This window comes from Myxococcus sp. CA023 (genome assembly GCF_010998615.1).
Classification (GTDB): Bacteria; Myxococcota; Myxococcia; order Myxococcales; family Myxococcaceae; genus Myxococcus.
Map to the genome: position 1 here is coordinate 1 of NZ_JAAEAH010000056.1, position 56,969 is coordinate 56,969.

The window sequence follows — 56,969 nt, forward strand, 5'->3', positions numbered from 1 at the left end:
AGCGCCGCTCCAAAGACGATGAGCAGCAACAGTTCGAGCGGGAAGACCACTTTGTGCGCGTGCCGCCTCGGGTCCTCCACCGCCGCAAAACGCGCAAAGAGCAGCAGGGACATCCCATCACTCGAGGTCGTCTCTTCCGTTCTGGTCATGGCAAGGGGGCAACCAATCCCACCTGCCACCTTATGCCCACCCTTGCTCCCGCCGTCCCTAACGATTCCGATCACCTATCGTGCGGGTGCCCTGAGGGGCAAAGGGTCCGCATCTTCGCCGTGTTACACGGCGGCACCCGCCCTGACGCCGACCCGGACGCAGACGACTACTACGCGGACACGGACGAGAAGCTGGCGCGCCTCGGGGGCGTCACGGCCGAGGACCGCATCGACGCGGCCCCCATTCGCCCGGACGGCACTACCTCCTTCGTGCATGTCGACCCGCGCGCCATCGATTTGGAGTGCTTCGCGAATCTTCGCAAATAGCGACTTGCATTGCACCTGAGACAGAGCACGTACGCACGCGCTCGCGAGCAGGCGCGCCAGAGAAAGCCATGACAGACACCCCCGAGGCGTATAGCGCCTCCGAAGAGCAGGCCATCTCCCCATCGCGCGATGCAGCGCTTGAGAGAATCGCCAACAGGCACATGGGTTTCGACACGCTGCGGACGCGCATCGGCCCCATCGACTTCCGCGAAGTCGCGGTGTGGGAAGTGAAGGATGCCCTCGAAGCGGCCTACCAAGCTGGGCTCGACGCAGCCGGCAGCACTCGCGTTGCCGCACCGAATCAGCTCAAGAGCCGTCGCAATCCCAGCGCACAATGACTTGCCATACGCGCGCAACAGAGCATGTATGCCTCATGCGCGCCACCCAAGGGCGCGCGGAAGGACGAAACAATGACACCCCGCAAGCCACGCACCGCCAGCTCCGCGAAGCCTGCCCGGGCACCCGAGGCAACCCTCGAACGCATAGCAAGCGAAGCACTCAACATTGAAACCTTGAAGACACGCAACAGCGACAGCCTCGACTTTCACGACGTGGCGGTGTGGCGCCTGAAGGAGGCTCTCGAAGCCGCCTATCAGGCCGGCCTGAGCGCCGCCAGCAACACCCGCAGCAAGTAGCGCCTCCTCTCACCAACCACGCCCCGCCCAGCGGGGCACCAGCGCATGAGGGCCTCCGGGCCACCCTTGCGAATGGCAGACGTGTACCCACGGCCCGGAAAGGAACACACCACCATGCCCCGCACCACCGCCTCGAAGACGAAGAAGCTGGAGTCCATGAACCTGACGGAGCTGCGTGCCCGCTACCGCGAAGTGGTGGGCGAGGAGACGCGCAGCCCCAACAAGAAGTACCTCATCCGCCGCATCGAGGAGTCCCTCGCCGCGAAGAAGCGGCGCAGCCCTTCCCGCCGGGCGACGGCCGCCGCCCCCAGCGCGCCTCCGGCGCCCGCCGCACCGGCCGCTGCCCCGGCCGCAGGCACGCAGCCTGCCCCTCGGCGCGGGCGCTTCGCTGGCATGTCGCTGGAGGAGATGAAGGCGAAGTACCGCGAAGTCGTGGGGCGCCCGACGGGTAGCAGCGACGTCTCCTACCTCAAGTGGAAGATTCGGGAGGCGGAGGCCGGCCGCGTGCCGGTGGGCCCGCGTCCCGAGCGCGAGCTGAAGGTGCGCGAGGACGGCAAGCGCGTCATCCCCCTCTCCTTCGACGACGAAGCCATCAAGGCCCTGGACAAGGCCTGGCGCGACGCGGGCCTGCCGAGCCGCACGCGCCTCGTCACACGCGCGCTGTACAACGAACTCACGGCCATGGGCGCTACCGAGGCCGCAGCGCACTTCGCTCCGAAGGCTGAGGAGTGAGGCCCGCCATGGCAACCAACCAGCACGCGACGGCCCTCATCCTTGCACAAGGCATCTGGGAGGTGCTCGACCGGTTGAAGATGACGGCGACACCGTGCATTCGCATCTGCAACGAGGAATGGCGTCCCGAGCAGGCCTGCCCCCCGGCGACGTCACAACGCGACGTTGACCGCGACACCCTCGCGCCCGGTCGCCCACTCGCGCAAGTACGTGTTGAGTTCCCCGAAGAACGATATCGACACCAGGTCCGACACCGCGAAGAGCTCCCGGAGCAGTGCGCCCACGTGGTTGTTATGTGTTTCGGCCGCGTCAGCGTCCACGTATTCTTCGATTATCGAATAGTGACCGGGCTTCTGCGTGGTGAACCACTGGTAGCGCAATGTTCCCGGCTCGGTCGCGGCGACGGAGGCCAATGCCCGCGCCGCTCGGAGGAACTCCGCCTCCCCGCCGGTCCGTGTCTTGAATTCACAAATCACCAGAAGGCTCATTCGACGCTCCTGCACAGGCTGCATTTCGAGGGCTGGCGTCCGTCATACCATCCGACAGGCTCGAAGTCGTCAACGAACGCATGCCGGTGGAGCCGCCCTTCCCGCAGCATCCTCTTGACGCACGCATGGCGCAGCGTCCTGATTCTGGCGCGGCGCGGGGCAGGTTCGGTCCTGCGCTGGCGTGCGGTGCGGGGACGACTCCCTGGAGGAGGGTGACGGATGCACGAGTACGATTTGATCGCGGACTGATATGCCTCCCACCGTACGGGCCAGATGGGCGTCCCGGAAGTGACGGCGCTCGCGGCCGCGCTTCCGGCCGGCGCCTGGGTGTTGGATGTCAGCTGCGGCACGGATCTGCCGCTGACGCGGATGCTGCTGGAGCACGGCTGCCACGTGCTGGGGGTGGATAGCTCCGCGAACTGCTCGCGCGATTTCAAGCGAACTTCCCCGATGTGCCGGTCCTCTGCGCGCCCATCCAGCCGTGTGAGCTTCAGGCGCGGCCGTTCGACTCGGCGATCGCATGGGGCGTCCTGTTCCACCTGCGCCACGAAGAGCAGGCGCAGGCGATCGCCAATATCGCGAGGGCCTTTGAGTCTCGGAAAGACCCGATACGGCACGCCTCAGCCGCAGGTGGACATCCGCCTACCGCGCGGATCCAGCCACCGGGAGACGAGCGCAATGCTCTACACCTTCGCCGCCAGCCTGGAGCTGAACACCCCACCCAACGAGCGGTGGCTCATTCGGACCGACTGCTGCGTGGAGCCGAACCACGGCCGCATCTTCCTGGACCTGGCCGAAGGGGACCATGCCGAGGCTATGCGCGGGATGATGCTCCTCAACGCCCTGCTGCTGGACTGAACGGCAGGGGCAGGGGAACCCGCGCCGCACCACCGCGCGGGCTCCTCTCCCAATCCCGTGACACTGAAACACCACACGAAACACGCCGCAACCCTCGGCGCCAACCACATCCAGTACAAAACACCAGACACGACTTGCTTCGCACCCCCACGCAGGGATGTATGCGTTTCGCGACGAACAACAAAGCGCCGCGCCAACCCCAAAGGAACGCACACCATGAAGACCACCCCCAAGCCCCCTCGCCTTGGCCAGACGACGGCAACCGCCCCCCAGAACGCCACGGTGACTCTGAGCCTCAGCAAGAACCGATACGGCACGCCTCAGCCGCAGGTGGACTTCTTCCTCCCGCGCGGCTCCAGCCACCGAGAGACGAGCGCGATGCTCTACACGTTCGCCGCCAGCCTGGAGCTGCGCACGCCTACCAGCGAGCGATGGATTGTGCAGACCGAGCGCCTCGAGGAGGCGAATCACGGCCGCGTCTACCTGGAGCTGGCCGAGGGGGACCATGCCGAAGCCATGCGGGGAATGGCGCTCCTCAACGCCGTGCTGCCGCGCTGAGCAGCAGAGGAAGGGGGAACCCGCGCCGCAGCACCGCGCGCCCGCCAGCAGCCCGGCGTCGGTGGACGGCTGCTCCGGCTGAACCAGCGGACGCGGAGGGGGACTCCGCGCCGACACATCCCGCCAATCCCCCGGCTTATCGCCAGGACAATCACACACACTGGAATTCCGCCTACCGCCCCGAGCCCAGAAACGCCGGGCTGCGCGCCACCCACAGAAGGCCGGCGTGAAACCCCGCGAATTCTCGCGACAACTCCAGACAGCCAAATCCACATTGCCAGTTGCCGAAGATGACTTGCTTCATTCGCACACCAGAGCGTGTATGCGTTTCGCGACGGGCGCCACAGCCCCGCGCGAACGCGACAGGCAAACTCCATGAAGACGCTCCGGTTTGGAATTGAAATTGAGACGGTTGGCGCCAGCCGCCAGAAGCTGGCCCATGCGATTCAGAGCACGGTGGGCGGGCACGTTTCTGGCGACTACCGGGGCTGGCAGGTGACGGACACCCAGGGCCGCGCCTGGAAGGTGGTGTCGGACGCCTCGCTGAGCGGGGGCGAGTACAGCGGTGAAATCGTCTCCCCCATCCTCACCTACCAGGACATGGACGCCTTACAGCAGGTGGTGCGCGCCGCGCGCGAGGCCGGCGCACGCGCCGACGCCTCCACTGGCATCCACATCCACGTCGACGGCAGCCGCTTCGACGCGAAGGGCGTCACCAACCTCGTCAAGATGGTGCACAAGCAGGAGCGCCTCCTGGAGACGGCCCTCGGGGTGAGCGCGGCGCGGCTGGCCCGGTACTGCCGGCCCATCGACGCGGCCTTCCTCCAGCGGCTGGAGGCACGGCGCCCGCGCACCCTCCAGGACGTGAATGAGGCTTGGTACGGGCGCCGCAACAGCATGCCCAACCGCTACGACTCCAGCCGCTACCACGGCCTCAACCTCAACAGCCTCTTCTTCCGGGGCACCATCGAATTCCGGTACTTCAACGGCACGGTGCACGCAGGCGAGGTGAAGGCCTACGTCCAGTTGGTGTTGGCCCTCGCCGCCCGGGCCCTGGCTTCGAAGGCCGCCTCCAGCAAGCGCCGCGGCTTCAACCCCGCCACCGCCAAGTACGACTTCCGGGTGTTCCTCCTTCACCTCGGCCTCATCGGCGAGGAATTCAAGACGGCCCGCCTCCACCTCCTCAAGCGCCTGGAGGGCAGCGCCGCCTGGAAGGGCCAGCGCCGCGACAGGCGCGGCCCGAGCGGGGAGGGCACGCCCGACAGCGAGGGCACGCAGGGCGGCGCTGGGGGCGCCCAGGGCAGCACGCACGAGGCCCTCGCCGCCTGAGGCGGCTTTCACGCCGGGGCCCTTGAGGGCCCTGGCCGCAATGACTACGGCGGGCCGCGCGCCCGCCCTCAACACGGAGAAACCCATGCTCTACTTCGCCTACGGCTCCAACCTCGACAGGGCCCAAATGCGCACGCGCTGCCCCAACGCCACCGTCGAAGCCCGCGCCACCCTTCCCGGCCACACCTTGGTGTTCGGCGGGTACAGCCGCCGCTGGGGCGGCGCCGTCGCCAGCCTCCAGCGCGTGCGCGGCGCCCACGTCGAGGGGCTGCTTTACCGCCTCACCCCGGGGGACTTGCGCGCCCTCGACGCCTTCGAGGGGCCCCCCTTCGCGTACCAGCGCGCCACGCGACTGGTGACGGACAGGGCTGGCCAGCGCCGTCGCGCACTGGTGTACCTCCAGCCCGAGGCACGCTTCGAATCCTGGCCACCCGCCACCCGTTACTTCCTCGTCCTCTGGCACGCCTACGGACGCCTGGGCTTCAACCGCGCCGCCCTCTCAGGCGCCCTGGGAGGTGTGGCATGAAGCGCGATTCAACCTCCGTCACGCGCGTCTTCGTCTACGGGACGCTGCTGTCCGGCGAGCCCAACCACCACCTCCTGCGCGGCGCACACCTCGTCGGCCCGGCGCGGACGCAGCCCCGCTTCACCCTCTACGACTACGGGCCCTTCCCCGCCCTCGCCTCCGGGGGCAAGCACACCGTCGAAGGGGAGGTGTACGAAGTCGACGCGCTCACGCTAGCGGCGCTCGACAGGCTCGAGGGCCACCCCCGCTTCTACCAACGCAGCCCCATTACCCTCGACGGGGGCGCGCGCGTCGAGGCATACCTGTTTCCCAAGGCGCGGCTGGCAGGCTGCCCCACCATCGAATCCGGTTGCTGGCGTCGACACATTCAAGAGAGGAAATCATGGTAATCGTCATGCGTGACGGGCGTGTCCTCCAGGGCACGGCCGTCCAAATCGTGAAGGGAATGCAGGACATCGCCTTCGGAGTGGAGCGCTTGTCCTTGGGTGAGTACATCGACTGGGTGGTAGGCAATGCCCAGCGTTTCGAGTCCGTCGCGCTGCGCGTCCAGGGCGAATCCGACGAGGAGAAGGCCGCGTCGCTCGTGGAGGAAATGCTGCGCGAGGGCCTGGCGACGAGGGGGTGACGGTGCCCTCCCCCAGCGCCCCACATGAGGACTTCGCGCGTGCGCTACTTCCCGTTCAGCCCCTGGCGAATCGCCTCGCGCAGGGCTTCCCGCAGCAGGTACACCTCCCCCAGCAGGCGAAGCACATCCTCAGCCGCGCGCTGCAGCGGCGTCCCCTGTTCCGCGGGGTCGTCGCTAAGCAACCGCAGGTAGTGCCCTTCGAGCCCGTTGAGTTCCTCGTCCGTCATGGGGCGTCTGCCTACCGAGGGACGTGACGCCGTGTCCAGTCGGGGCGTCCTCCACTGCGGGAAGAAGGCCCTCGTGGGCCCCGCGCGCCTCCACAAGCACCAAGGCCTCGCGCGCGCCCAGCGCCGTCAGCGCAGCCTCCTCCGCCCGTCGATACGCGTCCTTCGCTGCGGCCAACCGCGTCCGCGCCTTGAGACTTCCGTCCAAGCACGCATACGCCCGCTGCAACTCCACCTCTACCCGCCCCAGGCGCTCCGCGCGTGCCCGCCGCTTCTTCATGCTCATGGAGAGGGTGGAGAGCAGGTGGCATGCCGCACCTTCACGGACTCCTCTTCACTCGGGACGTGCTGAGCGCCGGCCCAGTGCCCACGTCCGTCGGCTTGCACTCTCCAGTCCGGGAAGGAAGACGCCAGCCACCGCCGCCCACGGGCTGGAGTCCCTGGCGACATTGGCCCATGAATTGAACTGCCCCGAAGGGCGATGCCACTGAAGGGCGTGGTTCCAATCAAGCCAAGTAGCTATCGAGTTCTGCCCACAGACTGACGGTGACTTGCCGTGCGGGGTTCGGCACTCGTTGCCCCGGCCGCGCACTCTTCCTCAGTGCTCGCCATTGCCACCGCATTTGAAGCAATGGCTTTCACGCACCAACCCTATGTGCGAAAGGAAGGAATTCCCTCCATGTCAGCCCTTGCGGCTATACTTCCTGGAATAGAGGGGGAAGCAGGGAACATGCTTTTGGTAGACGTGCTGGAGGAGTATCTCGACGAGGCCGAGTTCCGGTGGCAGCAGTGGGAGAGGGCCCTGGAGGCGCCGGACTTCACTCTCGGCGAGGTGGCAACGCTCGAGGAGAGACTGCTCGCGCACCTGGAGGGGCTGGAGGACGAGTCCGCACTCGACACCGTGCTGCGCCCGGCCTTCGACTCGGAGGAAGCGCTGCGCGTCTCGGCCGCAACCTACGCGCTGCTGGGGCTGGGCCAGGTGGACGAGGTGCTGGTACGGCTGCGAGGTGCGGAAGCGCCCACCCGTGCCGCCATTCTCCGGGCGTTGGAGGTGAGTGAAGCACCAGGGCTGGCCCCTCGCCTCCTCGAATTGCTGAAGTTGGAGGACACGGTACTTCAGGCGGGAGTGCTGGAGACGCTGGCCTTCCGCCAGGAAGCGCCCGTGGAGGTGCTGGCGCGCTTCTTCACCCATGACGAGCCGCGGGCGCGAGTCGCCGCCCTGCGCGGGGCGCCTTCGCTGCCGGAGGAGACGGTGCGCAGGCACTTGCCCGCGCTGCTCGATTCGGCCCACCCCGGCATTCGTGCGGCGGCCATGGAGACGGGCCTTGCCTCTGGAGTGCAGCTGGCCTGGGAAGCATGTCGTAAGGCAGTGCAGGCGCCCGGCACTCATACCCAGGAAGCCATGGTGTTGGTGGCACTGGGTGGTGACGAGACGGAAACCTCCCTCCTCGTGGACTTGCTGGAGTCCGCCGAGCTGCGTGCCCACACCCTCTGGGCCCTGGGCTTCAGCGGGCGGGTAGCGGCCATGGAGTCCTGCGTGAGGTACCTCGCGGTGCCCGAGGTGGCACGGCTGGCGGGAGAGGCCTTCTCGGCCATGACGGGCCTGCGCCTGGAGGGCGCCTTCGCCCTACCGCCAGGAGAGACGCCTGAAGGCGCGCCGGTACCGCCGGAAGAGCAGGAGAGCCTCGACGCCGACTTGACGCCCCGCCCAGAGGACGACCTGCCCTGGCCGCGGGTGGCGGCCGTGAAGGACTGGTGGACGCAAAACCAGGCGCGCTTCGCGAAGGGCACGCGCTACCTCCTGGGGCAGCCCTTCAGCGGCCAGGTGCTGGTGGAGGCGCTGGCGTCCAGCCCCATGCGACGCCGCCACGTCCTGGCGCGGGAGTTGGCGATTCGCACCGGCGGGCAGCACGTCATCCCCACCCGCGCCTTCACCTGGCGCCAACGCGAAGCCCTGGCCCAGGCCCGTGGCGCCTGCGCCCGACTGAAGAGCACGTCCCTGGCCTCCACCCTGCGGTGACGTCCCATGCCCGCCCTGGAGAACTTCACGCCCTTCGCGGCCACCGACTTCCTCTCGCTGACGAAGGAGGGCGAGGAGTGCCTCGTCCTCGTCGTCGCCGGCAGCTTCGTCCTCCCCCCGGCGGGGCGCGCCTCGGACGCGCCGCTGGCGGTATGCGAGGAGCAGCCGAAGCCCGTCACCACGGACACGTATTGGGGCGAGCCGGAGAAGTCGAGCCTGCGCTACGAGTCGCAGTCGGCCTATACGCGGCCCGGCACCGACGTGCTACTACACGGCCAGGCCTGGGCGCCGAGAGGCCGCAAGGTGACACGGACGCTGGTGGCGGTGCGAGTGGGCGCACTGGAGAAGCGGGCCACTGTCTTCGGCACTCGCGTGTGGTACCGCGGCCTCATGGGGCTGAGTGCCTCGGACGCCCTGCCCTTCGAGTCCCTGCCTCTGCGCTACGAGTACGCCTTCGGCGGCACCACGGCCTCGGGCCATGAGGCGCGCAACCCCGTGGGCCGGGGCTTCTACACCAGCGCGAAGGAGGCGCTGGAGAAGCCCCTCCCCTCCATTGAGGCGCCCGAGTCCCTCGTGCGCGGCTGGGCGGACAGGCCCCCTCCCTGCAGCTTCGGCCCGGTGGCAAGGCACTGGCAGCCGCGCCTGGGCTGGGCGGGGACGTACGACGCGACCTGGGTGGAGAAGCGCGCTCCCCTCTGGCCCCGGGACTTTGACGAGCGCTTCTTCCACGTCGCCCCTGACGGCCTGCGAGCTCCGACTCACCTGCAGGGCGGAGAGCCAGTGGTGCTGGAAGGTGTCTCTCCTGACGGGCCGCTCGCATTCCGCCTCCCCTCTCACCGACTCCTGGCCCGCTGCACCTTCGCGGGGCGGCGGGTGAAGCAGCGCATGGTGCTGGACACGGTGCTGCTGGAGCCGGACGAGGGCCGACTCGTCCTCACCTGGCGAGCGACGTTTCCGGCGCACCGGCAGTTCGCCACGCATGAGGTAAGCACCGTGCGGCTGCTGCTGCCCGGGGAGGACACGCCATGAGTGCAGTGCAGGTGGTGGGGCTGGGCCTGTGCACACCGGTGGGCACCTCGGCACACATGACGCTGGCCTCGCTGCGCGCGGGCCTCGTGCGCTTCGCGGAAACGGAGGTGCTGGACGCGGTGGCCGAGCCCGTCCGGGCCTCCCGGCTGAGTCTCCTGGACGCCTCCCTCTCCCGCACGGAGCGAATGGTGGCGCTGGCCCGGCAGGCACTCGCCGGCGTACGGCCGCTCATGGACGCACTCCCTCCGGGGCGGGTGCCGCTGTACCTCGGGCTACCCGAGGCGGGGCTGGGGCCCCAGGTGGAGCAGGAGGCGCTGGTGGCGGCGCTGCTGGCCCAGACTGACGGGCGCCTGGACGTCGTGCAGGTGCACGCGGCTGGGCGGGCCGCCTTCTTTGAGGCCCTGGCCTCGGCCCAAAAGGACTTGCACTCCGGACGCGCGGGGGCGCTGGCCCTGGTGGGCGCGGTGGACTCGCTGGCCGACAGCGCTTCCTTGGAGGCGCACGTGGGCGCGCGGCTGCACCTGGGGCGCCCGAATCCGGACGGGCGTATTCCAGGCGAGGCGGCGGGCTTCGTCGCCCTGGCGCGGCCGAGCGCCCTCAAGCCCCTGAAGCTGGAGTCCTCCGGCGTCCTGCTGGGCACGTCGCTCGCCGTGGAGCCGAGGCCCTTCGCGCAGAGCCGCCCCAGCCTGGCCGAGGGGCTGACGGAAGCCCTCCATGCCCTGACGCGGGACTCAGCAACGGGCGGGCGATGCGTGGACGCAGTCCTGGCCTGCCAACCCGGTGACTCATTCTGGGCCACCGAGTTCTCCCGCGCCTACCTGCGCAACGCCGCCCTCATGCCCGAGCCCCTGCGCGTCCTCGTCGCGGGGGAAGGACTGGGGGACGCGGGGGCCGGCGCGGGCCCCGTCATGCTGGGCGTGGCCCTGCACCGAGCGCGCTGGCGCCAGGCTGGCGCGCGCAGGACGCTCGTCTATGGCAGTTCCGACAGCGGACGCATCGGCGCCTGCGTCGTGGAGATGATTCGAAGTGCTAAGGAGAAGGCATGAGCAAAGTCTACGCCAACGGCCGCTCAATCATTCACAAGGGGAGCGGCAACACGCACACCTCGGCGGCCCCCGACGTCTGCAAGGTGCCGACACCGGGCGGGCCAGTGCCCACTCCCTTCGTCAACTCCGCCCAGGACTCTATGCTCACCAAGGGGAGCAAGAGCGTCACCATCAACGGCCACCCGGTGGCGCTGACGGACTCCGAGCTGAGCGTCAGCTCGGGCGACGAGCCGGGGACGGCGGGCGGCCTCATCTCCTCCAAATTCAAAGGGAAGCTGGCCTGGGGCAGCGGCAGCGTGGACGTGAAGTTCGAGGGCAAGGGCGTCGTGCGCTACCTCGACGTCACCCTCCACAACGGCAACTCCTTCAACACCGCGTTCATGTCGAATGGACGGGCGGGAACGGGCTTCGCCTATGGCGACGACTTCAAGGGCGCGTGCATCATCTGCCAAAAGGACCCGGACAGCCACGCGGTGATTGAGCGGCAAGAAACCGAGGAGGAGCAAAGCCTCGCCATTGCCAAGAAGATTCTCAAGGACCTCAAGGCACGCGAGGCCGAGTGGGCCACGGTCCATCAGGGAATCATTACAAAGGAAGCCCAACTCAAGCGCCTTCTCGAGGGCACGAATCCACCGCCAAAACAGGCGACCCTGGATGAGCGAAGGGCCGAAATTCAGAAACTCGAGGCGAAGCGCAAGGGACTTGAGGGCCATCGACGGGCGGACTCTACCGGATATATGTTTGGCGTCATGGTGTGCCGCGACGGCGAGAGGTTCGCCGCGGTGTCGGGTGGCGAGGTGCCTCCTGGCTTCATCGCCATCGCCGAGGCTCACGGATGCACCGTTATTGGCGAGGCCGCCACGCTGGAGGACTTCCTTGCCCTCAATCCAAGGTGTGCCGCGGGAGACACTGAGGCCATCAGAAAGCTCACCAAGCGGTGGGACGATACGGAGACGTCAGTCGCCGATAAAAAAGCAGGATACAACAACAAGCCTGGAACTTGCGCGGGCGCCAAACTCATCGGCAAGAGCGGCCACGTCGCGAATTCCATGACGGAGATGTTCTTCGCCTTTCCCAGCGCCAGGAAGCTGGCCTACCCAGTACTCTATCGCGGCCCCTCCGAATACTCTCCACCCAAGGTTAGAGCAGTGGGACCTGACGGCATGGGGGCGGGGGCATGGAAGCCTCCAAGTGTCGCGGCGGTCGTCGCTGCCCTCAATGAAGGTAGAAGTGTCGAGGCCGATGGGGAACGCGTTGATATGCGACGCAAGTCGGGTGAGACCGTGCTTTCCTGCCAGTCGTGTCAGGACACACTTTTCATGGCTCGGTGTGACATCGAGGTGCAGAAATGCGGATGACCTGGTCGAAGCTTCTTGAGGCCCCCCCGCCCTTGTCGATGCCGGGCTTGCTTGCGTTCATGGAGCGATGGAAGCCCGGTAGCACCCAGGGCTTCAAGCCGGCCACTGCCGACCAGATTGCCGTCCTGGCCAAGCCGCATGGAGGGCTCAATGCGCTGCCTCACGTGTATCGCGAGTTTCTGGAGACGATGGGCGCATCGACTGGCAGCCTGCGGTTGACGTTCGGCACAACCTCTATTTCGGCGCTGCTGGAGGACCGCGAGGACCTGCAACGGGAACGGCCGGATGCTCGCCGGTATCTCAGGTTCACCATTGGCGAGGAGGATGAGTTTAATACTACCGGGAGGCGCGACACGGACGATATCTTCGAACTCTTCCGTCCAACACCCGACGGACGGGACGCGGCAATCATCCGCATTCACGAAGAGGACCTGGTCCGTGGGAAGGGGGAGGTAGAGCGACCCTTCCCAACCTTCTCCGACTGGCTGCGAACAATCATTGTATCCAGAATCGTCTTTGATGCCGAACCGGAGAAGCAAACGGAGTACTACAGCCTTGGGCGGAAACCCGAGACTCCGGCCAGAACATACGACTTTCTCACGCGCCTGGGATTCTCGCTCACCGAACTCGGGGCCTCGTCAGAGGTGGTTCCTCTGGAGCACACAGAGTATGGCACGATTGCCCTTATCCGAGCACCTACAGCATCAATTCCGCGTACGGGACTGAGATTGCGTGCGCGTGACAAGGCACAGCAGCGGATTCTGGAGGAAGTCATCAGCGACCATGAGGAAGAGTTGAGCGGTGGTTGACGGGGCCACCGTCCACATGGCGTTCAAGACCTCCTCAACGCTGCATCGCGCGCAGAGGAAATGCTGCGCGCGAGCCTGATGGCGAATGGGAGCGAGGCTGGCATGGCCCGCTTGCCCTGTGCCTCGTGCATGCCCTTGAGGCAGCAAGACACTTCTCCTGCACGAGGGCAGCGCGGACCAGAAGGCGTGCTATCCTGCGGTGGCATCCTCGCTCTCTACATCAGCCACACAGTCTCTTGCTGCACTCGTCGCGACAGGCTGGAGTAGGCCCCTCCATGGACACCCGCAGCGAGATTGAGCGCTTCCTTCGCACCGGCGACTACGACGTCCACTGCAGGGCCTGGCCGGGCGACGTCCTCGAAAGGGAGAGGCGGGCGCGCGACGAACTCCGCCAGGCCCTCGTCACGGAAGTGCAGCGGCGCACCGCGGGCCTCGACGTGCCGGAGAAGCTCCAAGGCCTCGACGTCGTCGCCCTCACCCGCCGCAAGGTGGAGCCCATGGTGCGAGGCCTCTTCCCCCGCGAGGAGCAGGACGCCGTCCTCGCCGTCCTGGAACGCTCCGTCGTATTCGTCACTCCGGCCAACATCGTCCAAGTCCTGCTGAAGTCCTCCTGGCTGAATACCGCCTGGGACCTGGCCAACCTGTACCTCCTCGGCGTCGGCGCGGAGCTGCTGGGAGAGGACGCGCCCCGCATCCTTGGCCTCAGCGAGCACACCACATGCTACGTCTCCCTCTCGTACTTCGACGAGGAGTCCCCCTTCGCCGACTTCCTCGTCCATGAGGCGGCCCACGTCTTTCACAACTGCAAGCGCCGCACGGCGGGCCTGCCCGAGACACGCCGACGCGAGTGGCTCCTCGACATCGACTTCCGGAAACGCGAGACGTTCGCCTACGCCTGCGAGGCATATAGCCGCGTCCTTGAAGCCGGCGACAACCGCCAGGCGCGCATGGCGCTCGCCGAGGAGTACGCGGCCTGCGCGGCACCGTCCGACGAGCGCGTGTCGGTGAGCGAAGTCGTGGAACTCGTTCGTGAAGCCGCGGCAGCGAGGAATGGGTGGAAGCACATCCTCACGCGGTGTGCCCCTCAGACGCGGGCCGTCACACATGCCTCCGCAACAACGGTGGCAACAACAGCCCGGCGTCACGGACCATGAGGACTCGGGACGGGCGCCCTTTCCCGCGCGGTGGCGTCAGGGGCGTCCGTCCGGCTCGACGGGGGCCAGGCGCCCGTCCTCAGTGACGCGCACCACGTGGGCGGGTGCGAAGGTGCCAGCCCGGCCACACACGACTGCGTCGAGTCGCTGGTTCGTCGTCCCCACCACCAAGTCCCCCGCTTCATCCAGTGCGTATGCCATCGGTGCGCCAGGGAGAGTCACCCAAGGCGTGGCACGCCACCGCCCCTCGGACGCGTCGACACGCACCAGACTCCCCGCGCCGCCGAACATGTGCGCGAGGCCATCCACCACCACGAGGGTGCCGTGCATCCGCACGACAACCAGGGGGTTGGCCTGGGGCTCCTCCAGCACCGTCACTCGCCCCGCCTCATGCACTTCCAACGTGCCCCCAAACTCCCCGTCGTCCCACCCGACGAGACATGCCTCCCCCATGACTTCGAGGACGGAGGCGGAGTCCCGTCCAGGCACGGATGCACACGGACTTCCTCGTGGGGGCGCCTTCGGCTTGTCCCAGTGCAACTGGACAGAGGTGTGTCCCTCGTGCAGCGTCCATCCTCCGGCGCGTCTTGGACTGAGGTCGGCGCAATCGATGGACTCCGCGGGCTGCACCTCCTGTCCGGAGAGTCCCTCCAAGGCCAACCTCGCGTGGCTCCTCGCCACCGGAGAGGCGTGCGTCGTCACCACCCGCTGGAGCAGCGGCACCAACTCTTCCGCATAGGCATGGAAGGAGTAGCTGCCCAGCGCAGCAACCGCCGCGGCCTGGACTTCACTGTGCGGCGCGTACACCGCCTGGCGCAGCGCCTCGAGGGCGGCTGCGTCTCCCACGCGTCCAAGGGCCTCTGCGGCCCGCGCGCGCTCCCAGCCCTCCTTCCCCGTGGCCAGCAGCCGCAGCAACGGCTCCGTCGCCGCTGGCCGCGCCACGGCCCCCAGGGACGCAAGGCTCGCGAGGGCCCGGGCACGGCACTCGGGCACGGCGAGCTGATCAAGGACGCCCGGCACCGCAGCAGGACTCCCGAAGGCCACCAGCGCCTGCAGCGCCACGGGCGTGAGGCGCACGTCCGCCCGCTGTAGCGCCTGCAACGCCTCGGGCGCGGCCTTCGCCCCCAGGCGCACGTGGGCCGCCAGCACGGACGCCACGTAGGCCGCTCGCGGGGTGCATCCATCGAAAACCGCCTCGCAGCTTGGAGCAGGCGCCGAGGGGCAGGACATCCCTGGTGGGCGCCGGAGAGTGGGCTCCTCCAGCTCCCGCGCGAGGAGCGTCCGCAGGCGCGTAACGAACATCTCCGTGTACATGGAGGAGCGCCTGGCGAGGACGTGGCGCACGAGCACCAGCGCCTCTCAGCTCGACTCCGGATTCTCCAGCACCTCTACCAGCACCGGGGCCAATGTCGGGCCGAGGTGCTCCAGGGCCGACGTGGGCGACTCCAGGAGGTGGCGCACAATGGCTGGCCCTGCTCGCTCATCATCGAGTGAGGAGAGCGCGTGCAGGGCCAGCCCACCGGGCTCCCGCTCATACGCCTCGATGAGCGCAGGTACGGCGCCCATGGCCTTCCCGTCCATCTCGCCCAGCGCCTGTGCTGCACCGCCGCGCACGCGACGGTCCGAATGCCGAAGCAGCGAAATCAGCCGAGGGACGACTTCCTCCCCCGCGCGCCCCAGTTTCCAGGCTGCACACGCCTGCTCCGGCGGCAGCCACCTCTCCCCCATGTCGGGGCCGTGGACTTCCTGCAGCAGCGCAAGGCACGCGTCGGCCCCGTCGCAGCAACTCTCCCATGTCCTGGTGTCCTCCCGCTTCCACGGCCGGGAACACCCCAGGCACAGCGCCACTACCACGCACACGAGCCCGACCAACCGGCAGCGGTGCCCAGGCTTCACCTCTCCCTCCATGTCATCGCCTCTCAATCACTCCTCGCTGTGGAGGGCCTTCGAACCAATGCTTCAGCCACTTACGGGCCGCGCCGCGAATGAGCGCTCCGCTCCAGGGGCTTTCACGACGCGTGTGCCGGCCACCCAGTCGTGCAGGCATCGCCGCTCCTCGCCAACGATGAAGAGCGCATCCACGAGGCCGAACCAGACGCAGTAGCCGCAGAGCGCCATTGGGAGCGCGTTCCTCAGCAGGGCGATCCGCCACACCTCCGCTGGAAGTCCGTCTCCGCGGACGACGCGTATCCCCAGGAGCCGCTTGCCGAGGCTCGCCCCAGTGCCTCGAATCAGGTTCGCCTGCACGAGCAACACGAAGAGCGCCGGGATGTAAATCGCAGGAGCCTGCATCGCATCCTCGCCCGGTAGCGCCAGGCACCGGAGGACGCCCAGGAACAGGGAGGGCAGCAGGAGCGCGGCGCAGTCAACAAGGCATGCCGCGAGCCGAGCCCAGCACGTCGCCAGCTCTGGAGCCGCATGGAGGCACGGACGGCATAAGCCCGCTCCGGACGAGGCACAGAAGGCACAGGTGAAGGTGCCGCAGCGAGTACAAGCAATGGCGGCGGAGAAGCCTGGTTGCTCGGAGCATCGCGCTTCCGAAACTGACTCAATGGCCTCGCGGAAGTCGGACATGAAGGGCCGCAGCACAGCTACGGCCGCCCCGTGACGGCAAGCCTCTTCGGCGAAAAGCCCTCACTTCCACCAACAAACAGAACCCAATGGGTCTAGTAAACTAGACCCTGACGAAATCTTACCGTCTCTTCGTTCGTCGAGGAGCGGCACGTCGGTTACGCAGGTGCCAGCTCGGCAAGGAGGGCCGACAGCCTCATCAGGCTCATGGCCACGCCAGCTCGACATGGAGAAGCGGGTCCGCGGGCATCTCCACCTTCGAGGCACGGGCCGCACGGACGGCCTCGCCCACCACGCCGATGTCCGGGGCCGCGCGCGCCTGGCCGTCCAGCCAGTAGCGGCTCTCCGTCTCCGCGCGCAGGTGGCTCTGCACCCAGTCTGCGAGCATCGGCATCTGCTCCTCGACAATGGAGCGCGGCAGCTTCGCGCCGCGCGCCAGCACCTTGCTGGTGAAGCCGGACGACATGGTGCAGGAGGTGGCCGCGGAGGCTTGGGCGCGTCTGTCCTCGGGCGCGGGCACCAAGGGCCACGCCTCTACGACTGGGCGCGCATGCGTCTCAACCGTCACCTGGGCCTGTCACGGTGGCTACTGTTTCACAGAAGCCTCACGGACGGGAAAGTGGCCTTCTACGTAGCCCACGCCCGACGCAATGCCTCGCTGGAGTCGCTGGTGCGCGCGGCGGGCAGCAGGTGGGCGGTGGAAGAGGATTTCGAGTCCGCCAAGGGCGAAGTAGGCCTGGCGGACTATGAGGTGCGCACCTGGACGGCCTGGCACCGGCACATGACGCTGTGCCTGGTGGCTAACGTCTTCCTTGCCTCCGCACGAGTCATGGCCAACCTCCCACCCCAGGAGGGCATGCCCTCAAAAGCTCTCGGCCTGCCGCAGCGAAGAAACCCCATGCGCGCGTTTCTCGCCTGGCGCGGCCTTCACTGACTGCCGCCCTCGTTCGCTACTCCGTCCAGGAAGTGCGAAGGCTTCTGGTTGCGATTCTGCGGCATGCGGCGGCTCCGCTTGCTCATGCCCTGGCGTGGTGTCGCTGGCGACGCCACCACCAAGTCGTCGCCATGCAGTGCCACTACCGGGCCCGAGGAGCACGACTCAAACTGCATCTGCAGGACCAAACAGCCTACCCCCTCCTCGCCAGCCTGCTAAATGAGGGGCTGCCTCAGTCCGGAGCTCCACCGGTGCGACTATTTCGGCAAGTCGACTTCAACAGAATTCTTCGAAAGGATCAGATTGGACTTAAGCATTTCCAGTATGGTCGTCGGCGTTGTGAAATTATAGAACATTCTCGAAACCACGCCTGTGCCGACATTGCCCGCAGAGCCATCGAAAGCCAATGTCATTACATTTCCCTCCTTGTTCGACAGCAGATGCCCAACATAACCAGGATTGAGGTCAGTTCCATTTTTGGGATCCACCCAGCTAACTTTCATCTCATGAGTCTCTGCCAGAGCCGCAAAATGAGACAGAGAAAGACACATGAGTACGCGAATGTGCCCGCTGTATATGTCGTCGCAGTGGGGCGCGAGCGTCGGGAATAGATACATTGGGGTGGCCAACGGGACAAACAACGCAGACCGGAGATCCGAGACCGGGCCGTCCAACTCCACTTCTCTCAACCACAGATCAAATGCTCGCCCGTCGCGAAAAGGACCACGATAAACACCCAAATACAAGCATTTTTCAACAATCCCAATTGCCCAATTCGACGATCTGGACCGCTCAATCAAACAGGCCAATTGGCTTTCATAAAGACGCTCCTCCAGAACCTCCTCTGAAAGGCGAACTAAATCGCCACGAGCATCATGACCAGCGCCTGTCTTGATGAGTTCTTGTGTCCGATTCAGGCGTTCGGCCTGCTTGATGAGTCTCTTGAATTGCTCGAACTTTCTAGGTGACTCTTTCTTCTCAACTTCCGCAATGAAGTGTTCGCAATTCGTTCTTGCTGCAAACTGAGCTAGAGGCAGCAACTCTTCGTTTACCTTTCCTTCCTTAAGCTCAATCACATGCAGTGCGCGCTCATCTCCGTCTCGGGCAAGAATGTCTCCCAGGCGAACGAAAGACGTCAAATCGCTAATAAGAGCAAACCCCCGAGGATTGCCTACATTGAACCGATCAACGAATGAAATATAAGACTCGACATTTGAGTGAATTAGCGACGGGGACGAGTCATCCGTATTCAGGCGTCGCGCAAGCCATAGTTGATTTCCTATAAGTTGCCAAGCGATTGTGTCGGCCAACTTGCGTAGAATTGCCTCGGATTCTTCCAGGCGCTCAAGCGAGTGAATGATTTTCCTCTCGGCGGATCTGTTCTTTGATGATTTGTTTTTTTTGAGCGACGATCGATCCTTTTCGATTTCTATTAGTCCGGTTAGAATTTCTTTTTGACCCTTTGCGAACCCTTCGTGTACTGCCGGGATGAACTTTTCTTCGTATTCAGGGTCGAGAATGTCGCCTGGTCCAGTCAGATCTAAGCCGTACGTGTTTATATATATCTCGATTTGCTTTCGCTTCTCCTGAAATGTGGGATTATCGGAACTCCAGTCGGAACTCCAGTCGGTCAACATGTGTTTAAGCCCTCCTCCTGAGAGTGAATGCTAATGGGGCTGTAATCTATGTCAATTGGATTGTAATCGCCACCAAGGTGTCAGACGACTTGTAGGCGCGAGGTACCGGAGCGGATGCCCTGTGCCTACCCAATACTCGGCCGCTGCGTCATGGGTGCGTCAAGGCGTGTGAGCGAGGCGCGCGTGGGCGAGCTGCTTGTCGCTGACGGCCTGGAGGGGCGGCACCTCCAGCCCCGCCACTGTGAGGACCACGTACGGCAGGACGACGTGCACGCAGCCCGCCTCGAGCTGGTCCGCGAGTGCGTCAGCCGCATCACTCCGCTGGGCCGCGCGCGGCTCGAACAGAGGTGATGCCGAATCGCTCTTCCAGTGCCTGGAGCGAGGGCCCTGTCGTGCGCGACACCTGCTCATCCACCCCGAGGACGGTGGCGTGGAGGGCCCCCTCGGCGTCCGACACCTCGACGTAGGCATCCAAAGCACACCGGGCATTCGCGACGCTTCGCACGCGGTACAGCCCTGGCGCCGTCACCCGCACCGTGGCCGCGCCGCGGCCATGCCATAGGCATCGGCCGGGCACACCGTGCGCCCGCGCCCCCCACGACCTCACCCACCAGAACCATCTTCCGCGACGGCAAGGCCTTCCGCGCCATCGGATAAACGTCGTCGGAGACTAAACGCCCGATCATGAATCTCGCACGCGCTCAGGCGGCGCTCCGCAGATGGACCTTGCGGAGGATAGGACTGGCACGCCGCTGGGCGTTGCGAGCGTGCAGGTAGGCATGGACGCGCCGCATGCGCTTCTGGAGGGTGCGGCAGCGATGGTTGCGAGTGACATTGGCGTGGAGGTCCAGCCAGACGCGCTCAATGCGATTGGCGTCCGGGCAGTAAGGCGACAGGAAGTGGAGGACAAGCCGGCCGCCGAGTTGCTCGAGCGCCTTTCTCGTCTTCTGGCTGCTATGGATGGAGGCGTTGTCCAGGATGAGGTGGATTCGTGGGGCGCCAGGGTACTCACCGGCGATGCGCCAAAGCAGCTGGATGAAGAGTGAGCTGGCCTTCGACTTGCCTTCCACCCAGGTGAGGCGGCCCGTCTTCGAGTCCAGGGCGCCGGCCAGGTATCGCTTCTTGTTGTTGCCTGGCGTGAGCACCACCCGGCGCTGGCCGGGCAGGCACCAGTCGCGTCCCACTTTCGGATTGAGATGGATGTCCACCTCGTCCACATAGAGGACCGGCTCGTCGGACCGGGCACATGCTTCCAGGCACCGCAACTCGAAGAGACGCCGGCGCCGCTTCCAGCCCGGCCAAGGGCAGCCCACCACGGGTTTGGCCGCCTTCAGGCTCGCACCGAGGGTGGCAAGCGCACGGCCCATGGTGGCAACCGACACCCGCGCCAGGCCCCGGCGCTCCATCTCCAGCGCGAGCAACTCTCGTGTCCACGTCGGGCGGCACCAACCCACCTCTTCGGGAGTACCCGCCAGCACGCGCGAGAGAATGGCGAGGAAGCGCTCATCCACCTTCGCCTCGCCATTGGCCGCCCTGCGGTCCAACAGGGCTTTACGCCGTCCCGTCCGGTAGCGATTGACCGCAGAGACGACTGTGGAGGTGGCGCACGCCAGAGCACGTGCTACCTGCCTGCACGATTCGCCGCGCGACACTCCCACCACCGCCATGCACCGCCGCAGGGTGAGCGGGCAGCCGCTCCTTTCACCCCAACGGATGAGGGAGCGGCGCTGCAGTCGCGAAAGACGGGGACTACCTTTGTCCCTGGGCGGGGCCTTTCTGATTCCTGGTCTTCTGCGCACACAGAGCCGAACGGGATGTGCCCCTGCCTCTTCCTATCGCCCCGCGCGCCCGCCCGCTCACCAACCCCGATCGAGAATCACGAGCGGTGGTTTAGCGTAGCGCCTCAAGAGCGGCTGCGTGTTGGCGGTCGTGAGGAGACACAGCTCCCTGGTCATCGACTCGACCGGTTTTCCAAGCTTCCGGCCACCGCGTGCCCCGCCAAGTGAAGGGCAAGCTCACTCCGCCCAGTGCCCCACATTCTCGGGACCACTCAGCGACAGGGGGCCACCGGCCAGCATTCGGAAAGCACTGGCCTGAACTCAAGCCCCTCACTCAACCGTGGACAGATTCCTACTGTTTCGGCAGCCATCTACACCAACGGCTGGTGATGGTGCGGCGCCCAGTGCCGAGCCTACGCTGCGGCCATGAGGCCGTCGCGCCCCCTCGCCGAACCTCCCCTGCTGAGCACGAGATGAAGTGCATTGGATGAGCCCTCTCATGCGCCGCCTATCTTGACGCTCGCCAGCACCAGCGGCCCGTAAAGAGAGCGCCGACGGCGACAGGTCATCTAGTGAATCTCTTCGCTAGATCCTCAGGGCATTGGCATCGGTGTCAACTCATCACTCCCGATGGCAACCTCGAGAAAAGCGTCCTGTACACTTCAAAGCATCTACTTCCGTTTGAGCCCTCGGCGACTCGGCAGTACTTGAATACCACCAAGAAAGGAGAGAGCAAACTTGAGGCTTATTCCACTTCTGCTTATCTGCAGCTGTGCATCGACTGGAGGCGGCCCGCTGTCACAAGGGAGGATGTTCTCATCCGCCACCACAAGGGTCCAACGCTCCTCAGCACCAATAGGAGCAACTGCGGCATCAAACCTTGCAAGCGCGGCGACTGGCGTAGCACTCAAGCAAGCACTGCAGGGGCTTCTCGGAGACATACAAGCGCGCGCCCACATACTCGGCGACGAACTTACCACGCGACTCTCCAACGAAGTAAAGGTTGCAATATCTCAACTAGACAGCGTCCTAGGAACTCAAATCACAAAACCCCTCAATGAACTCAACTCCTCTGCGCGCACCGTGGCGGATCGAGCAACAGTCATCGCCACCCAAGCGCGCGGGGTGATTGACGCCGCAGTCAAGTGCGCAGGCAGCGATGCACACTTGATTATCCAAGGAGCAACTGCTTCGCTTGCCGCAACAGGTGGAGACATATCATTTTGGCGCGAAGACATGCCGTTTGTGGGGTTGTCTTATGCACTGGGGTATCAGTCGCGAATGGGCATGTATGTGGGTCGCGAACCCACGCCTTTTCGGATTGTCGGCGGATTCCCCGGACTCTCACCGCAACAATGCGGTATGCCCACGGTGGCATTGGGCAAGGCCGGCAACGAGGTGCCTGTGGTTTCAGCCGATCACCGTTCGATTGTTGTAGTTTATCCTTCCATTAGCGAGGCCGGAGTTTTTCCGGTTGTAATCAAGTACCGAAGTCAGTCTTGGCATGGATGTAGGTCAAAACCGATTGAGCTAAGGACGTTTCTCGTGGTCGCACCTGCTCCGGAGTTCAAAATCTCATATTCCGCACTAGCCAATTGCGGCACATACGAACGGCAAACGAAATCCATCAGCACATGGATTCCCAACGACAAATGCCAAGGAGACAAGCACGGAGATCTCGCGCTTTGCGCCGACCCTGGCTGGGAACTCGACTCAACAACGGTCAACTGGATTGGCTGCAATGGAGATCGAGACCACAGCCACTTTCGAGATAACAATTGCGGGCGTGCCAAATGGACGGTTCCTGAACAGGAAGGCTTTCTGTGCACAGGCAGCAACAAGTCTGGTGGTGCAGAACTATTTATCACCCAGCGACGACTGACAAAAACACCGGCAAAGCAACCAATCACTGGAACATCGTCGCGCCCAGCAACTTACAACACAAGCACCAGACTGGCGGTATTCGACCCATTAAAGACCCCCTCCTTAACCTCAGATCAGCCCCCTTGGGAGTGCGAGTGGACGGTCAGTGCGTCAGTAAGGCGTCCTGACGGCACAATTACCGACATTCCAGCAAGGACCGGGGTAGGCTCTCTGACTTCCGCATCGGCCGACGGGGTTTCGTATGACTGGAACCCACTTGACGGCTCAATAACGGTGACTTCTCCACCATACTCTTGCGACTACTTCCAGTAGAACCATTCTGGTACAGGGTCCCAAGGCATACAAAAACATGCACTTTCCAAGAAATCGGCCGTCCTTTGCTCGCATCAAGTCCGAGAACGACAATGGGTAAATGAAGCTGACCGGGACGCGCGAGGTCGTCGGCCGACTGCATTGACGCTGCGGAGGGGGTGGAACCACCAAGGAGGCTATGGCGCATCGAGCCTTCGCCCACTAATGTCTGGATTCGCATCCACGCGACGAGGACATGCAAAATGCGGGGGTGGGTTCAAGACTCCATCATCCGACCTCCCTACCCCAGTCTCGCAAATATGCGGTTCCGCCCCTCGCGAGAGGACATAACCAACTCCTGCGCCCACTCAACACGCAAGGGCTCTCATGGAAGGAGGCGGGAAGTCTCCCTTGTGCGCTTTGCTCTAGACACGAAGTCAATCATGTGCAGATGGGCCTTCTCGCGGTGAGCGCCCGCCCCTACCACGCGGGTCTGACATGGCCGAAATGGCAGTGAATCCAGCAGGTTGACGCGCATTTCCGCCCTGATTACCTAAGGGAGAACCCATTTCTCCGCGCCAATCGGGCCGGAAAGGAAGCCAGCAATGACCAAGAAGAATGTCCACACCGTTCCGTCTAAGGGTGGCTCGGGGTGGGACAATAAGGTCGGTGGTGAAGTCGTTAGCCACCACCACAAGAAGGAAACTGCGGTCGAGAGAGGCCGGTCGATTGCACGGTCGAACGAGTCCGAGCATGTCATTCACAAGAAGACCGGGGAGATTCACGAGAAGAACAGCTATGGGAATGATCCCAACCCGCCGAAGGACCGGCGGTAGCTGAGCTTTGCCCCACAGCCCCTTGCGCTGCTCGCGCTCGTTACCGCGAGCAGCGGCCCTCCAAAGCTCGGCTAATGCGTCTATTCGAAGGCGCCAGCCGACTCTGCTGAAGGAGCACGCTGCCTTCGCTTCGGAGCCTCCTTCTTCACGGGCGCGACAGTTGCCGGAGGAGGAGAATCCACCGCCGGTACACCGGGACCTGACACAGGATACGCCTCGGGCCGAACAAGGCCGTCCCATCGCGATGCCCCCTTCCATCCCACAACGAAGGCCAAGCCGAGCGCGAGGACGCAAACGAGTCCCCAGTAGACCTTCCAGGCCACTCGCTTCGCACTCCTAAGCCATCGGGACGTCCGCCGCGCCTCTTCATGGTGCAGCGCTGCCGAGGTTAGCTGCACGGGCAGCTCCCGCACGCGTGAAGTCTCCGCAGGGCCTGGAGTGCGGGAGGCGCCACCAGAAGACAGCACGACTACGGGACGCGGGGCAGTGGGAACCTGGGCCGTAGCAGGCAGCGGCGTGACAATACGGACCGGCGTGGACTGCTTCGGCAGCGGCTGGACTCGCCGGAAGAGTCGAGCGACGAGGTGCGCCGCAACGGAGGAGTCCGTGCCCGGTAGGCAGCGAAGCGCTGTGCCTCCACCCTCGTCCTGGCGTGCCCCACGGCCACAATACACGGCTTCGTCAGCTGGCAAAGGGCTTGAGCGAGCACCGGCGAGTTGAAAGGCTGCAAGTCAATCCGCGAGCCCCCTCCGCGGGCTAGGACGACCACTTCCGCACCGCCCTCCTGCGCCCGGCGGAGACCATCCGCGATGGACTCCTCGTCGTAGAGCCCTACCGGAATGAGCTCCACCTGAACGCGGGTGCCGATGGTGTCTTCGAGCTGACCGCTGAAGTCCGCCACCGCTTCGCTCCCCTCGGACGTGACGAGCGCCACGCGCGTGAAGGGCCTGGTGACCTTCGGCGGTGGGGACTGGCGTCCCGCTGCGATGGCGTCGAGCTCGGCCTGATGTCGGACATGCCGACTCGAGGGGCCGCGGTCCGTCCAACTCTTCGCCATGAAGCGCACGTCGATGCCGCCACGCTCCTCATCCACGAAGGCCCTTGCACTGCCCTCGAACTCCACCATGTGCGCCAACCCAGGGCGCCAAGTGCAATCGTCCGGAAGCACCACCCAGACGCGCTTGTCGAAGCCACGGGTGTCGGCCAGACATACACTGCGCCCGCGCACCTCCACGACCTCACCCACCAGAATCATCTCCCGCGGCGGCAAGGCCTTTCGCGCCATGGGCTGGACGTCGTTAGAGATGAGCTGGATGACCGACCGGATGGAGAAGTACTGCGGTTTCTGCTTTCCAAGTCCCCGCTGCATGCGCCCTCCCTCGCATCGGGCACCACACCCGACTTGTGGGTGGAGGTATGCCAGATGGGGTTGACACGATTTGGCGAACTGGGTCAGCAGAGCCCCAGAATTCTCGAACTGCTCCGTAGCAGAGGAATCTTGTCGGCCGGGTGGAACCTACGCGGACGCTTCTGCCGTAGTACATTCTCAGCATCGGCGAACGCGCCAACAGAAGGGGGATGCAATGAACTTGATGATGACTATCGAGAGGACAGAGCGCCAAGAGCACATTGATTCACTCTTTGAGCGCGACGAGGTTCGCTACCCTTTTCCCAAGAGGATCCTGAGGAAGGACGAGCTTGCGGGTGGGGTGCTTTACGTCGTGTACCAAGGGCGAATCTGTGGTTACGGCCAGATAGGAAGCATCAAGCAGCACCGAGGAATGAAGGTCGGAAGTCGGCCAGGAAGGCGGGTAGATGGACCTGGGGATATGGTGGTTCTCAACGGACCACTGGAAAAGATGCCTCGCGAGATAAGCATGCGTGGATTTCAAGGATTTCGTTACATCAAGAAGGACCTGCATAATCCATCGCGCGTTCGCCGCTGAACGGCATACCTGTGCGGTGAGCGTCAAGCTCTCGTCGGGCAGAGCGTCAATGCGAGTGAGCGAGGAGCGCGCGACCACTGTTTCACCTGGGCGCAAAGCGCCAGGTGAGTCTCGGCACCCCGAGGGGCGTCCAGGTGCCAGGGCCGACGACATGTCGGGCACCGACGCGACCTGCCCTCTGATGACGAGGGCGGGCCAAGCCACCGTCTTCATCGTCGTCGACCACGTCACCGCCGAGTGCGCCGGTATCCACGCGGCCTGGGTGAGGACTCGCTTCGACGCCCCCGAGCCCCTGCGCCAGGGCGTCAAGGGCCGCTTCGATGCGTACAGCCGAGGCGTGGCCACGGGGTTGGGCCCTCCGCCACGACAACGGCAGCCGGTTCACCTCGAAGGCATTTCAGGACGAACTTCGCTTCCTGGGTGCCGCCAGCCCGTCCTTCGCCACAGTCCCGAGGGCAACGGCTGCGCCGAGCGTTTCGTCTGCACCCGCGAAGAGAAGCTGCTCTGGGGGCGAACCTTCTCCACTGTAGAGGACCTGCGCGTGCCGGCGGGAGTGGCCCCACCGCAACAACAAGTACGGACATACGGAAGACCACGACCACCTCTCGCCGAGTCAGGCCCGGCTGGAGTTGATGCAGTTGAGACAGGTGGCCTGATTACGACCCACCTGGTATCTCAACAACCCGGTGCGGTGCACGCCCTAGAGCTGCTTGCGAAAACGGCGAGCACGTTGGAGCCTATTCCCCGTCCATGCCCGTCATGATGAAGAAGCGTTCCTCAAACACCGAGCTAACATTCGCAACGACCAGTGTCACCGCCCTGCGCTACTGGGCACCGCTTACGGGCGCGATCGGTGACGATGCCCGATCCGAGGAGGTCGTCGCGCTTGTCAAGAGCGCCTGTGGGCCTTACGGCCTAGTTGTTGGCCACGCAATGCGGTCATGGAGGGATTTATGACCCATCCACTCGAAGCTGATTTCAGGGAGTGGTCCAAGCCGCCGACCGGAACGGAGGAGCAGCGCTGCACGAATGCCGAGAGGGTTGTGCGCAACGCGATCCGGTCGTACCCGGCGTTCGCCACGAGAAACATCGAGGTCTTCCCCCAAGGCTCGTACCGGAATGGTACAAATGTACGCGCCAACAGCGATGTCGACATCTGCGTGCGCTGCATGGACGTCTGCTTTAGCGACGTGCCTGACGGCTATTCGACGCCGGACTTCGGCCTCGTCGACGCCACGTACACCTATGCCGAGTTCAAGGAAGACGTCGGGCACGCGCTAAAAAGCTACTTGGGCGCAGATGCCGTCACGCGCGGGAACAAGGCCTTCGACCTCCACGAGAACACGTACCGCGTGGACGCAGATGTGGTCCCGACCTTCGAGCATCGTCGCTATCTGGTCCAGAGCGGGCAGTACTCATACACGTCTGGTACAGAGCTGCGCCCCGACAATGGCGGGCGCATCATCAACTGGCCCCACCAGAACTACGAGAACGGGACGGCGAAGAACGCCCTCACGAACACGCGATTCAAGAAGCTGGTGCGCGTACTCAAGCGGCTGCGGGATGAGATGGTCGCTGAGGGGAACACCGCCGCAGAGCCCATCCCGTCGTACCTGATCGAGTGCTTGGTCTGGAACGCGCCAACCCAAGCGTTCGTCCACGACGAGTACGCGGAAAACCTGCGCGCGATCTTGTTTCACCTTTTTGCGAACACGCTCACCGATGCTGAGTGCAACGAGTGGGGCGAGATCAACGAGCTAAAGTACCTATTTAGAATGAGCCAGCCCTGGACGAGGGAAGACGTGAATAGCTTTGTCGTCGCGGCGTGGAACCGAGCGGGCTTCAAATGAACGAGGGACCGTCATGCTGAGCCGACTGCATCTGTCTGCCATTATTCTTGTTGCTGCCGTTCTCTGGGGAGGCCTGCTCGTGTTCGAGGGCGTCGCAGTGAACGGGAGCTGGTTCCGCCCGTTCTCGACGGTCGTCGGCAGTCTCCTTTTGCTGCTCGTCGCCTTCGATCTGTGGGCGTGGCGGCTCCGTATCCTCAGCGGGTGGTTCGTCCCTCGACCAGACTTGAGAGGCACATGGTGCGTCGAGCTCCAGAGTGATTGGAAGGATCCATCGACGAATAAGATGGTCGGACCGCGCACCGCGTACCTTGTTGTGCGGCAAACGTTCTCCACGCTCAGCATCCGCATGCTTACGGCCGAGTCGGCATCCGAACTCGTCGCAGCCGAGATCAACAAGTCCGTCGATGGCACGTACCGCTTGGCAGCCGTCTACCGGAACGAGCCAAAGCTCTCCGTTCGCGACCGCAGCCCGATCCACTACGGCGCCATCGTGTTCGACGTGCAGGGAGAGCCGGTGAAGGAACTCGCCGGGCACTACTGGACAGACCGTAATTCGCGCGGAGAACTGCGGACGCTGGCCCGACACGATTCGATCGTTGGCTCATTCAGCGAGGCACAAGATTTACTGCCGCCAGAACCAGCCACGACCAGCGCGACGAAATCTGCCTCTGGAAGCAGTGGGACTGGGGAGAAATTGTCGTGAGCGGAAAAACCATCAGCCTATTTATGTGGGGGTACCAATCCCATTACCGGTGGGAGTTCGAGTATCTGACGAACTTGGTCATGCGAGAACTCGGCGCCCACGATGCAAAAGCCCAATGCCTGCTTGTCGGAGCAAAGACTCCACATGCCTGCGTACGTCACGAGGTCTGCGTTGAACCCGAGGATGGTCAATGGCCGCTCGATCTCTTTGCAGACTTGCCTGCTGCAATAGAGCGGATCATCAAGGCGCATCCGCTTCAGAACATGTATTACGGGGACGAGCCGAGCATGCGAGAGAAGCCCGAGAAAATTCGGCGCGACTCGGTTCGCAAGGCAGTCCAAGCCGCACTCCTTCCCTACGATGAGAAGCAGCGCGTTCGCTCCTTCGCGGGTGCGCCTGCACCGGTGGGAGGGTACTACGTTGTCCCAGTCCTCCAGGTGCCGGCAGCCATTTTCGAGCGCTTTCGCCCTCTTCGTGAGCCGGTGAGCGACGGCCAATTTTCGGGGTACCCGAGTCTCATCCGCGCAGCAATTGCGCAAGTTCTCAGCACAGCTTACGACGAACTCCTTCGCCCCGATCCAGGGCGCAATCTGAGCGGCGGGTCGGCTTCGCCCGAAGAGATCGTGCGGCGCGCTGCTGCGGCCTTCATGTACACGCCAAGGCTGCTGATTGGCCATAAGAACTATGGTGGCCCCAACCTCTACGAGAGATTCAACCTGATCTCCTCGCTCATGTACGAAGGTACCGAGGGCACCGGAAGGTTGCTGCTGGCAAACCCGGATGGTGGTGCGGTCGATGTTGCACTCTCGCTCGCCGACCCAGTGCCCTTTCATGAGCCAAGGTGGTCTCGGAAAATTCTGCAAATGGCGTCGTCAGAAACGGCGCTAATCTCTAACTGCGAAAGCATTCTTGGACTGGGGGACGTCGCGCGAGATGTTGATCCGTGGGCCACGCAGAACGTCTTTGAGGTCGAGTTCCACAACCATCACCACTGGAGCCTATCTTGCGGCGACGAAGTGCTCCTCGTGAGCAAGTATGGCCTCCCTTCGTTGCCCCAGGAGCGGTTCCCAAAGGCGCGGTTAATCGACACGTTTCAACGGCTCTTTCCCGTGGCAACATCTAAGGATGTCACCAGCTTCACAGCGCTATTCGACGTCGCTATTGGGCAGCAACATGGAAGCATGCTGGTTGTTGCGCAAGACGCTCGGGAGGAGGCCGCCAGGCTGAGTGGCCAGGGAACCAAGATCGTTCCCACGAAATTGACGCCCGAACTTTACCGTCGCGTTAGCAACATTGACGGCACTATCATCATTGACCCACACTGTATCTGCCATGCAATCGGTGTGATTCTCGACGGTCCAGCAAGAGCGGAATGCACTCCCTCGCGAGGGGCTCGCTACAACTCGGGTATTCGGTATGTCGGAGGGTCGGCTACAGCCCGGCTTGCAGTCGTCGTGTCGGACGACGGTACAGTGGACGTCATTCCTGTGCTTCGACCGCGAATTCAGCAGGGTGTCGTAGAGGCGCATGTCACGAAGCTTGAGGCCGCAACGCGAGACAACTATCACTCCGTGATTGGGTGGTTGGACAAACATCGGTTCTACATTGACCAGTCACAGTGCGCTCGAATCAACACCGCGCTGAATAGGATTAGTAGCGAGCCGATGGATGTTGGCGAATTCATGATTCAGTGGCCAGAGTTCATTCCGGTTCCAGAGTGCACGGCGGACTACTTCGAGTCCGAGCCGTGCGCATAGGGTCGCCAGCCAGGAGGCGTCACGCGTGGTGTAACTCTGTGCCTAGCCAAAACTCGGTCGCTGCGTCATGGGGGCATCGGTTCTGCATCCGGCAGTGCGACAAAGCGGGTGACGTCATCGACCCGGCCAGCAAAACCGGGCCAGCCTGCCGCCAGCTTCAGTCCGGGCGCCCTCCCTGTGCACAGCCACCGGCGCGTTGCTTTGAGCGACGCCACCACCGGAATGAACGGCCATCATTGATTCAACCCGGGGCCACGAGAAGGGCCGGACACGCAGGAGTTGGTGCTGCCCACCCCGTGGTTGCACAAGGTCCTGCATGACCACCCAGGCCTGTACGATGCCCCCCACGGCCTCCTCTTTTGAAGTATGCTGGACGCCATCCCAGTCCGCGATATCCGGGGACAACGGCGGCGAAGTTTGCGGAGACTCAATCGGCCCCCGAATGTGAACGGAGCGCGCAACCCCAGAATGTCTCTCGTGTTTTCTGTCGCAGTCTCTAGAGAGAAGCCGAGAACGAGTTCGCGCAGGACTTCATTCGGGGAGCTGAACGAAGGGCCCTACCAACCGGTAGGGCCCTTTTGTTTTACATGGGCCTCGCGATGAACATCGCGGGGCCTTCGTGCTTAAGCCCCTGAATCACAAGGGATTCTGGCTCGCGATGCTGAAGAGGGCCCGCTCGGCTCTCGACTCCGCAGCCCGAGATGCCCCCTCTCCTCCGCCGCCGATTGGGCTCTCGGAACCGCTCTTTCACCCGTTCTGGGGAGAGAGAGGCCGAGAGCGGTTAACAAGTGTCGTTAACTTTTGGGGAGGCGGTTAACAACATTCCCCTGGAGGCCCGTTCTTTCCGCTCTGAGGTTTCTGGAAAGGCGCCTCTCTCTGTTTCTGGAGTCGTCGCTCGCCTGTTTTTCTGCTCTCTGCAAAGGGGGCACCGGAAATGCAGGTTGCAACGAGATTCGGCTCCAGCATCGATCCTCCGCCCCCACTTCGCCGGGCTGTGCCTATCCAAAATTCGGTCGCTGCGTCATGAACGCGTTAAAGCTGCGTCAAAACGCACGTCATGACGTGAGCGATACGCATAACGAGCCGCTGGGTCCTCTCTTCCATTTGATAGAGGTCGGAATTACGCCCGGCTCAGACGCCTCAACACCTCTCTGCCCGCGTGTGGACACTCCCATCCCGTCCTGCGAACGCAAGTAGGCTGGTGCAGCACGCGCGCATCTGCGAGGGTGTTGTTGGAAGAACCGAGACGCTACGCAGCGCGGCGCTCGTACCGGTGGTGGAGCCCGAAGACTTCCCGTAGCTCTATCACCTTGGCTCCTTGCTCCGGGCCCTGCACCTCACGCGTCTCGGGCGCATCTTTCCCGAGCGACAGGTGCGTCCGGCTCGCGTTGTAGTAGCGCTGGTACTCGCGCAGCAGGCGCCGAGCGTGAGTTTCGTTCAGGACGACGACATGGTCCAGCAGCTCCCTACGTATCGAGCCGATGACTCTCTCCGCATAGGGATTCTGCCACGGACACCGTGCTGCACTCGGCACCTCGCGAATCCCCAAATAGGTAAGCGTGGCGCGAACGCCCTCGGAGTAGAGCTTGTCCCGATCTCGGTGCAAGTACCTCGGAGCACTGGCCCAGGGAAAGGCCTCTCGCAACTGCTGCTTCGTCCATTCTTCCGTCGGGTGCGCTGTCACATTGAGGTGGAGGATTCGCCTGTCCCGGTGATTCACAACCACAAATCCCAACAGCACCCCAAACGTCGCAGTCGGAATGACAAAGAAGTCCATCCCTGCGGACTCCGCCAGATGCAAGCGCAAGAAGTTCCGCCATGTTGGTGATGGTTTCGGCGCTCCCCTTCTCGGCCTGGGCATGTCACGAGCGACCGTTGTCTGGCCTACCTCCATCCCCAACTTCAGCAACTCCCCGTGAATGCGCGGGGCCCCCATGTCGGGTTGGCTTCGGCCATGCGCCGAATCGACGCCCTCAGCTCCAGGGTTGCCCGAGGACGTCCCACCCGACTTCGGGACTTCCAGCGCCAGAAGAGCCGAAAGCCCATCCGATGCCACTTCACCACCGTCGCCGGCCGCACTAGGCACAGTGGACGCCGCCATCCCTGCCAGAAGCGCTGGAGAAATACCCAGAAGAGGCGATCGCCCCGTACAAGCCTCGGTGATGGGCGCTTCTCGCGAAAGACCGCGAGTTGCTGGCGAAGAGCCAAATTCTCCAGAGCCAGTTCCGAACGGCTCCGCAAGACCGAGCGCAACGTCTGAGCCAGCGCCTTTACGAAGGCCCTCATCCTGCCATTCTTGCCGGCCGTAGCCAGCACGCCAGAATTCTGCCGCACCCCGTAACGGACCGCATGGCATCACAGAGGGAACCGCGCACACTCACCCTCTTTCGCCCCGTCAAACCCAGCATTCTTCGGACCCATCCGTAGGACTGTGCATGCAATGACGCGTTCGCCGACGCACGCTTCTCGCCGGCCTCGACTATCCGGTAGTCACAGGTGCTCGTTATACGTTGAAATCAATCTGCAGGACGGGTGTGTCCGCTTCGATGTCGCGCCGGAACCGCCCCCACCGGTCGAGCGTGCTCTCGTCGAGCACGGCCGGGTCGCGATACTGGTGGAACAGCGCGTAATTCATCGAGCGCTGGAGCGCGAGCAGGTCCGGCACGGCCGCGAGCCACTCGCGATCCATCCGTCGGAGCTCCCGATACCCTTCGAGGAACGGCCCCAGGAACGCAGCGGCCGCTTCGTCGCGCGCCTCTCGAGCCTCGCCTCGCGCGATGTAGAAGAGGAGTACCGCGATGTCCTTGACGAACCACGCGTACTCGCAGTTGTCGAAGTCGAACGCGGTGATCTTCCCTTCGGCGAAGCAGAAGTTGTGCATGTGGAGATCGGCGTGGATCAGCCCGTAGCTCTCCGGTGTTCGAGGTAGCCGGTTCAATCGCTCGATGATTGCCGCGGTGCGCTCGCGAACGAGCTTCTCCTCGGGGGGCGCGAACCGGTCGATGTCGACCACGTCGTACTCATGCCATTCCTGGCGCTTGAGCCTGGGGCTCGAAGGCGCGTAGGTCTGGGCGCGGTTGTGGAGCCGCGCGAACAGCCGGCCCAGGTCGCGGAACAAGGGGGGCTTCCAGTAGCGCTCCTTGAGCGGAGGCGCGTCGTCGAAGACGATGCCCGGCGCGCGCTCGAACGCGGTGGCGACGAAGTAACTGCCGGGCTCGCGGTCTTCGATCCGCTCCACGAACTGCCCCGACTCGGAGAGAATCGGCGAGGCGATTGGAATGCGCGCGGCGGCCAGATAGCGAACGAACTCGACCTCACCCAGCGTGTAGTCGATCGTTCGCCGCGTACTGTGCGAGATGCGCAAGATAAGGCCTTCGCCGTCGTCGTTCTCCGCCTCGTAGACGAAGTTCTCGAAGGCCGCGAGCTCGGTGAGCTGCTCGGGCGACAGGCCATACCGACGCGCAGCCTCATCGCGAATCGGTTCGTGGAAGCGGCGGACAAGCTCTGGATGCATCGAACCCTCTATTCCTTCAACGTGAGGCGGCTCTCACCGTAGCCCAGCACGGTCGAGGCAGAGTCGCTGGTGACCGAGACGCCCAGGCCGCGCGCGAGGGTCTCCGCCAACGGGGGGCCATTGCGCGGCCGCGTGAACACAGCGAGGTCTGTGCCCGTCAGGGGGTGATCCGGGCGCCGGAGCCGCTGGTTCAGCAGCGCTTGCTCGCGCTCGACGACGCGCAGGCACCGGCGCTCGAGGGCGAACGCGCTGGCCGCGACGCCAGCGAGCTCGCCGCAGATAGGCTCCGCCACGACCTTGTCTCCCGGCAGCCCATGCGCGAAGAGTTCGGCCAGTCGCCGCTGGCTCGTGGCCTGCTCGGCGGGATCCAGCTTCGCCAGCTCGTCCAGCGAGGTGCCCTGTGGCGTGCCGGGGAACGCCTCGCCGATGCGCGCGAACAACCAGCGGCTGAGCTTGATCTCGCGCTGGTATGTCTCGGCGAGTGGGAAATCGTCCCGGAGCAACGGGTAATGCGCGACATCGATGGGCGCCTCCACGCACTCTTGCAGCGCGGTGCGCGGGAGGTGTCCGGCGAACGCCGCCCGGAGCCGTTCGTGGAGCAGCCCCTGGGTCGCACCGAGGAAGCGGACCACCGATTCGACGCGCTGCCCGAGCAGGCCGTAATCGAGCGCGGCGTCGAGATCGCCGAGGCGCGCTGCGATGTCGGGCTGGGCCTCAATCGGTGCCGGGGCCGCGCCGGTCAACACCTGCAGATATTCGTTGATCAGCGCCGGCGGCCCGGCGCACACGCCGTGCGGACCATGGAAGACCGCGTGACGCTCGGCATAGTCCAAGATCGATTGCGCGGTGACGGGCTGCTCGGGGACGTCGCGCACCAGGTCGTTGGTGACCAGGCGAACTCCGTCAATCAGCCGGAACATGGCCGCGAGCCCGCTGTCGAGCTCTCCGTTCGGCACCGGCTGGGTGCCCCGCACCATCACGTACCCGACCGACGCGAGCGTGCAGACGACCATCATGTGGAGCTCGCCCGCGGTGAGCACGCCCGGGGTCCGGGGCGGCATGCGCGCGAGGAAGGCCTTGCGGAACTGCTCGGTCAGCGAGAGCAGGTCCGGCCACTGACGCGCCATGGCCTTCATCGCGGTCACGTTCATCGGGAGTTCGCTCTGGTACCGGCTCCCCGCGTAGTGGCACTGCTTGCGCACGGTGGGGAGGTCGAGGAACAAGGTGCGCGGTGCGACGTTGTTCTCGCCCACTTGCCGGCCGTCACCGTCGAGCGCCGGATGCGCCACGCGGTAGACCGGCACGACCACCTCGAGGTTCGAGAGCTCGAACCCCCGTCCGAACGCCTGTTCGGTCAGCACGGGGCAACGATTGGCGTGGGCGCTGAACGTGAGCGGCTCACGCCCGGCTGGCACCTCACCCAACCGCTCAGGGAAGGACACCGCAGTGCGGCCCGTGGGCGCATCCGAGACCCGCCTCAGCACCCGCTGTTCAATCAATGTTTCGAGCAGGTCCCGAATCTTGTCCCAGGAATGAGGCGCGCCGTCCGACCACGCCATGGCGTCGGAGGCTTGAAATTGCTCGACCTGGAGCAGCTTCTCGCCCAAGGGCGCGATGTCCGGCTCGTCAAAGATGAGCTCCACCTCGCCATAGAAGAGGTGCAGGACCTGCTGGCCATTCCCTGCGTCGAGCCGGTCGTGCGTGAGCCGCCTTCGATTGGGAATGTAGAGCATCTCATCCGCTTGCAGCTGTGCCATGGCTTCTCACTCCCGCTTCAGTGTGACGTCGCGCGACCAGGTGCCGCCGAGCGAGCGATAGACCTCGACGCGATGGTTGAGCAGCAGCCGCTGCGCTTGCAGACTTGCGCGCTCGAGCCCGACCAGATTCGTCAGGGCGGTGAGCACCGTCAGATAGTCCGAGTGCCCCTGCTCGAAGCGCCGCCTCGCCTCGTCCAGGAGCTGCCGCCCGAGCTGGACCTGCGCACGCAGGCTACGCAGGCTCGTCGCCTCGTTCTCCTCCTGGACCACGGCATCCTGCACCCGTCCGATCGCGGTGTGCAGCGCGAGCTGGTATTGGATCTCGCGACGCTGGAGCTGGATCGGCAGTCGCATGTACTCGGTGACTCGCCTTCCATCGAACAGGGCCCAGGTCAGGTTCACCCCGACGACGGACTCGCGCAGGGCCGGCTCCGAGAGGCCGACCTTCAAAGCGCCCACGTTGCCCACCAGTTGAATCGTCGGGAGCCAGCTCGCCAGGTTCGCGTTGAGGCGGTGCTCGACCTCGGCGACGCGCAGCTCCGCGAGCCGCATCTCGGGCGTGTTCACGTTCAGGTCGCCCGGCGTTCCGAGTTTCGGTGGGGGCGGCAGATCGGGAAGCTGTCGATCGAGTGGAACGACGTCGTCGGCGGGGGTGGGTACCCGGCCCAGCAGCGCCTTCAGCTCCGAATTCAAGAGCGCGTTCCGGGTGGCGATCAGCGGCACCTGCGATTCGAGGTTCACCAGCAACTGCTCCTGCTGCAGCACCACGAGCCGGGGCGTGAGGTGCTGCTCGAACCGCGCTCGAATCAGCCGGAGCAGTTCCTTGTTGTAGTCGATCTGCCGCAGCGTGAGGTCCCGGAGCGCGCGGGCCTCGAGGATGTCGAACCAGACCTGGGTGATCCGCACCGCGAGGTCCTGGATGCGGCCCTCGGTGAGCTGCCGCTGCTGCTCGGCGAAGTTCAATCCCGCGCGCCGCTGCGCACCGAGGGCTCCAAACAGGTCGACCTGGTAGGTCACGCCGAAACCGACGTTGGCGAGGTTGTACTCGGCCCGGGTTGGCGGCGCGGGCGGAAGGTTGGCGTTGGCAACGACATGACTCAGCCCCGCCGGGTTCAGGATGCCGACCTGGAGCGGGTACCACCAACCTTGCGGCACGTTGGGGTCGAGCTGGTTCTCGTAAATCAGCTCCCGCACTTCGCGCAGGACCAGGTTGTCGCTGAAGCACTCCTGGATGGCCGTGTCGAGAGCCGGATCGGCGAACGCCGACCACCAGACTGCGTCCTGGGTGACGCGCTCGGCTGGCTGCGCGGGCACGCTCTCCTTCGACGGCTGCGGGCTTGGAACCCCGCCCTCGGGTGCGCTGGACGGTTGGGGCGGCTCGGTGCGCAGATCGACGGCGGTCGAGTAGCTGCTCGGCGTCGGAGGCGGTTTGACGACGACGGGACGGATCAGCTCGCAGCCGGAGCAGGTCATCGCGAGGAGGGCGAGCGCAAATCGAAGTCTCATGGGTGGCTAACGACCACGAGGGCTTTCGCGTGGTTGAGGACGCAGCGCTGCGCGACCCGCATGGTCTCGGGATCGAGGGAGGCGAAGCTCTCGTCGAGGATGACCAGCTCGACCCCCTGCAGCAGCGTGCGCGCGATGTAGAGCCGGCTCTTCTCGCCGTGCGAGAGTTGCCAGCCGGTCTCGCCGATCATCTCCTCGAGGCCGGCGGGCATCTTGGCGACCAGCTCCTCCAGCCCGAGTTCCTTGCACAGCGCGGCGGCCTTGGTCCGCAGCTCGGGCGAGGTCGGCCACTCGCGCCCGAGCAGGAGATTGTACGCGAAGCTGCCGGACAGGACGTGGTTCTCGTGGAACTGCGGCGCGGCGGTGATGCGCTTGCGCCAGCCCGAGGAGCCGAACGTCGCGCGGTCCAACGCGTGCAGCAGCATCACACCGCCCTGCGGCGTCCTCAGGCCCGTCAACAGCGATACCAGCGTCGACTTGCCACCGCCCGATGGGCCCTCCAGCAGGATGCGGTCGCCCTGCGCGATCTGGAACGAGCAGTTCTCGAGCACCGGCCGGGTGCGCGCGTCGTGCCGGAAGGTCACGCCCCGCGCCTCGATGAGGGTTCCGCCGGTGGTGTCGGTGGGCTTGCCTCCCTCCATTTCGAGAGGGACTTTCGATTCGAGCTCGGGGCGGCCCACCGCGAGCAACAAGTCGCGGATCTGCTCGAAGGACACCGCCGCCTGGGAGACCTGCTGGAAGTAGACGGCGACCTCGTCGAAGGCTCGCAGCGCGAGCAAGATGCCGCCCACGGCCACCGCCAGCGCGCTGGCATTGGCCGTACCGGTGCTGAACGCCGGCAGCAAGGTCAGCAGGGCGAGCACCAACCAGCCGTCGCGCAGGAGCGCGGTCAGCTGCATGGTCCGGCGATCCATGACCTTCGAGATTTCGGAGTAGGAACTCAAGCGGACGTCTTCGCCATCATGCCAGCGCTCGAGTGGGAGCTGCGCCAGCCGCGTTCGATGGCCGAGCATGCGCTCGAGCAGGTCGTGGGTGATCTCGACGCGCGCGCTCGACCACGCCCGCTGAACGCCGTAGTGGCGGCGCGCGAGGACGAACGCGACCACGACCCACAGGACGAGCACCATCGCCTGGGGCCACCCTCCCGCCCCGAGCACGAGGATGACGCCCGCAAGAATCAAGTCGACGAGCGACAACACCGCGAGCAGGGCGCCGCCAATCGCAAGCTGCTCGACGACCTCGGCCTCGGCGACGCGGCCGAAATGGCGGCCGATGCCGTCGAGCCGCACCTCGTCGGGGGTCAGCTTGAGGGTTCCCGCAAGGAGCTGCTGCTTCAGCAGCGTTCCGAGCCGAATCGAGAACACGCCCTGCCACCACACCTCGAGCATGCGTAGCGGAATCGCGCACGCGATCACGGCGATCCACCCCAGGAACCACCCGGTCTCGAGGTGGGCCTGGAGCGCGGCGCGACCGAGCAACCAGAACGAGCCAGCCAGCACCAGCGAGAGGAGCGTGTGGCTCACGAGGATGCCGGCGACGAGCGACGGGATGTCGCCGAGCAGCGTCCGCCGGTTCGCAGTGCGCCTGGGGCGCATGATCCAGCCGGTGCGCAGCTGCGCCTGGCCGAGCCGCTGCAGCAGCATCTTTGAGCGGGCGTGCTCGCGCGCACGGGGCGACATCTCCACGCCGCCGAGCAGCTGGTCCACCTCGGCGACGGTGGCTTCCTGCTCTTCGCGCAGGAGCGCGAGCGCGCTCTTCGTCTGGACCGAAACCGCCGTGGCGTCGCGCGCGAGCAGGCGCAGCTTCCCGCGCCGCGTACCCAGCAGCACCAGATAGGACGGGACGCCGTCTCGCCGGACCTGAAGGATGCAGGGCGCGGCGCGTTCGAGGACGTCGGGCAGCTCGTGGTAGAGCGGCGTGATCGGCTCGAGCTCCACCCCGAGTCGATCTCCGAGCGCGAACATCCAGACCCGGCTCGGCTCGACGGCCGCCGCGGGCGGAGCGATCTCTCCCGCGGCCCTGCCATAGCCTTGCCTCTGCGCCAGTTGCTCCAGCGCGTCGGGCAGTCGCTCGACCGGCCACAACAGGTCGGAGTGAGAGCGCGTCATCCCACCAGCTCCAACTCGCTTGCGACGGGCTCCGCGACCGGCGTCTCCACCGGCTTCGGCGCCGGCCTCTCCACCAGCTGGCCGTCCGAAAGCCACCAATGGCGCCAGCGCCCACCGCCCCAGAGCAGCGTGCGGTTCTCCTGGTCGGCGCGAAGGAGCACGGCGTATCGCGACTCTTTGTTCACGAGCAGCTCCTTCGGCGACCCGTTCTCGAGGATCCGACCGTTCTCGACCACGAGCACGCGATCGAACTCCTGGGTGTGCTCGACGTCGTGGGTGACACAGAGGAGCGTGATGTCTGCCCAGAGCCGCCGGGACTCGGCGAGGAGCCGCGCGCGCCGGTCGCGATCGAGACCGCGAAAGGGCTCGTCGAGGATGGCCAGGCGCACGCCGGAGCGAAGCATCGCGCGCGCCAGGCGCACGCGCTGACCTTGGCCGCCCGAGACCAGCCCTCCGCCTTCGCCCAACGACGTCTGCAGCCCGTCTGGAAGCGCCTCGAGGATGTCGAGCATCTCAGCGCCCTTGAGCGCCCCCGACAGAGACCAGCCGTGCGCGCCGTCGTTGCCATACCGGAGGTTGTCGATGAGGCTCTGGTTCCAGAGACTGATCGCCGGATCCACCCAGGCCGTGGTGCGCCGCAGCCGCTCGACAGCGGCCTGATCGAGCACCTGCCCGTCGACCTTGATTACGCCGCGCGCCGGCCGGAGCCAGCCGAGCAAAAGGCCGACCAGCGTCGACTTGCCTGCTCCGGAGACACCGACCACGGCCACGTGCTCGCCGGGGGCGATGTTCAAGGAAACCTTGTCGAGGATGGTGTGACCGCCGCCTTTCACGCGGACCTTCTCCATCACGATCGAAACGCCGCTCGCGGTGTCCGCGGGCGCGACAGGCTCCTGCACTGGCGCCTCGGTCCGAGCCGGCGGGTCCTTGATGTCGCCGATGACGTCGAGGAGCCGGCGAACCCGGTTCATCGCATTCGGGAACGCGCGGCTCAGCATCATCAGCCGCTGGCCGAGGATGGGGAACCGCAGCGCCCAATAGACGACCAACAACACCAGCGAAGCCCGCTCGGTGCCCGCGAGGTACGAATAGACGAGCAGCATGACGAGGCCGTAGCTCACCAGCATCAGCCCGCCTTCGAACCCGACCGACAGCGTCTGGAGCCAATAGCGCGCCTTGCTCCAGCTGACGAGCAAGGTCTCCTGCGCGCGGCGCAGCGACCGCTCGGCGCCGTGGATCCGGATCGGCGTGAGCCCGACGAGCGCGTTCAGGGTGAATCCGCTGAGTGCGCCTGCGTGCATCTGCACGCGCAGGTCGGGCTCGAAGAGCAGCTTCTGCGCGACCAGGGGTACGAGCAGCGTGACCGCCGCGAGCGCGAGCACGATGCGCCATGCGTGCGGTGCGGCCCAGATGAGCGCGGCAGTGATACTCGCGACTTCGAGCGACAGGACCAAGGCCTGCGCGAGCAGGGGCGGCAGCGACCGCATCGCCTGGATGTTGTGCGTGCGAGACGCCATGTCGGAGGCGAGCCGGCTCTGAAAATAGCGGTCCTCCATCTCGGGGAGCTTCTCGAAATACGCCTTCCGCAGCCGCACCTCGAGCCGGCGGCCGATGCCGAGCAATCCCAATGAAATGGGGATTTGGATGAGCATGAAGCAGAGCGCGACGCCCGCGAGAACGGCCATGCCCGTCGCACGCTGCGCGAACGTGCCGAGGTCGCGCCCCAGGTCGAGCACGCCACGGAGCATCAGCGCTTGCAGGATTCGCCCGAAGGTGGCGAACACCAGTCCCACCGCAATCAGGCCCGGAACGACCCACGAATCTTCGCCTCGCAGGCGGAGCAGCGTTCGCGCCGGGCTCACCTGCTTGGCGACGAGCTCCGTCGCCAGGTCGCTCGCGAGCACGGCTCTCGGCGCGTCTTCGCCTTCGCGCGAAGCCTCGCGCCAACCGCGAACCCGCATCAGCACCGCGCCGGTCATCGACACCTCGCCCTCCACCTCGGGGTTGGGGCGAACGGACCAATAGGCAGCGGGAATGGGCACTTCGCCGGAATCGTCCTTCGCAATCATGGATTGCAGCAGACCCGCCGCCGTCCGGCCTCGTCGGACGGCGCCCGCGCGGATCATCGCTTCGGACGCCCGGCACGCGGCGTCGAGCCTGGCGATCGGCAGATACCCGGGGTCCTCGAGCGCCCGGGCAACCAGCGCCCGCGCCTGCGTCGCACCCAGGTTCAGCAGGCGGCGCTCGAACGTCGCGACCGCCTCCTCGGACCCAGCCCATTCGCGCCAGCCGGTCGCCGGAACGGACGTGGTGTGCTGGTACAGGTGGCTCAGCAGCGTCGAAATCCGGGTCCAGTGACGGCCCGCCGCCGGGTCCATGACCTGGATGAACGGGCCGACGCGATTCCACAGCACCACGAAGTGCGGCCGTCCTCCCGCGCTGAGCGTGACGATGATGGCGGGAAGCGCATTGGCTTCGGGGACCACCACGTGATCGAGCGGAAGCATCACCTCCTCGGCGTCGAGCCCGAGCTGGTTCGCGACTTCATCCAAGGTGACGATCGAGGTGCCATCGACGTCCGTCTGACACACTTCGCGAAGGACGCGATAGTTGAGCTCTGCGCCCATCCCCGCGAACAGGCTCTTGAGTGAAGCGGGGCCGCAATCCGTCGCCGAGATCTGGATCACCTCGGGAATGATTGAGCGCCGGCGCCTGGGAGGAGTCATGGTCAGCGGGCCTCGGCTTCGGGCCGAAACACGGTCGTGGGCCGTTCTTCAGGCTCCGGATTCCATTCGCCGACCGACCGCATCAGCAGCGCGACAGGCGACGCCCGCGCGACCTCGACCTCCACCGCCAGGGTCATGCCGTGGCGCAACTGGATGCGCGGATCGTCCGGCGGTGCGAACTTGAGCTCGACGCGCACCGTACCGGGGATGGCCTCGGGCGTGGCGGTCTGGCCGGGCTCGGTCCCGACGGCCGTCACCCTGGCGGGGACCGTCCCGTAGATGGTCATCGGGTAGCCGTCCAGCTTGAGGCGCGCCGTTTGACCGGGCTGGATCAATCCGACGACCTCCTTCGGGAAACGGGCGCGCACCCGCACCTCGGCATCGCTCGCGACGATGGTGCCGACCCGCTGCCCGTCGGCGATGAACGCTCCCGCGCCGAGCTCCGCCACGTCGACCAGGTGGCCCGTGGCCGGCGCCCGATACAGCTTCCGCTCGATCTGGTACTCGAGGCGGTCGATGGTGCCCTGAAGCTCCCGGATCCGCCCCTCGGCGCCCAGCGCCTCGCGCTCGAGTTCCAGCAGCTGCGCGGCGAGGGCTTGACGGCGCACGTTCTGTTCGTGCCGCAGTCGGATGAGCGCCAGACCCTGCGCCGTCTGCGCGAAGCGGAGCGCGTCGACATCGGTCGTGCGCTCAAGCTTCTCCATCTCCGAGACCGCGCCCGTCGGGCTCTTGAGGGCCAGCTGCGCGCGTTCCACCGCGAGCCGGTGCCTGGGCGCGAGCTCCTGCTCCCTCCCCAGCGCCTCCTTGACTGCGACCTCGTCCACCCGTGCCGTCAAAGCCGCCTCTTCGTGCTTGTTGGTGATCTGCTGGCGGATGATGGCGAGCTCCTTCTCGGTCGCGGCGAGCGTCGCCTTACTCCGCTCGAGCTCGAGGCGCTCGGCCCGTGCGTCGAACTCGATGAGAAGGTCGCCTTCCTTGACCTCATGGTCGAGTTTGAGCTGCGAGAGCACGACCCTGCCCGCGCTGGGCGGCTCGATGCGATGGACGGCGTTGTGTGGCTCGATCCGGGCCTGTGAGCTGGCCTTGACGAGCGGGACCTTGGCGAACAGCGACCAAGCGATGAGCCCGCCGGCGCACAACACCATCAGAGCGACGAACACGAGGCGCGTGTCCGACTCGTAGTTCAGGGAACGAAGGGTCCGCTCGAAGGGATATGCCATGGTCCGCGAACAAAAGTCTCCTTAATGGTCTTGCCCTGTCAACACCTCGGCCACTGCTTTGTGATTCACGCTCCCATTGCCTGAATACGCGCACCTCGATGCGACGCGGGACTTCGTCCGCATCGCCGCAATGCGCCACATATTAATCTTTGGCTCGATTTGACATCCAACTTCGAGTTCACTTAGCGTTTAACTCGAAAGGAGGCACGACATGAAGATCAAGATCCACGTTCGCGGCGGCCCGAAGGCGCGCTAGTAGTCAGGTGTTTTGATACCAGCTGTTGAGGCTGGTCGTTCCTCGTTTCCGATCACCAGAGGGGGGTTGATGAGGATGTTCCATCAGCCCCTCCTCTTATTTCTGGTACTGGCAACGTCTTGATTTTGCAGGTGCTCGTTCCTGCCAGGTTGCTCCAGAACCTCTCATGCGCTTGAACCGAATATGCCAGGGCTCTCCTGGGTGGCTGTTGTGCCAGTCTCGTGGCTTCCCGGAGTTGGGCGGTACCTCAACCTCAACTTTGCAAGTCGGGCAGGTTCGCCCGCCATTTTGTCCCTGCTCCGCCGTGTGCCGCTGTGCCTACCCACAATTCGGTCGCTGCGTCATGAGCGCGGCAAGGCCACATTGAGCAGTGCGTCAATGCCAGTGAGCGAGGCGCCGGTGGGGCAATTACCGCGACGAAAGCAGCCGTCAGCCCCAAGAGAGGCGGATTCAATTCGGCAAACGTTGGCAGACTGCGCCTGTGCCCCCAGCGCGCCAACCGACACCGCTTGGCGCGCGACGAGCAGCAGTTCCGAGTCAGGGCCGGTACCGCTCCGCCTCCTTGAAGAACTGGCTGAGCAAGTAGTCCACGCAGCGCGTGGCGGAACTGCATGTACTGACGGGCGCGGAGAGAGAGCGGGAAGAGCGTGCAGGGGTGCCGCCCGTACGGCGCTGTGTACGCAGAGGACCTGAAAGCAAGAAGGCCCTGCCCGAAAGCAAAGGCAGGCAGTGGTTGAAGTGGAAGCAGCGGCGGGAGAATCTGCCGGGGAATCCTGCCTTGGCGTTCGCGAAAAGCACGGCGTTCCGGCCCACTCCGCTTTCCCGAAAGCACGACATGGCGAAGAATATCGGGGCGTGGGATTTGGTGCCACACTTCTGGCGATGTCGCCTAGCATCCAGCGCACCCCCACCGCTGAAAGCCGACTCCGCTGAACGCCACCGAACCGCGCCACCTCGCCGGCCTGGACCTGCTCCGGTGCCTGGCCATCCTCATCGTCGTCCTCTTCCACTACCCGCGCCCCGACGGCCACGAGACCTATCGGATGCTCGCCAACTTCGGATGGACGGGCGTGGAGCTGTTCTTCGTGCTGAGCGGCTTCCTCATCGGCTCGCAGCTCCTGGAGCCGGCGTCCCGGGGCGAGACACCGTCCCTGAAGCGCTTCTACCTGCGGCGCTCGTTGCGCATCCTGCCACCCTATCTCATCGTGGTGGCCCTGTACCTCTTCATTCCCGCGTGGAGTGAACGCCCCGTGGAGACGCCCGCGTGGCGCTTCCTCACCTTCACGCAGAACTTCGGACTGCGCCTGAACGGCTTCTCCCACGCGTGGTCGTTGTGCGTGGAGGAACACTTCTACCTGGTGCTGCCCCTCACCGTGCTCGCGCTGCGCGGGCGCGTCCGGGCACCGCACCTCCTCGCGGGCGCAGTGGGGTTGATGGTGGCCGGCATGCTCCTGCGGGGCGGCCTGTGGCAGCGCCACTTCTCGCTGCTCGGGCCGGGTGACGCAGGGTGGCGCGGTTACGACACGATCCTGTACTACCCGACGTACGCGCGGCTCGACGGGCTGACGTGCGGCGTATTGCTCGCGGCGCTGCGCGTCTTCCGACCCGCGGCATGGGAGCGCTGGACACGAGGGGCCCGCGCCGGAGGCTTGGCGTTGGTGGGACTCGTGTGCCTGGGCGGAGTGTTTTGGATGAACGAAGAACACTTTCGGTACTTGGCCCACACGATGCTCGCGTTCCCCATGACGTCGTTAGGCTACGCGGCGCTGCTCATGGCCATGGCGGGCCCCACCGCCTCGCGCGTGTGCGCCCGCATCCCCGGCGCAAGAACCTTCGCGGTGCTGAGCTTCACCGTCTACCTCACCCACAAGGCCGTGCAGCACGGAGTCCGCGTCTCGCTGGAGCCCTATGGCATGGACGCATTCCACCCCGTCACGCTGCTGGGGGGCGCAGTGGCGGTGCTGCTCGCGTCGCTCGCTCTGCACCACGGCGTGGAACGGCCCTCGTTGAAGTGGCGCTCGCTGCTGGAGACGCGGCTCGTCCCCGAGCCTTCGCCCCAACCCGCCGCCCTGGTGGACACCAGCACCATGGCGCGCTAGCTGGGGCGGACGAAGGCGAAGTTCGCGGACACTCAATCGGACCCCGAATTTCCCGATTTCACCTAACCCTATGATGATTCTCGTTTTTCCCGTCGCAGCCTCTAGAGAGAGCTCAGAGAACGAGTTCGCGCAGGGCTTCATTCGGGGAGCTGAACGAAGGGCCCTACCAACCGGTAGGGCCCTTTCGTTTTATATGGGCATCGCGATGAAAATCGCGGGGCCTTCGTGATTAACACTACTGCGTCAGGGGCCGGAGGGGTGGACCGGGAGGCCTGGCAGGCGACGTGAGGCGCGCCCCAGGTTCGTGCGGTGGCAGGTGGGGCAGCGAGGCAACCAGGTGGCAATCACCCGCGCCATGGCGAGCCGAGCGGTGATGAAGCTGTCGTGGAAGTGGCGCGCAGGCCGAGAGTGACTGCGCGTGGGCTTCAGCCGCCCGTCGGGCCGAGGGGGGAAAACGCCGCGTGCGTTCCGCCACGAGGAAGGCGTAGCAACACAGCGCGACGGAGACATGGTGATGCCAGCCGGGGAAACGGCGACCTTCGTAATGGTCCAGGCCCAACTCCCCCTTTAGGTCCTCGTAGACGCGTTCGGTTCTCCAACGCTACATCACCAGACGGATGAGTTGCTTCTTCGTCCGGCCCTCTGGCAGGGACACCAGGAAGCAATTGGCGGGCTCGGGTTCTCCGTCGCGCCATTCAATGAGCAACTGAAGGGGCTCCTGCTTTCGCAGTGGGACGCCTGCGGCGACGACGCGACGAAGGGCAAAGCGTGCCGACAAGGCGTTTGCGTGCCCTGGCGCCAGGTGCACCGTCGGAAACCGCCCCCTTCATGAAGGCGCAGGGCCAGGTCCGAAACGCTTTGCGCGTCCTCTCCGGGACGGCCCTTCGCATTCAGGCGGCAGACAGTCGTCTGCGGGGCCACCGCGACTGCGTAATTCAATCCCAGCGAGCGAAGGCGCGCACGAAAGTCGCTGGAGCTGCCATAGGCGGTGTCCGCCAGGAGGACGCCCGGAGCCACCCCGTCCTCCACGGCCCGCTCAATCATTCGCAGCGCCAGTTGGGGCTTGGTTTTGAAGGAAACATCTGCGGGGATGCGGGCCTCGCGGCGACGCGCCTCGTCGTTGGCCCAGCACTCGGGGAGGTACAACTCGAAGTCGACGGGCAGGTGCTCGGTGCGGGTGGCCACGCTGAGGCTGACGCCAATCTGACAGTTGGTAATCTTCCCCGCCGAGCCGGTGTACTGCCGCTGCACGCCCACCGAATGCTTGCCCTGCTTGAAGAAGCCCGTGTCGTCCACAATCCAAGCTTCCACCGACTCCTGCTGCGTCATCGCCTCCAGCGCATCCCTCGCAGCCTGTCGCCGCACGTCCCGGTCGCTCCACTTCAAATCCACCGCGAAGTGCAACAGGCGCTGGTGCATGGCGCCCACCCGCTCGGGGTCCGGACACGCGCGGGCGGCCAGGGGCTCCACGCTCTTGCGCTCGCCATCCCCCAGCAGGCCCATCGCATAGAGGGCGAACGAGCCACGCCGACTCTCCTCGCCCAGCACCTCGCCGATTTGCTGGAAGTACCTCTCAAGCCGCTGCACCGCGGCGGCGTTCATGAAGGAGTCCATACCTGCTTCAGAGTGGGGAGGATGGCGGCCAATGCAAAGAGGGCCTGCCTGACCAGCCCTCCGTCGCCCATTCCCTCTTCGGCCTACCCCTGACGCAGTAGTGTTAAGCGCGCGGCGGTCGCGGCGCTGACCGTCGAGCGCGACACGCTGCGGCTCGCCTACCGCAACCTGGAGCACGAGCTGGAGTTGATGCGGCGCCGGCTCTTCGTCGCCAAAACCGAGCGGCTCGATACGACCCAGCTCGGCCTCGAGTTTGCCCACAAGCTCGCGGCACTCGACGCGCTCAACCAGCAGCTCGGACAGCCCGCTGCGTCCGCGCCGGCGGATCCAACCGAGACGGGCGGGGCGCGCCCGCCTGGCGGCAAGCGCAAGCCGGCTGGGCGTCGCGATCTACGCGAGGCCGACCTCCCGGAGGAACGCATCGAGCTGACCGCCCCGCTGCTCGAGGGCTCCGCCCCGAGGATCGGCTGGGAGGAGAGCTGTCAGCTCGCCTGGCGGCGCCCGAGCCACGTCCGCATGGTCATCGCCCGCGCCAAGTACCGCGACGCCGACGCGGCGGACACTGCCGAGCCGACGATCGTGACCGCACCGCTGCCGCCGCAGATCCTGCCGCGCGCGCTCGCGACACCTTCGCTCCTGGCGCACATCCTCAGCGACAAGTTCTGCGACGGCCTGCCGTTCCATCGCCAGGGGTGTATGGCTTAGACTCGCCGCATGGGACTCTTGACCTTCAGCATCAACGTCACCCTGGACGGCTGCGTCGACCACCAGGAGGGAATCGCCGACGACGAGACACACGCCTTCTTCACCCGCCTCATGGACGAGGGCGGGGCGATGCTGTGGGGCCGCGTCACCTACGAGATGATGGAGAGCTACTGGCCAGCGGTCGCCCGCGGCGACGAGGAGGCGCCGCCGGCGATGCGCGAGTGGGCGGTCAAGCTGGAGGCCAAGCCGAAGTACGTGGTGTCGTCGACGCGAAAGGACTTCCCGTGGACCAACAGCCACCACATCGCCGGCGACCTGCGCACGGGCGTGCAGAAGCTCAAGGACGCGACCCCGGCCGGCGTGCTCCTCGGTAGTGGCAAGCTCGCGACCGAGCTGGACCGGCTGGATCTGATCGACGAGTACAAGTTCCTCGTCCACCCCAGGATCGCCGGCCACGGCCCGACCCTGTACCAGAGCGGGCTGCCCAGCACGCGACGGCTCGAGCTGGTCTCGGCGAAGCCGCTCCGCAGCGGCGCGGTCGCCATGCACTACCGGCGCGCGCGCTGAGACGCCCGGCCCCGCCCGCCGGGAGCAGGGAGCCGAATCCTCCCTAGAGCGGGGCGGCCCCGTATACTCCCGGCCCACGCTTTCTGGCTCACCCAACGCATCAGAGTGATGGGGCCTGTTGAGCTGTGCCTACCCAAAATTCGGTCGCTGCGTCACGCGCGCGTCAAGACCAGTCCGGCAGTGCGTCAATGCGAGTGAGCGAGGCGCGCACGCTGAGGCGACATCTTTCCTGACACAGGGGGGGAGCTGCTTCGCAAGTTGCTCGAGTGGGGACTGACGAGCGTGCGGATCATTAGCGCCGATAGACACGCGGGCCTGGCCGCCGCGGCCCGACAGGCGCAGCCCGAGGCCCAGTTACAGCGCTGCACGGTGCACCTCGCCCGGGACGTCCTCGCCAAAGCACCCTCTGGCGGCTGCGTGGACAGCTCAGCAAGTAGAGGTCGGCCCTCTTCGAGGCGCCGACTCTCCAGGCCTCCAGGAGGCGGCAGGAGGGGCTGGGGCGTCAGGTGCCCGAGGGGCGATGCAGCGCCTGCGGCAGGGCTTCGCCACCGCCACCTGCTTCTTCTCCTTCCCCACGGCCACGCAGCACCTGCGCAGCACCAACGGCCTGGAGCGCCTCCGCGGCGAGGTGAAGCGCAGCATCCGTGGTGTCGGGGCTTCCCAGACCGCGACAGCGCTCTGCGCCTATTCACCGCCGTCGCTCTTGAAGTCACCGGTGTCTGGGATGACCGCAGATACCTTAACGTGGCCCTGCTGAAGTCAACCCAAACTCCTCTGCATCATGCAGCCAAGGAGCCTTCCTCCCCCAATCCCCCTCCTGGCCAGCTACACAAGAATCGGGACCTGACCGTCTGATCTGCCCTTGTTCCTCGACGCACGGACTGCCAGAGTGCCCCGCCAAAGCAGGCAGCATATCGACGGCGCTGGCATGTTTGAGCTTGGCGCTGTCGGCAATTGCCCCCACCCCACCACTGCGAGTCCAAGCCACCATGACACCTCTGCCCCCCGACGAAGCACAGGCGCTCGCGTACCAGGCCTTCATGTACGGTTACCCGCTGGCCGAAAACTACTCCATCCTGTGGCAGAGCACTCTCGCCGTCCAACAGCAATTCAATACATTCTACGGCAAGGCGCAGCTCTACGGTCCCAGCGATACCACCGTCATCACTCCCAACAACGACACGGCGTACTCTCAGGGATGGCTCGACCTGGGCGCCGAGCCGATGGTGCTACAGGTGCCGGCGGTGCCCCAAAATCCACCGCGCTACTATAGTTTCCAGATCATCGATGCGTGCACCAACAACGTTGACTATGTTGGCTCGTTGACAACCGGCACGGCGGCGGGCAACTACGTCCTTGCGCCCCCCGGCATGGTGCCCAGCAACGTCCCGAACGCGACGGTAATCCCTGTCCCGGGTCGCTACATCTTCCTGCTCGGGCGCACGCAAATCCTGGGGCCCAGCGACATCCCGGCAGCTCAGGCAATCATGGACCAGTACGCGCTGGTCCCGCTGTCCCAGTTCCTCGGCCAGCCCGCGCCCGCGCCTGCGCCTGCAACTCCTTTCCTGCCGGCCGCCTCCTCATTCGTCACAACGCTGGCATTCTTCGAGTACCTCAACTTGGCGCTGACCTTCCAGACCCCGCCCGCCGGAGATGCACCGCTTCTCGAGCGCTTCGCACGGATTGGCGTGGGGCCCGGCCTGCCCTTCAATCCCTCCACGCTTGATCCGGAATTGGCCGGTGCGCTCCAGCGCGGAATACTCGAGGCCAGCAATGCCATCACACACAAGACCAAGGAGGGCGCCGTCGAGAATGGCTGGAACATGCCGGAGGTGAACCTCCCCTACTTCGGCACGGACTGGTGGACCGACTACGACTTCCGGTCGATGATCGCACGTGCTGGGATCTACGCGAACTCGCCCTCAGAGGCGCTCTATTACCGCGCCTACCAGGACACCCACTCGAAGCCCCTCGACGGCGCCAATCGGTACACGGTGACTTTCCCCGCGGGCCAGCTTCCCCCTGCCTCGGCCTTCTGGTCGTTGACCATGTACGGGGCGAATCAATTCCTGGTCCCCAACAGCATTGATCGCTACTCGCTCGGGACTCAGTCGAACCTGACCGTCGCAGCCGACGGCTCCGTGACACTCTACGTCCAGGCCAACGCCCCCGCCGGCCCCAAGATGCCAAACTGGTTGCCTTCGCCACCCAGTGGCTCGTTCTATATCGTGCTTCGCATCTACGGCCCGGAGACTACGTCCTACATTCCGCCCGGTCTGGTCCAGGTCAACAGCTCCAACTCGTGACGGTCGTCCTCCCGAGCGCCCATCGATATACAAAAGGAGGGCCCACGTCACCTGCCCTCGCCCCCCTGAAGCCGCCGGTCCATGCGTCAGTCTGCTCCCCAAAGTGTCTCGCAGAGACCTTTAAGACTGCCCTGACTCATGGCCTGGCTGAATCCTTCGTGGGTTGGCCCCGTGTGCGCGGTTATTCCGAAGGTAAGCTCTCCGTTGTGAGCGAAACCCTGACAGGACACCTCGAGCGCGCGAGGGAGGCGTTCGAGCGTCACGCGTACGAGGAGGTGCTCCAGCACCTACTGAAGGCGTGGAAGATAGCGCCCGCCGAGTGCATCGCACGGCTCGCCGAGCAACTCTCCGAGGTCGCCGCCGCGGGCCTTTCCGCCTACCATCGGCACTTCAGCCAGGTGAGGCAGTTCGAAGCGCTCGTCAAGGAAGCGGGTCCCGAGGACACACGCAGCGTGGCGCTCGCGGTGGATGAACTTCTGGGCGAGCCCCCGGACCCGCGGTTCACTCCCGCGCTGCTGGACCTCGCGGCACGCCCCGTCTTCCATGAGGAGCCGAGACTCGGCCGCCGCGTCTGCAACGCGCTGGGCCATGTGAAGGACCCACGCGCCATCGGTCCGCTGCGCGCGCTGTCCGCGAGCCTGTCTCCTGAGACCCCGATAAAGGACCGGCTCGAGCTCACCCTCGATTTTCTCACCAGGCAGCCTGTCCCCGTGCTGGATTCGACAGCCTCCGTCCACGCGGAGGCGCTGGAAGCAGCCCTCGCGAGGCGTGCGGAAACGCGGGCCCCGCGCCCACAGCTTTTCGATGAACTCTATGACTGTGTCGTGGCCAACCTGGACGACGACGGGCCGCGACTGGTCCTGACGGACCATCTGCTGGAGCTGGGAGAGGGCGTGGGTGAGCTCATGATGCACCAACTCCAGCGTGCGCCCGACGTGTCCCGGCATATCGCCCTGGACCGGCAATATGCCGCGCGGTGGACAGACCTGCTCGAGCCCCGGCCCATGATTGCCAACTTGTGGCGTGGCCTTCCCTATTTCGTGGTGCTGCAAGTGCAGTCTGGGGAGCGCCTGCCACCGCCGGGGCGATTCTGGCTGACCGTCCAGCAAATCAGATGGAGCTGGCGGGGCGACAAACACCTGGCGGACTGGCTTACACACCCGAACCTGCGCAACGTCACGGTGCTGGATGCCGTGCCCTACGCCCTCGCCGTAGGGCTGGGCATGCACCCGCTCCCGGTGCGGCAACTGGAGACATTCTTAGATGAAGGAGCCGAGGCAGCGCCGCTGCACACCTCTCTGGCCGCGCTGCCCCGCCTCTCATGGCTCATCCTGAACGGGGCCAGCCCGGAGGTGGTGCGCCAGTACGCGACCTCCGCGCTGGGTCGGCGACTGGAGCGCTTCTCGGCGGGGCAACGGTTACTCTGGTGGCTCGATGTGCAGCCCTCGGCGGAAGTCCCCGTCATGGCCGCGCTGGAGTGGCAACTGTCGGAACGGGGCTGCCAGGAGCTCGCCGAGGCCATCCGCGTCGCGGCGCACTGGAGTACCCGGGCGCTGCGCATCAGATCCCCAGAGCCGCTCGACACCGCCAGCAGGCGCCTGCTGGAGGTGTCCGCCTCCGCCTATGAGCGCGTCGAATGGGACCTGCCTCCCGGATGACGGGATTCGACCTCGCGCCAATGCTCCAACCGGCTCACGCAGCTTCAAGCCACGACCAGCGACGGCTGCATCCGAGCCGAGACTGAGAACGTCCATGTTCACCGTTTGCACGCTGTGCCTACCCGGAACTCGGTCGCTGCGCCATGCATGCGTCAATGCGAGTGAGCGAGGCGCGCGCAAGTGCGTCGAGGTCCTGGTTCTGCGAAGCAGGGGCGGAGTCGCCCAAGGTGTTGCCCGTCCTTGAAGTTCGGCCACATCCCCCTCTTTCGCCTCCCCGCAGACCGGGGCCCGCCTCCGGCCGTGCGGAGGTGAGCGCCAGAGCGGATGACTCCGAGGGCAGAATCGGGCCCCCGCAACCAATCCAAACGGCCCGGTCACCCTCTCGGTGGCCGGGCCGCTGCCATTCTGGGCGCTCCGGGCGCCTGCCTGCTCTGAGCGTCGGCGTGGACCGCAACGAGTGCCACATGTCCGCTCCCTCGACGCAGTCGTTCTGTGCGCAGGGTCAACCTTCCTGCCAGGCGCGGGAAGCCTGTTCTAGAAGGGCAACGTCGCCTTGTTGGATGACGGGAAGCAGCGCCTGCACCTTGGACTGGGGCCAATTCCACCACGCCAGCACGAGCAGCCGCTCGATGGTCGCCTCGTCGAAGCGGCGGCGCACCTCTCTAGCGGGTGTGCCCGCTACCATCGAGTAGGGTTGCACATCCCGGGTGACCAGGCTGCGGGCGGCGATGATCGCTCCGTCGCCGATGGTCACGCCCGGCATGATCATCGCTTCCATCCCGATCCACACATCGTTGCCGATGCGCGTGTCACCGGCAGCGCGATAGGCGTGCTGGAGCGCAGCAGGATCGGAGAAGGGGTACGTGCTGATGAAGTCGGTGTTGTGGGTCTGGTTGCCCCCCATGATGATCTTCACGCCGGAAGCAATCTGGACATAGTCCCCGATGTGCAGTTGATCGATGTGCCAAAGCGGCCTCCAGCCCGTCTCGGCCGACCTGCTCCACGCATCGCCGTACAGGTAGCGCACCACTTGCTCTTCGAACGCACCATCCCACGCGCCGGAGTAGTAGCTGTGGGTTCCGCTCAGATGGATATTGGGGTTGCGCACTGTCTCGTGCAGGTACTCGACCTGTGACCAGTGTTTGCACGGCTTCGTCATCGCGAGCTCTCGAATCTCGCCAGCATGGCGCTCGCCCCGGGGGAGTACTTCCACCGAAGCACCTATGGAGCCCGTCGCCGGGCGCACGTTGCCTGACGCCTATACGCTTCGAAGGCGCTACTGCCGTGCACCGCGACCGATCTTGCGGCGGCGGCACGGCATGGCTCAGGATCAGGGGGTCAATACATTCCAGCCGCTTGACATATCGAAGTGTCGTACCAGCCGCTCGCTTTGCTCCCAGCCAGCAGCGCGTCCCGCGCCTGCTGATCGGGGACGCGCCAGATCCCGAGGAAGCGGTGCTCGCTGGCGCGTTCGACGCTGCGAGCGGTCTCGCCCAAGGCCAGCATTTCGATGCCCAGGCTGGACGGTCCGCCCATCCCGGTCTGGATGCCGTCGAGAAATTGTTGGCGTCGCTCGGCGGGCAGCGCCTTCCAGGATGCGTTGGGAGTATATAGTTCGACGAGAGACTGAGACATTCGGTCATTCCTCATCTCAGGTTGCGTGAAGCTCGTTTGCAGATACGGCGGGTCGCGTCGGCAGGGTCGCCTCTCTGCCATTGGGCACAGAGATCGCGCACCCAGCTTGGTTGGGTCTTGGCGGCATCATTGAGCCAATTGGCCACCGAGTCCTGCACGTAGGTGGACGGATCGGCGCGCAGGGGCGAGAGGATCGGGAGTGCTCTGCCTGGCTCTCGCTGGAACTCTGGGATGTGAGCCGACCACACGCCGCGCGGGCGAAGAGCCTCGCTGGCGAAGCGACGAATGAACTCGGCTCGCGAAGACGTCCAGGTCGCGAGCACGGCGATGGCCACGTCCAGCTCCCGCGCCAGATGGGGCCGCACCGCCATCCATGACCATTCGCGCACACCGAAATGCGAGTCATCAGCCAGCGGGCGGATGGCGACCAGCCGGGCCGGCAGATCCAGCTCGGGATGCGCGCCGATCATAAAGCAGGCCCACCCGCGCACCATGTCCGCGCCGTGCGTCCGGGAGCGCTCGATGCCGGCAGTGCCGAGCTCCTCCAGAAGCAGCGCACCGATCGTGCTCATGCGCTTGAGGATGCCGAGCTTGCAGGCGGCATCGGCGGTCGCCAGCGCATCGGCGGAGAGCTCGGGAAAGACCGCCCGCAGCAGGCGAGCCTGGTCGATCGCCATGCATTCGGCGAGCGTGGCGGTCTGCATCTCACCGCGCGACAAGGCGTCCAACACGTCGGGCGGAATGTCGGCGGCACGAGTCGCGCCCTTGCGAGGACGGGGCGGACTCATGGCTCGGTCCTCCTCGCGGTCAAGTTGCCAGCGATCTTGCCGAGCAGGGCCGCGAGCTGCCCGCGTTCTGCCGCCGACAGGTTGCCGTACAGGCTCGCGATCCAGCGTCCGTGCGGGTCGAAGACCTGCTTCGCCGCCCGTTTGCCCTTGCGGGTCAGCCGAATGCGCAACGCACGTCGATCTTGGGAGTCGGCCCGCCGCTCGATCAGCGCTTCGCGCTCCAGCCCATCGAGCAGCCCCGTAACGGTGGCGCGGGTCACTCCCGCCCGCTGGGCCAGTTCATTGGGCGCAGGGGAGTCGGCGACAGCGTCGAGCAGGAACAGCAGCATGAAGCGGCCCTCCTAGAGGCCGTGGGGCGCAAGCAACGCCGCGCAATCCCTGTCGACCGTCGAGGCCAGCGAGAGCGTCTGAAAGACCAAGCGGATGCTGTCCACGTCGGGGAGCTGCCGCCGCTGCGCTTCGTTCAGGAGAGCTTCGTATTTCTGCTCTAGGTTCATTCTCGACGCCCCCTTATCGTCAGGAACCTAACGACTATAGAAAGAACCGATGGCCGTCAAGTCACTCTCCTGTGGAAGCCCGCTCGCGGACCGTGCGTGTGGCTGGAACTACTCTCGCCGAAAGGCAGGAGATCGCGCTTGCGCGAACGGCGTCCTACAGCCTCTGCGGAGCTCTTGAAGAGTCAGCTCCGGATGCCGGCGGGGCCGATGTGATGGGTGGAAAGATCCTCGGGCGCTTCACGCCCAAATGCGCCTCGCCGTCGCTCTCCGTCCAAACGCGTGCGGGATCGCGAGGCGTCGTCGATGGAGACGCGCGCAGCCAGCGCTCAGCCCACCAGCTTCGTGAGGAGCGCCCCAGCGCGCTGGCTGCAGGTACGGCGGTCAATCGAAGACCACCAGCCTTGAGCGATGCCTCCTGCGGAATGCGTGGCCGGCAGTGCTTCTACCAGGGCGCATGGGAAGGGCCGGACACGCAGGAGTTGGTGGCGCCCGCCAATGAGGCAAGATGAGACCCCCAAGACCCACCCAAGCCTATGCGACATCCACCTACCCTCTCCCTTCTGGTGGATGCTGGACGTCATCCCCAATTCGCAATATCCGCGAACAGTCGCGGCGAAGTTTGCGGACACTCAATCGGACCCCGAATTTTCCCGACTTCACGCAACCCCATGATGTCTCTCGTATTTTCCGTCGCAGTCTCTAGAGAGAAGCCGAGAACGAGTTCGCGCAGGGCTTCAATCGGGGAGCTGAAGAAAACGAAGGCCCTGCCCTAACCAGGCAGGGCCTTTTTGTTTTGTCCTCGCGATGAGCATCGACCGGCTTTGCTCGCGAAGGCCAGAAGCCCATCGAAAACCTTGCCTTACGGCATAATCAGGCTTGCTGGCTCGTGCCTGCTGCCGCTAGAGCGACTCCTGCTCAGTCGACGTTCATTTCACCCAACTTCAATTTCTGGGCCCCGCGACTGCCACTGCACGCACCGCGGAGTCGCCAAACGCCCAGTCCAGGTTCTGCTGTTGCTCAACAACGTCCCGACGCAGTTTGACAAGGACGCATGGCTCTGTTCCGGCGGTCCCCTTCGTCCAAAGCCGTGACACAGCCTGTGGGACCTGACACCGTAGGAGAGCGATAATCGGCACGAGCCCACGACCGTTGCCAGCATCGCCTCGACTTGGCGCCATGGTTCCTTCCACTAGTGATTCGAGCCCCGGACGCGTGCGGCACGGGCTGGGGGCCATGGCCCTGCTTCTCGTGGTCCTCATCTGGGGGGTGTTCGTCGTCCTCCCTGTCTGGCTTCAGGCCGCGCAGGTATGCTTCCCGAACTTCGACCTGGGTATCTATTCCCAGGCAGTGGCGCGCTTGTCGTTGGCGGAGCCCAACCCGTGGATCAGCGCGCGGCAGGTCTTCATCTTCAACGACCACTTCGACCCCATCCTCTGGGTGGCACATCCTCTGGCGCGGATAATCCCACCCATGTGGGCCGCGTTGGTCGTCGAGGCACTCTTCGTGCTGCTCACCGTGGCCCCCCTGCTTTGGCTCCACTTGAAGGGGTTGCTGAGCCGCAATGCCTTGGTTCTGCTCGCTGCACTCCTGCTGCTGAGTCCCAGCATGGTGGAGGCCATGAAGTTCCCTGTCCACCCGACGACGTGGTCCGTGCTGCCCTGGGTGCTGACGGGATTGGCCTTCCATCTGCGCCGCCAAGGATTGCTCCTGGCGTCGCTGGTTCTCCTGTTTGCCTGCAAGGAGGAGTTCGCTTTCGGAGGCGTCATGCTGACCCTCGCGCTGTTCCTGCGTGGGGAGCGACGCCTCGCGACATTCGTGGGGGCGCTGTCGCTCGCCTGGCTCGCATGGGTCTATGGGCTGCGCCCTTGGCTCCTGGGCCCCACCGTGGACTACACCTTCCGCCTCAGACAGGGGATGGATGGAGGCTGGGTCCACTATCTCTCGCTCCGTCTGGCTCCG

50 protein-coding genes and 2 pseudogenes (1 of these 52 running past the window's edge) are annotated in these 56,969 nt (G+C 65.2%); 30 read left to right on the plus strand and 22 right to left on the minus strand.

The window, feature by feature from the left end:
- Positions 1 to 182: 182 nt before the first annotated feature.
- From F8M74_RS23710 to F8M74_RS23725, 4 genes are all read left to right on the plus strand, one after another.
- Positions 183 to 476: a hypothetical protein gene (locus tag F8M74_RS23710; protein WP_141254465.1), complete on the plus strand. Its 294-nt coding sequence runs from the start codon at positions 183 to 185 to the stop codon at positions 474 to 476.
- Positions 477 to 544: 68 nt separating this feature from the next.
- Entirely contained in the window at positions 545 to 814 is a 270-nt protein-coding gene (locus tag F8M74_RS23715) for a hypothetical protein (RefSeq protein WP_141254460.1), read from the plus strand.
- 72 nt (positions 815 to 886) lie between these two features.
- On the plus strand, positions 887 to 1,111 hold the full coding sequence (locus F8M74_RS23720) for a hypothetical protein (protein ID WP_141254459.1): 225 nt from the start codon (positions 887 to 889) through the stop codon (positions 1,109 to 1,111).
- A 114-nt stretch (positions 1,112 to 1,225) separates the two neighbouring features.
- Positions 1,226 to 1,843, plus strand: a complete 618-nt coding sequence (locus F8M74_RS23725; RefSeq protein WP_141254458.1) for a DUF2924 domain-containing protein — start codon at positions 1,226 to 1,228, stop codon at positions 1,841 to 1,843.
- 152 nt (positions 1,844 to 1,995) lie between these two features.
- On the opposite strand, the gene F8M74_RS23730 is transcribed toward F8M74_RS23725, so the two are convergent.
- The gene (locus F8M74_RS23730; protein WP_141254457.1) at positions 1,996 to 2,331 is read right to left on the minus strand and encodes a putative quinol monooxygenase; all 336 of its coding nucleotides are present in this window, start codon (positions 2,329 to 2,331) and stop codon (positions 1,996 to 1,998) included.
- 678 nt (positions 2,332 to 3,009) lie between these two features.
- Between F8M74_RS23730 and F8M74_RS38010 the strand changes: the two genes are divergently transcribed.
- From F8M74_RS38010 to F8M74_RS23765, 6 genes are all read left to right on the plus strand, one after another.
- A complete protein-coding gene (locus tag F8M74_RS38010; protein WP_228560036.1) occupies positions 3,010 to 3,189 on the plus strand; it encodes a hypothetical protein in 180 nt (59 codons plus the stop codon).
- Between the two features lie 216 nt (positions 3,190 to 3,405).
- A complete protein-coding gene (locus tag F8M74_RS23745; protein ID WP_141254456.1) occupies positions 3,406 to 3,747 on the plus strand; it encodes a hypothetical protein in 342 nt (113 codons plus the stop codon).
- Positions 3,748 to 4,122: 375 nt separating this feature from the next.
- Positions 4,123 to 5,076, plus strand: a complete 954-nt coding sequence (locus tag F8M74_RS23750; protein ID WP_141254455.1) for an amidoligase family protein — start codon at positions 4,123 to 4,125, stop codon at positions 5,074 to 5,076.
- Positions 5,077 to 5,116: 40 nt separating this feature from the next.
- On the plus strand, positions 5,117 to 5,602 hold the full coding sequence (locus tag F8M74_RS23755; RefSeq protein WP_228560038.1) for a gamma-glutamylcyclotransferase family protein: 486 nt from the start codon (positions 5,117 to 5,119) through the stop codon (positions 5,600 to 5,602).
- Positions 5,599 to 5,991, plus strand: coding sequence for a gamma-glutamylcyclotransferase (locus F8M74_RS23760; RefSeq protein ID WP_141254453.1), 393 nt, complete (start codon positions 5,599 to 5,601; stop codon positions 5,989 to 5,991). Before F8M74_RS23755 ends, F8M74_RS23760 begins: the two co-directional genes overlap by 4 nt.
- Positions 5,992 to 5,996: 5 nt before the next feature.
- Positions 5,997 to 6,227, plus strand: a complete 231-nt coding sequence (locus F8M74_RS23765) for a hypothetical protein (protein WP_090495982.1) — start codon at positions 5,997 to 5,999, stop codon at positions 6,225 to 6,227.
- Between the two features lie 44 nt (positions 6,228 to 6,271).
- Here F8M74_RS23765 and F8M74_RS23770 read toward each other — a convergent pair whose 3' ends face one another.
- Complete coding sequence (locus F8M74_RS23770) at positions 6,272 to 6,454, minus strand: hypothetical protein (RefSeq protein WP_141254452.1); 183 nt, start codon at positions 6,452 to 6,454, stop codon at positions 6,272 to 6,274.
- A gap of 727 nt (positions 6,455 to 7,181) precedes the next feature.
- On the opposite strand from F8M74_RS23770, the gene F8M74_RS23780 reads away from it, so the two are divergent.
- The 6 genes from F8M74_RS23780 (at position 7,182) to F8M74_RS23805 (ending at position 13,867) form a co-directional block, all read left to right on the plus strand.
- Positions 7,182 to 8,471, plus strand: coding sequence for a TIGR02270 family protein (locus F8M74_RS23780; RefSeq protein ID WP_141254451.1), 1,290 nt, complete (start codon positions 7,182 to 7,184; stop codon positions 8,469 to 8,471).
- A 6-nt stretch (positions 8,472 to 8,477) separates the two neighbouring features.
- The gene (locus tag F8M74_RS23785) at positions 8,478 to 9,500 is read left to right on the plus strand and encodes a DUF2169 domain-containing protein (protein WP_141254450.1); all 1,023 of its coding nucleotides are present in this window, start codon (positions 8,478 to 8,480) and stop codon (positions 9,498 to 9,500) included.
- Positions 9,497 to 10,546, plus strand: a complete 1,050-nt coding sequence (locus tag F8M74_RS23790) for a 3-oxoacyl-ACP synthase (protein WP_141254449.1) — start codon at positions 9,497 to 9,499, stop codon at positions 10,544 to 10,546. Before F8M74_RS23785 ends, F8M74_RS23790 begins: the two co-directional genes overlap by 4 nt.
- A complete protein-coding gene (locus tag F8M74_RS23795; protein WP_141254448.1) occupies positions 10,543 to 11,904 on the plus strand; it encodes a DUF4150 domain-containing protein in 1,362 nt (453 codons plus the stop codon). Before F8M74_RS23790 ends, F8M74_RS23795 begins: the two co-directional genes overlap by 4 nt.
- Entirely contained in the window at positions 11,901 to 12,713 is an 813-nt protein-coding gene (locus F8M74_RS23800; protein ID WP_228560040.1) for an SMI1/KNR4 family protein, read from the plus strand. Before F8M74_RS23795 ends, F8M74_RS23800 begins: the two co-directional genes overlap by 4 nt.
- Positions 12,714 to 12,988: 275 nt before the next feature.
- Positions 12,989 to 13,867 carry a hypothetical protein gene (locus F8M74_RS23805; protein ID WP_194856998.1) on the plus strand — a complete coding sequence of 293 codons (879 nt, stop codon included), beginning with the start codon at positions 12,989 to 12,991 and terminating at the stop codon, positions 13,865 to 13,867.
- Positions 13,868 to 13,903: 36 nt separating this feature from the next.
- Here the strand turns inward: F8M74_RS23805 and F8M74_RS38685 are convergent.
- The 3 genes and pseudogenes from F8M74_RS38685 to F8M74_RS23820 form a co-directional block, all read right to left on the minus strand.
- Positions 13,904 to 15,775, minus strand: a pseudogene (locus tag F8M74_RS38685) (HEAT repeat domain-containing protein).
- A gap of 51 nt (positions 15,776 to 15,826) precedes the next feature.
- On the minus strand, positions 15,827 to 16,441 hold the full coding sequence (locus tag F8M74_RS23815) for an RDD family protein (protein ID WP_141254446.1): 615 nt from the start codon (positions 16,439 to 16,441) through the stop codon (positions 15,827 to 15,829).
- A 202-nt stretch (positions 16,442 to 16,643) separates the two neighbouring features.
- Positions 16,644 to 16,961 (minus strand): hypothetical protein, encoded by a 318-nt coding sequence (locus F8M74_RS23820; RefSeq protein WP_141341492.1) that lies wholly within the window; start codon positions 16,959 to 16,961, stop codon positions 16,644 to 16,646.
- Between the two features lie 96 nt (positions 16,962 to 17,057).
- On the opposite strand from F8M74_RS23820, the gene F8M74_RS23825 reads away from it, so the two are divergent.
- Entirely contained in the window at positions 17,058 to 17,372 is a 315-nt protein-coding gene (locus F8M74_RS23825) for a hypothetical protein (RefSeq protein ID WP_141254444.1), read from the plus strand.
- Between the two features lie 257 nt (positions 17,373 to 17,629).
- On the opposite strand, the gene F8M74_RS23830 is transcribed toward F8M74_RS23825, so the two are convergent.
- The 3 genes from F8M74_RS23830 to F8M74_RS23840 all read right to left on the minus strand — a co-directional run bounded on the left by F8M74_RS23830 (position 17,630) and on the right by F8M74_RS23840 (position 20,676).
- On the minus strand, positions 17,630 to 19,009 hold the full coding sequence (locus F8M74_RS23830) for a hypothetical protein (protein WP_141254443.1): 1,380 nt from the start codon (positions 19,007 to 19,009) through the stop codon (positions 17,630 to 17,632).
- Positions 19,010 to 19,322: 313 nt separating this feature from the next.
- A complete protein-coding gene (locus tag F8M74_RS23835; protein WP_228560046.1) occupies positions 19,323 to 19,514 on the minus strand; it encodes a hypothetical protein in 192 nt (63 codons plus the stop codon).
- Positions 19,515 to 19,710: 196 nt separating this feature from the next.
- Positions 19,711 to 20,676 (minus strand): IS630 family transposase, encoded by a 966-nt coding sequence (locus F8M74_RS23840; protein WP_141254442.1) that lies wholly within the window; start codon positions 20,674 to 20,676, stop codon positions 19,711 to 19,713.
- A 921-nt stretch (positions 20,677 to 21,597) separates the two neighbouring features.
- Between F8M74_RS23840 and F8M74_RS23845 the strand changes: the two genes are divergently transcribed.
- Together F8M74_RS23845 and F8M74_RS23850 are read left to right on the plus strand one after the other, a co-directional pair.
- Positions 21,598 to 22,983, plus strand: coding sequence for a hypothetical protein (locus F8M74_RS23845; RefSeq protein WP_141254441.1), 1,386 nt, complete (start codon positions 21,598 to 21,600; stop codon positions 22,981 to 22,983).
- A gap of 584 nt (positions 22,984 to 23,567) precedes the next feature.
- Positions 23,568 to 23,798, plus strand: coding sequence for a DUF2188 domain-containing protein (locus F8M74_RS23850; protein ID WP_141254440.1), 231 nt, complete (start codon positions 23,568 to 23,570; stop codon positions 23,796 to 23,798).
- A 469-nt stretch (positions 23,799 to 24,267) separates the two neighbouring features.
- On the opposite strand, the gene F8M74_RS23855 is transcribed toward F8M74_RS23850, so the two are convergent.
- On the minus strand, positions 24,268 to 25,167 hold the full coding sequence (locus F8M74_RS23855) for an exodeoxyribonuclease VII large subunit (protein ID WP_141254439.1): 900 nt from the start codon (positions 25,165 to 25,167) through the stop codon (positions 24,268 to 24,270).
- A gap of 1,530 nt (positions 25,168 to 26,697) precedes the next feature.
- Here F8M74_RS23855 and F8M74_RS23860 point away from each other — a divergent pair.
- The 3 genes from F8M74_RS23860 to F8M74_RS23870 are packed head-to-tail and all read left to right on the plus strand — an operon-like array spanning position 26,698 to position 30,054.
- Entirely contained in the window at positions 26,698 to 27,594 is an 897-nt protein-coding gene (locus F8M74_RS23860) for a nucleotidyltransferase (RefSeq protein WP_141254438.1), read from the plus strand.
- A gap of 13 nt (positions 27,595 to 27,607) precedes the next feature.
- Positions 27,608 to 28,297: a hypothetical protein gene (locus F8M74_RS23865; protein ID WP_141254437.1), complete on the plus strand. Its 690-nt coding sequence runs from the start codon at positions 27,608 to 27,610 to the stop codon at positions 28,295 to 28,297.
- The gene (locus tag F8M74_RS23870) at positions 28,294 to 30,054 is read left to right on the plus strand and encodes a hypothetical protein (protein WP_141254436.1); all 1,761 of its coding nucleotides are present in this window, start codon (positions 28,294 to 28,296) and stop codon (positions 30,052 to 30,054) included. Before F8M74_RS23865 ends, F8M74_RS23870 begins: the two co-directional genes overlap by 4 nt.
- Positions 30,055 to 31,303: 1,249 nt before the next feature.
- On the opposite strand, the gene F8M74_RS23875 is transcribed toward F8M74_RS23870, so the two are convergent.
- From F8M74_RS23875 to F8M74_RS23905, 7 genes are all read right to left on the minus strand, one after another.
- Positions 31,304 to 31,831, minus strand: a complete 528-nt coding sequence (locus F8M74_RS23875; protein ID WP_141254463.1) for an integrase core domain-containing protein — start codon at positions 31,829 to 31,831, stop codon at positions 31,304 to 31,306.
- Positions 31,832 to 32,557: 726 nt separating this feature from the next.
- Positions 32,558 to 33,568 (minus strand): phosphotransferase enzyme family protein, encoded by a 1,011-nt coding sequence (locus F8M74_RS23880; RefSeq protein WP_141254435.1) that lies wholly within the window; start codon positions 33,566 to 33,568, stop codon positions 32,558 to 32,560.
- Between the two features lie 8 nt (positions 33,569 to 33,576).
- Positions 33,577 to 35,325: a hypothetical protein gene (locus F8M74_RS23885; RefSeq protein WP_141254434.1), complete on the minus strand. Its 1,749-nt coding sequence runs from the start codon at positions 35,323 to 35,325 to the stop codon at positions 33,577 to 33,579.
- Between the two features lie 6 nt (positions 35,326 to 35,331).
- Positions 35,332 to 36,831, minus strand: coding sequence for a TolC family protein (locus F8M74_RS23890; RefSeq protein WP_141254433.1), 1,500 nt, complete (start codon positions 36,829 to 36,831; stop codon positions 35,332 to 35,334).
- Positions 36,828 to 38,939, minus strand: coding sequence for an ABC transporter ATP-binding protein (locus F8M74_RS23895; protein WP_141254432.1), 2,112 nt, complete (start codon positions 38,937 to 38,939; stop codon positions 36,828 to 36,830). Before F8M74_RS23895 ends, F8M74_RS23890 begins: the two co-directional genes overlap by 4 nt.
- On the minus strand, positions 38,936 to 41,665 hold the full coding sequence (locus tag F8M74_RS23900) for an ATP-binding cassette domain-containing protein (protein ID WP_141254431.1): 2,730 nt from the start codon (positions 41,663 to 41,665) through the stop codon (positions 38,936 to 38,938). The genes F8M74_RS23895 and F8M74_RS23900 overlap by 4 nt, the downstream gene beginning before the upstream one ends.
- Positions 41,666 to 41,667: 2 nt before the next feature.
- Entirely contained in the window at positions 41,668 to 42,825 is a 1,158-nt protein-coding gene (locus F8M74_RS23905) for an HlyD family secretion protein (RefSeq protein WP_228560048.1), read from the minus strand.
- Between the two features lie 1,284 nt (positions 42,826 to 44,109).
- Here F8M74_RS23905 and F8M74_RS23910 point away from each other — a divergent pair.
- Positions 44,110 to 45,240, plus strand: coding sequence for an acyltransferase (locus tag F8M74_RS23910; RefSeq protein ID WP_141254429.1), 1,131 nt, complete (start codon positions 44,110 to 44,112; stop codon positions 45,238 to 45,240).
- Between the two features lie 606 nt (positions 45,241 to 45,846).
- On the opposite strand, the gene F8M74_RS23915 is transcribed toward F8M74_RS23910, so the two are convergent.
- Complete coding sequence (locus tag F8M74_RS23915) at positions 45,847 to 46,854, minus strand: IS701 family transposase (RefSeq protein ID WP_228560050.1); 1,008 nt, start codon at positions 46,852 to 46,854, stop codon at positions 45,847 to 45,849.
- 168 nt (positions 46,855 to 47,022) lie between these two features.
- On the opposite strand from F8M74_RS23915, the gene F8M74_RS38025 reads away from it, so the two are divergent.
- From F8M74_RS38025 to F8M74_RS23940, 6 genes and pseudogenes are all read left to right on the plus strand, one after another.
- Positions 47,023 to 47,559, plus strand: coding sequence for a hypothetical protein (locus tag F8M74_RS38025; RefSeq protein ID WP_228565703.1), 537 nt, complete (start codon positions 47,023 to 47,025; stop codon positions 47,557 to 47,559).
- A gap of 9 nt (positions 47,560 to 47,568) precedes the next feature.
- Positions 47,569 to 48,126, plus strand: coding sequence for a dihydrofolate reductase family protein (locus tag F8M74_RS23925; RefSeq protein WP_141254428.1), 558 nt, complete (start codon positions 47,569 to 47,571; stop codon positions 48,124 to 48,126).
- 246 nt (positions 48,127 to 48,372) lie between these two features.
- Positions 48,373 to 48,522: pseudogene (locus F8M74_RS38690) on the plus strand (transposase); the annotation flags it as partial.
- A 124-nt stretch (positions 48,523 to 48,646) separates the two neighbouring features.
- The gene (locus F8M74_RS38030) at positions 48,647 to 48,883 is read left to right on the plus strand and encodes a transposase (protein ID WP_141254427.1); all 237 of its coding nucleotides are present in this window, start codon (positions 48,647 to 48,649) and stop codon (positions 48,881 to 48,883) included.
- A 232-nt stretch (positions 48,884 to 49,115) separates the two neighbouring features.
- On the plus strand, positions 49,116 to 50,432 hold the full coding sequence (locus tag F8M74_RS23935) for a DUF1254 domain-containing protein (RefSeq protein ID WP_141254426.1): 1,317 nt from the start codon (positions 49,116 to 49,118) through the stop codon (positions 50,430 to 50,432).
- 206 nt (positions 50,433 to 50,638) lie between these two features.
- Positions 50,639 to 52,090, plus strand: a complete 1,452-nt coding sequence (locus tag F8M74_RS23940) for a hypothetical protein (protein ID WP_141254425.1) — start codon at positions 50,639 to 50,641, stop codon at positions 52,088 to 52,090.
- Between the two features lie 502 nt (positions 52,091 to 52,592).
- On the opposite strand, the gene F8M74_RS38560 is transcribed toward F8M74_RS23940, so the two are convergent.
- From F8M74_RS38560 to F8M74_RS38040, 5 genes are all read right to left on the minus strand, one after another.
- Positions 52,593 to 53,249, minus strand: a complete 657-nt coding sequence (locus F8M74_RS38560; protein WP_141254424.1) for a CatB-related O-acetyltransferase — start codon at positions 53,247 to 53,249, stop codon at positions 52,593 to 52,595.
- Positions 53,250 to 53,428: 179 nt separating this feature from the next.
- Complete coding sequence (locus F8M74_RS23950; protein ID WP_141254423.1) at positions 53,429 to 53,725, minus strand: DUF6616 family protein; 297 nt, start codon at positions 53,723 to 53,725, stop codon at positions 53,429 to 53,431.
- Positions 53,726 to 53,736: 11 nt separating this feature from the next.
- Entirely contained in the window at positions 53,737 to 54,513 is a 777-nt protein-coding gene (locus tag F8M74_RS23955; RefSeq protein ID WP_141254422.1) for a DNA alkylation repair protein, read from the minus strand.
- Entirely contained in the window at positions 54,510 to 54,842 is a 333-nt protein-coding gene (locus tag F8M74_RS23960) for a MarR family winged helix-turn-helix transcriptional regulator (protein ID WP_228560052.1), read from the minus strand. The genes F8M74_RS23955 and F8M74_RS23960 overlap by 4 nt, the downstream gene beginning before the upstream one ends.
- Before the next feature lie 12 nt (positions 54,843 to 54,854).
- A complete protein-coding gene (locus tag F8M74_RS38040; protein WP_228560054.1) occupies positions 54,855 to 55,010 on the minus strand; it encodes a hypothetical protein in 156 nt (51 codons plus the stop codon).
- 1,233 nt (positions 55,011 to 56,243) lie between these two features.
- Between F8M74_RS38040 and F8M74_RS23965 the strand changes: the two genes are divergently transcribed.
- Positions 56,244 to 56,969: the 5' portion of a DUF2079 domain-containing protein gene (locus tag F8M74_RS23965; RefSeq protein WP_141254421.1), read on the plus strand. It continues 660 nt past the right edge of the window; only the first 726 of its 1,386 coding nucleotides appear in the window; its start codon is at positions 56,244 to 56,246; the stop codon falls past the right edge of the window.

Coding starts and splice junctions, on each gene's coding strand:
- F8M74_RS23710 (WP_141254465.1), top strand. CDS start 183: ATGCCCACCCTTGCTCCCGCCGTCCCTAACGATTCCGATCACCTATCG.
- F8M74_RS23715 (WP_141254460.1), top strand. CDS start 545: ATGACAGACACCCCCGAGGCGTATAGCGCCTCCGAAGAGCAGGCCATC.
- F8M74_RS23720 (WP_141254459.1), top strand. CDS start 887: ATGACACCCCGCAAGCCACGCACCGCCAGCTCCGCGAAGCCTGCCCGG.
- F8M74_RS23725 (WP_141254458.1), top strand. CDS start 1,226: ATGCCCCGCACCACCGCCTCGAAGACGAAGAAGCTGGAGTCCATGAAC.
- F8M74_RS23730 (WP_141254457.1), bottom strand. CDS start 2,331: ATGAGCCTTCTGGTGATTTGTGAATTCAAGACACGGACCGGCGGGGAG.
- F8M74_RS38010 (WP_228560036.1), top strand. CDS start 3,010: ATGCTCTACACCTTCGCCGCCAGCCTGGAGCTGAACACCCCACCCAAC.
- F8M74_RS23745 (WP_141254456.1), top strand. CDS start 3,406: ATGAAGACCACCCCCAAGCCCCCTCGCCTTGGCCAGACGACGGCAACC.
- F8M74_RS23750 (WP_141254455.1), top strand. CDS start 4,123: ATGAAGACGCTCCGGTTTGGAATTGAAATTGAGACGGTTGGCGCCAGC.
- F8M74_RS23755 (WP_228560038.1), top strand. CDS start 5,117: ATGACTACGGCGGGCCGCGCGCCCGCCCTCAACACGGAGAAACCCATG.
- F8M74_RS23760 (WP_141254453.1), top strand. CDS start 5,599: ATGAAGCGCGATTCAACCTCCGTCACGCGCGTCTTCGTCTACGGGACG.
- F8M74_RS23765 (WP_090495982.1), top strand. CDS start 5,997: ATGCGTGACGGGCGTGTCCTCCAGGGCACGGCCGTCCAAATCGTGAAG.
- F8M74_RS23770 (WP_141254452.1), bottom strand. CDS start 6,454: ATGACGGACGAGGAACTCAACGGGCTCGAAGGGCACTACCTGCGGTTG.
- F8M74_RS23780 (WP_141254451.1), top strand. CDS start 7,182: ATGCTTTTGGTAGACGTGCTGGAGGAGTATCTCGACGAGGCCGAGTTC.
- F8M74_RS23785 (WP_141254450.1), top strand. CDS start 8,478: ATGCCCGCCCTGGAGAACTTCACGCCCTTCGCGGCCACCGACTTCCTC.
- F8M74_RS23790 (WP_141254449.1), top strand. CDS start 9,497: ATGAGTGCAGTGCAGGTGGTGGGGCTGGGCCTGTGCACACCGGTGGGC.
- F8M74_RS23795 (WP_141254448.1), top strand. CDS start 10,543: ATGAGCAAAGTCTACGCCAACGGCCGCTCAATCATTCACAAGGGGAGC.
- F8M74_RS23800 (WP_228560040.1), top strand. CDS start 11,901: ATGACCTGGTCGAAGCTTCTTGAGGCCCCCCCGCCCTTGTCGATGCCG.
- F8M74_RS23805 (WP_194856998.1), top strand. CDS start 12,989: ATGGACACCCGCAGCGAGATTGAGCGCTTCCTTCGCACCGGCGACTAC.
- F8M74_RS23815 (WP_141254446.1), bottom strand. CDS start 16,441: ATGTCCGACTTCCGCGAGGCCATTGAGTCAGTTTCGGAAGCGCGATGC.
- F8M74_RS23830 (WP_141254443.1), bottom strand. CDS start 19,009: ATGTTGACCGACTGGAGTTCCGACTGGAGTTCCGATAATCCCACATTT.
- F8M74_RS23840 (WP_141254442.1), bottom strand. CDS start 20,676: ATGGCGGTGGTGGGAGTGTCGCGCGGCGAATCGTGCAGGCAGGTAGCA.
- F8M74_RS23845 (WP_141254441.1), top strand. CDS start 21,598: ATGTTCTCATCCGCCACCACAAGGGTCCAACGCTCCTCAGCACCAATA.
- F8M74_RS23850 (WP_141254440.1), top strand. CDS start 23,568: ATGACCAAGAAGAATGTCCACACCGTTCCGTCTAAGGGTGGCTCGGGG.
- F8M74_RS23855 (WP_141254439.1), bottom strand. CDS start 25,167: ATGCAGCGGGGACTTGGAAAGCAGAAACCGCAGTACTTCTCCATCCGG.
- F8M74_RS23860 (WP_141254438.1), top strand. CDS start 26,698: ATGACCCATCCACTCGAAGCTGATTTCAGGGAGTGGTCCAAGCCGCCG.
- F8M74_RS23865 (WP_141254437.1), top strand. CDS start 27,608: ATGCTGAGCCGACTGCATCTGTCTGCCATTATTCTTGTTGCTGCCGTT.
- F8M74_RS23875 (WP_141254463.1), bottom strand. CDS start 31,831: ATGGACTTCTTTGTCATTCCGACTGCGACGTTTGGGGTGCTGTTGGGA.
- F8M74_RS23880 (WP_141254435.1), bottom strand. CDS start 33,568: ATGCATCCAGAGCTTGTCCGCCGCTTCCACGAACCGATTCGCGATGAG.
- F8M74_RS23885 (WP_141254434.1), bottom strand. CDS start 35,325: ATGGCACAGCTGCAAGCGGATGAGATGCTCTACATTCCCAATCGAAGG.
- F8M74_RS23890 (WP_141254433.1), bottom strand. CDS start 36,831: ATGAGACTTCGATTTGCGCTCGCCCTCCTCGCGATGACCTGCTCCGGC.
- F8M74_RS23895 (WP_141254432.1), bottom strand. CDS start 38,939: ATGACGCGCTCTCACTCCGACCTGTTGTGGCCGGTCGAGCGACTGCCC.
- F8M74_RS23900 (WP_141254431.1), bottom strand. CDS start 41,665: ATGACTCCTCCCAGGCGCCGGCGCTCAATCATTCCCGAGGTGATCCAG.
- F8M74_RS23915 (WP_228560050.1), bottom strand. CDS start 46,854: ATGGACTCCTTCATGAACGCCGCCGCGGTGCAGCGGCTTGAGAGGTAC.
- F8M74_RS23925 (WP_141254428.1), top strand. CDS start 47,569: ATGGGACTCTTGACCTTCAGCATCAACGTCACCCTGGACGGCTGCGTC.
- F8M74_RS38030 (WP_141254427.1), top strand. CDS start 48,647: ATGCAGCGCCTGCGGCAGGGCTTCGCCACCGCCACCTGCTTCTTCTCC.
- F8M74_RS23935 (WP_141254426.1), top strand. CDS start 49,116: ATGACACCTCTGCCCCCCGACGAAGCACAGGCGCTCGCGTACCAGGCC.
- F8M74_RS38560 (WP_141254424.1), bottom strand. CDS start 53,249: ATGACGAAGCCGTGCAAACACTGGTCACAGGTCGAGTACCTGCACGAG.
- F8M74_RS23950 (WP_141254423.1), bottom strand. CDS start 53,725: ATGTCTCAGTCTCTCGTCGAACTATATACTCCCAACGCATCCTGGAAG.
- F8M74_RS23955 (WP_141254422.1), bottom strand. CDS start 54,513: ATGAGTCCGCCCCGTCCTCGCAAGGGCGCGACTCGTGCCGCCGACATT.
- F8M74_RS23960 (WP_228560052.1), bottom strand. CDS start 54,842: ATGCTGCTGTTCCTGCTCGACGCTGTCGCCGACTCCCCTGCGCCCAAT.
- F8M74_RS38040 (WP_228560054.1), bottom strand. CDS start 55,010: ATGAACCTAGAGCAGAAATACGAAGCTCTCCTGAACGAAGCGCAGCGG.